This window comes from Microbacterium lacus (assembly GCF_002812805.1).
Taxonomy (GTDB): Bacteria; Actinomycetota; Actinomycetes; order Actinomycetales; family Microbacteriaceae; genus Microbacterium; species Microbacterium lacus_A.
Genome location: NZ_NMUM01000040.1, coordinates 114,101 through 171,771 on the forward strand (window position 1 = coordinate 114,101; position 57,671 = coordinate 171,771).

A 57,671-nucleotide genomic window follows, 5' to 3' on the forward strand; every position below is an offset into this window, starting at 1 on the left:
ACATCGTCAAGCCGTTCCGACCGCGCGAATTCCGGGCACGCATCGATGCTTTCCTGCGGCGACCGCCGCGCACCGAAGCACCCGGCGCCCCCTCGCCGCGCCAGCAGGAGAGCGTCGGACCATCGTTTCCGCGCATCAACACCACGACGATCCCGGTCCAGGCGCCCGCACCCCAGCCATCCGTCCAACAGTCTGCTCCCGCCGACCCGCCGATCTACCGCGGGCCGGGCGCTCGCTCGTTCGAGCAGGCGCAACCCCCGCGGCAGCCCCCTACACAGCAGTGGGAGAGGTACGACGAGCCGGTACAGGCGATGCGGGTCGTGCCGCCCGAAGACTACGACGATCTCGACGAAGAGTACGACGAGGTCATCGAGGGCGAGATCGACGGACCCAGTTCCGCCGTCGAACGCCGTGACCCCCACATCGGGTGGATGCACCACCGCGACCTGTTCCTCGACCCCGAGACGCGCCGGGTCGAGATCGGCAATCAGCCGGTCGATCTGACCCAGACCGAGTTCGAGCTGCTGCTGACGATCATGTCGTCACGTCGCCGCATCCGCAGCAAGGCAGACCTGACCCTCGTGCTGCGAGGTGAGTCCTACGTCACGTCGTACTACGTCGGCGACGCCGACAAGCGCGCCGTGCAGGCGCACGTCGACAGCCTGCGCCGCAAGCTCGGCGACATGAGCTCGCCGGTCCCCCGCTATCTCGAAGCCGTGCGGGACGTCGGGTACCGGATGACCCCCGAGACCGAGAACTAATTTCGAGCGTTCTCGGCTCAGACCTTGAACCCGTGCTGACGGCGCAGCAGGCGCATGAACATGCTCAGGGTCTGGATCACGGTGATGACACCGAGTACGGGCCAACCGACGGCGAGGATCCCGGACTGAAGCTCGATCGGAATCAGGTGCCAGGCGACGACGATCGCCGCGACGATCCCGATCGCCAGAAACAGCGGCGTCCAGTGTCCGATGCCCGCGCCACGCTCGGCCTTGGCCTGCATGGCCCAGTTGTCGACCTTCTTGCGTGACAGGAAGCGCGTCCACGAGCGGAGGAAGTGGGCAATACGGATCCACATGTACAGCTCGGCGGGCGCGATCAGCGCCGCGAACAGCACATCGTGGCGATCCTTGTTCTTCATGGACAGAGCCATGCGCAGGTTGAGCGCTACCGACATTGCGATGGGGATGAGCCAGAGCGGCGAGAAGATGAACGCGTTGATCGAGAGCGAACCCGCGAGCAGCGTGACAAAGCCGACGCGCACGAACAGGTTCACGAGCATGCTGAACTGCTCGAGCCAGCGCACGCGCAGGTTCGGGTGGAACGGCTGACCCTTCGTGTCACCGCGCTGACCGGGCCACATGAGCTCGATCGCGCCGTAGTTCCACTTGACCTGCTGGGCATCGAGTCCGCGGAGGGTGGTCATGCCACCGACGTCGGCGCGGGCGTACGGGCTGATCTTGGTGAGGTATCCGGCGCTCTTGATCTGCAGCGAGAGCAGGGAGTCCTCGACCTCGCTGTCCTTCACCCAGGGTGTCGACTGGTGGTTCTCGCGCATAACATCGCGCAGGGCCTTGGTCGAGAAGATCGAGAACTGCCCGCCCAGCACCGCCATGTTGCGGCCGCGGAGCAGGTTGTGCAGGTTGAAGGCCGCGAACTGCGACCGCTGTCCGGTGATGAGGAAGCGCGCGAAGCCCTTGAACGGGTTGTCGTCGATCGAGTAGATCGCGGAGATACCGCCGATGCGGGTGTCGCTCGTGATCTCAGTCTCGAGGAATTCCACAGCGCGGCGGTCGGCGACCGTGTCGCCGTCGACGCCGAGCAGGAAGTCGTAGCCCTCGACGAGTGCGAAGCCGTAGTTGAGGGCACCGACCTTCTTGTCGGGGTTCTTGCCGATGTCGTGGACGAAGACCTCGGTGAACTGCTCGCCGAGCTCGGTCGTGATCTCGTGCGGACCCGCGAACTCCGAGGCGATCGCGACGGTCTTGTCGTTGGAGTTGTTCACGACGAGGTGGATCACATCCGGCACGCGAGACTGCTCGAGGAGCCCCCGCAGCACGTCGGCGATCGATTCCTCTTCGTTGTACGCCGGGATGATGCATCCGATGGTCGCCCGCTGGGTGCTCAGGTCCTGAAGCGACGCGGCGAAGTCCTGCGGAAAGGCGCTGCTCGGCTCGACGATCTCGGGCTCGGGCTCAGGCCGGGCGGCGGAAGGCCGCGAATACGGCATGACCTTCTGGCCGACGGACGGGGAAATCGACATGGGGACCTCGTGTTTCGGCGGGTAAGCCGGGGGAAGAAATACGGGGGGTGCTGTTCGATTATGGGCGGAGCCGCTCAGGGGAACCTCAGGACGGGCTTGTCGGCTCCGCAGGATCTACCTAAGAGAAACGTGACGGCAGGATGAGAATGCTCTCACTTGCGAATGCTACTACGCGGAGTGTCCTCAGGGCGCGGGTTGGCCCGTGATCGCAACGGTGAGGGTGTCTGACGCGCTTTGTTTGGCGTACTCGGTGGACGTGGGTGTCGTCTGCACGAGGAAGTCGTAGGTGAATTGCAGGGTGACGAGCGTCGCCTCGGCCGGCACGGGCCCGACGTTGAAGGTCTGCGAGTAGCTGTAAGGGTCGAGAACGAGGTATCCCGGCGCGACGGTGGACTGATCGGTCTGGGGCGAGAGCGGGTCGAACGACTCATTGAGCGTTCCGGGAACCGCGACCATCGTCGCGCGCTGCAGATACACCTTCTGCCCGTCGTTGGGTGTGACCGACGTGATCAGGCTGATGCTCACCGGCTTGAGCGCACCGGATGTCCAGTCCCCCATGTTGAGCGTCGACCAGTAGTTGATCGACACGCCCACGGCGCCCGCGGCGAGCGTCCGCGCGGTGGAGCCGCTGGAGAGATCGTTCGGCACCGGGGCAGGAACGGTCGTGCCCGACGGCGAGGGCGAGCCGGAGGGCTGATCCCACGGCAACACGCCCGCGCATCCGGTCAGGGCGAGAGCCGAGATCATCGTGATCGCGGCGAGCCCCCGGAGCGCATGACGGCGGGCATCGGGGCGTGCGGAAATCGAGCGATGTGACATCGCTGCCGCGGTGCGCGTGCGTACATTGATCACAGAGATCCCTCCAGCGCTAAGTGTTGCACTGGATGTCGGCCCGCATGAAATCCGCGACGCGACGCGCCGAAGACCGCAAGAAGCCCGCACCCTCGACGGGGTACGGGCCTCTTGGCGGTATATCGGATTACTTCGCTTCGGCGTCCTCGGCGGCTGCCTCTGCGGCGCCCTCGGGAGCCTCGGCGTCGCTGTCCGACACCTCGACATCGGCGTCCTCGACGGCGACCGGAGTCTCGTCGGCGGCGGGCTCGTCGGCCGGAGCAGGCGTTGCAGCGGGGGCCGCGGCATCCGACTTCTTCGACGACTTGACCTTCGGCGTGACCGGCTCGAGCACGAGCTCGATGACAGCCATGGGGGCGTTGTCGCCCTTGCGGTTGCCGATCTTGACGATGCGCGTGTAACCACCCTCGCGCTCCGCAACGAGCGGGGCGATCTCGGTGAACAGCACGTGCACGACCTCACGGTCGCCGATGATGCCCAGCACGCGACGACGCGCGTGCAGGTCACCACGCTTGGCGAACGTGATCAGGCGCTCAGCGAGCGGACGCAGGCGCTTGGCCTTGGTCTCGGTCGTCTGAATCGACTTGTGCGTGAAGAGGGCCGCGGCGAGGTTCGCAAGCAGCAGGCGCTCGTGGGCAGGACCGCCGCCGAGGCGGGGACCCTTCGTGGGCTTAGGCATGAGTATCTACTCCAGGATGAATCGGGTCGGGGTCCGCAGGTCAGACGGTCTCGTCGTCGTAGCCGCCGTAGAAGTGCGCGCCGTCGAAGCCCGGCACGGAATCCTTCAGCGACAGGCCGAGCGAGACGAGCTTGTCGCGCACCTCGTCGACCGACTTCTGACCGAAGTTGCGAATGTTCATCAGCTGGGTCTCGGAGAGCGCAACGAGCTCGCTGACCGTGTTGATGCCCTCGCGCTTGAGGCAGTTGTACGAACGGACGGACAGATCGAGGTCTTCGATCGGCATCGACAGCTCGTTCGAGAGGACGGTCTCGACCGGCGCGGGGCCGATCTCGATGCCCTCAGCCTCGACGTTCAGCTCGCGGGCGAGGCCGAAGAGCTCGGTCAGCGTGCGACCGGCCGAAGCGACGGCGTCACGCGGGGCGATCGAGGACTTGGTCTCGACATCCAGCACGAGCTTGTCGAAGTCGGTGCGCTCACCGGCACGCGTCGCGTCGACGCGGTAGCTGACCTTGAGAACCGGCGAGTAGATCGAGTCGATCGGGACCTGACCGGCCTCGGCGTACTCGTTGCGGTTCTGCGTGGCCGAGACATAGCCGCGGCCACGCTCGATCGTCAGCTCGAGCTCGAACTTGGCGGTGTCGTTGAGCGTCGCGATGACGAGCTCGGGGTTGTGGATCTCGACGCCCGCGGGAGCGGAGATGTCGGCGGCCGTGACCTGGCCGGCACCCGTCTTGCGCAGGTAAGCCGTGATCGGCTCATCGCGCTCGGACGAAACGACGAGCTGCTTGATGTTCAGGATGATCTCGGTGACATCTTCCTTCACACCGGGGATCGTGGTGAACTCGTGGAGGACACCATCGATGCGGATGCTCGTGACGGCTGCACCGGGGATCGACGAGAGCAGGCTCCGACGGAGCGCGTTACCGATCGTGTATCCGAATCCGGGCTCGAGCGGCTCGATGATGAAGCGGCTGCGGAACTCCGCGATCTTTTCCTCGGTCAGAGTGGGACGCTGTGCGATGAGCACTGTGTGTTCCTTTCGGCTAAGTGCCCGCTATATGACACTTGCATGGGTGAGGTTGTTGAGTTTTTCTCGGGCGGATGACGGGGCACCGCGCAGGGCGCAGGCCCAGGCATCCGCGAAGTCAGTGAGACGGCGCGACGACCTGTAGCCGGAGCGCACGAGGCGCCCCGGCTACGGGATCAGACGCGGCGGCGCTTGGGGGGACGGCAGCCGTTGTGTGCCTGCGGCGTGACGTCCTGGATCGAACCGACCTCGAGGCCGGCGGCCGTCAGCGAGCGGATCGCCGTCTCACGACCGGAACCCGGTCCCTTGACGAAGACGTCGACCTTCTTGACGCCATGCTCCTGAGCCTGACGAGCGGCCGACTCGGCGGCCATACCGGCCGCGTACGGGGTCGACTTGCGCGAGCCCTTGAAGCCCACGCCGCCCGACGAGGCCCAGCTGATGACAGCGCCCGAGGGGTCGGTGATCGAAACGATCGTGTTGTTGAACGTCGACTTGATGTGGGCGTGACCCAGTGCGATGTTCTTCTTCTCTTTGCGCCGCGGCTTGCGTACGGCGGTCTTGGCCTGTGCCATAACGTTTTTCTCCTAAACCTGGAACGCCGGCGGAGGCCTAGCGCGCCTTCTTCTTGCCGGCGACGGTGCGCTTGGGGCCCTTGCGCGTACGGGCGTTCGTCTTGGTGCGCTGTCCGTGGACGGGCAGGCCACGACGGTGGCGGATCCCCTGGTAGGACCCGATCTCGACCTTGCGGCGGATGTCGGAGGCAACCTCGCGGCGAAGGTCACCCTCCACCTTGTACGTGGCCTCGATGTGGTCACGCAGCTGAACGAGTTGCTCGTCCGCGAGGTCCTTGACGCGGACGTCGGGGTCGATCTCGAGGGCGTTCAGGATCTCGACGGAACGGGTACGGCCAACGCCGTAGATGTAGGTCAGGGCGATGACCACGCGCTTATCGCGCGGGATGTCGACGCCAGCAAGACGTGCCATGCGGCTCTCCTAGGAGGTGTGTGGAGGTGTGGAGCAGAATCGGTGCCCGGGCCTCCGCCCGGGGTGTCCCCCCGCCCTGATCTCTCGGGACGAAGTTCTGAAACTGCCGTATGTATTCAGTTGTGTGCTGTGGTGCTGTTCTTGCAGAAAGAGCGGGAGCGTCTCAGCCCTGGCGCTGCTTGTGGCGCGGGTTGCTCTTGCAGATCACCATGACCACGCCGTGACGGCGGATGATCTTGCAGTGATCGCAGATGGGCTTGACGCTGGGGTTGACCTTCATGATGTTTCCTGTTCGCTGTCTTCGTACCCATGCGTCAAGAACGCATGGGCCGTTACTTCTCGACCGGTCTAGCGGTAGCGGTAAACGATTCGACCGCGGGTGAGGTCGTAGGGGCTGAGCTCTACGACGACGCGGTCTTCCGGAATGATGCGGATGTAGTTCTGCCGCATCTTGCCCGAGATCGTGGCCAGGACCTTGTGTCCGTTGCTCAGCTCAACGCGGAACATCGCGTTGGGAAGCGCCTCGGAGATCACGCCCTCGATCTCGATGACACCGTCTTTCTTGGCCATACACTCGCTAACGCTGGGCAGACCGGTCGGTCTGCGGTGGGTGGGATTTCGGTGTTTCGTCGGTGTCCCGGCGGAGTCGTGAGACACGCCGATAGACGGCGCAAAGCACCAAGGATCTATGGTATCCGACACGGATGCCCGAGGCAAATGCTCGCGGGTTCTTGCGCTACGCCTCCGGCGAACCGCCCCGCGAGGGTGCCCGTTCCACCCCGCGAGGGTGCCCGTTGTGTCAGCTCAGGCGATCGATGATGTCGACCTGCGGGTCGCCCGTCAGGTCGATGCGCTCGCCGTTGAAGGTCACGGTCGGCGTACCGCGCCCGCCGTCCGCGGTCGTCGGCATCGCCTGCGTGCGCTCCCCCACGAAGCCTTCGTAGGTGCGGTCGGTGATGCAGGATGCCGCGTCAGCAGCGCCCGCGTCCGTCGCGATCGAGATGATCTCGTCGTCGCTGAGGCCGGTGGTGCCCTCGGACGGCTGGTTCGCGTACATCGCCGAGACGAACGGCGTGACAGCCTCGGGCGTCGTGGTCGCCACGCAGTAGAGCGCGTTCGCCGCTCGGGTCGAGAACTGCGTGCCCTGCGACTGGTTGTCGAGGATCGCGACCGGGTGGTACTCGAGCGTGATCGAGCCGTCCGCGACGAGGTCGTTCAGCGTCTCGGCGTAGATCCCCTCGAACTGGTTGCAGATCGGGCACATGAAGTCGATGTAGGTGGCCACGACATCCGGACCGTCCCCGACCGAGATCGCACCGGTCTCGGTGTTGACGATCGCAGCCTCGGGCTCGGGACCGGGATCCGGGTTCGACGCGGCGTTGTTGATGAGCACGACGGCGACGCCCGCGACGACGACGACGGCAACCACGGCGACACTCACCCAGATCGCGAACCAGTTCGTGCGCTTACCCGCTGTGGCCATCATTACGTGCTCCTACGTCTGCCTCAGCCGATGGGCTGAGGTTCGATCCCGAACGCGGCCAGGCCCGCGGCCCCGCCGTCGGGTGCCGTCAGCACCCAGATTCCCCCATCGTGCACCGCGACGCTATGTTCCCAATGTGAGCCGGCTGAGCCGTCCACGGTAGAAACCGTCCAGTCGTCGTCTTCGACGAGCGTCGCGGGGTCGCCGGCGACGACCATGGGCTCGATGGCGAGCACCAGGCCGGGGCGAACTTCGGGCCCCGGGTCGGTCACGCGATAGTTGAACACCGACGGGGACTCGTGCATCTTGCGTCCGATGCCGTGCCCGACGTAGTCCGCGAGGATTCCGTACTCACCCTGCGCATCGACGTAGTCCTGGATCGCCGCGCCGACCTCGTTCAGGTGCCGCGCCGACGCGAGCGCCGCGATCCCGGCCCAGAGCGATCCCTCGGTAACGCGCGAGAGCTCTTCGCGCTCCGCGACGACCTCGGGTCGTGTCGGATCCGGCAGCACGACCGTGAAGGCGGAGTCGCCGTTCCAGCCCTGGTACTCGGCACCCGCATCGACGGACAGGATGTCCCCCGCGCCCAGCACACGAGCGCCGGGTATGCCGTGCACCACCTGCTCGTTGACCGAGGTGCAGATCGTGTGCCGGTAGCCGCGCACCATCTGGAAGTTCGACTTCGCGCCGGCGGAGGTGATGACGCGGGATGCCTCGGCATCCAGTTCGAGCGTCGTGACACCGGGGGCGACCAGCTCACGCACGGCCGCGAGGGCGCGCGCCGTGATCAGCCCGGGTTCGATCATCGCCCGCAACTGGGCGGGTGACTTATAGATCGAGCGCCGCAAAACCATGTGTGTCCTCGCGGGGCGCGATCAGCCGCCGCGGCGGACGAGCCCGCGGGCCTCGAGCGCTGCGAAGATGCGGTCGGTGATCTCGTCGAGCGTCCCGATACCGTCGATCCCGTCGACGATGCCCCGCTCGCCGTAGACGTCGAGGATCGGGGCCGTCTCGTTCTCGTAGATGTCGAGACGGTGGGCGATCACGTCGTCGGTGTCGTCGGAGCGCCCCTCTTGCGCGGCGCGCAGTCCGAGACGCGCGATGCTCTCGGCCCGCGGCACACGCAGCTCGATCACGGCGTCGAGGGACTCGTCGCGGCTCGCGAGGAAGTCATCGAGGTGCCCGACCTGCCCGAGATTGCGCGGGTAGCCATCGAGCAAGAATCCCGCCGCCGCATCGGGCTGCGCCAGACGATCGCGCACGATCTCGCTGGTCAGCTCGTCGGGCACGAGACGCCCCTGCTCGACGATCTGCTGCACGCGCTGCCCGAGCTCCGTGCCGTCCTTGATGTTCGCGCGGAAGACGTCGCCGGTCGAGACGACGGGGATGCCATAGGCCTCCGCGATGCGAACGCCCTGTGTGCCTTTGCCGGAACCCTGGGGTCCGACGATCAACAGCCGAGTTGCGCTCATCGCAGCAGCCCTTCGTAGTGGCGCTGCTGCAGCTGCGCGTCGATCTGCTTCACCGTCTCAAGACCCACACCGACGATGATCAGGATGGATGCTCCACCGAACGGGAAGTTCTGGTTCGCACCGACCGTTGCCAGCGCGATGAGCGGGAGCAGCGCGATCAGACCGAGGTAGATCGAGCCCGGCAGCGTGATGCGCGTGAGCACGTAATCGAGGTACTCGGCCGTCGGACGACCCGCGCGGATGCCGGGGATGAAGCCGCCGTAGCGCTTCATGTTGTCGGCGACCTCGACCGGGTTGAACGTGATGGCCACGTAGAAGTACGTGAAGCCGATGATCAGGAAGAAGTACACGGCCATGTAGATCGGGCTGTCGCCCGACGTCAGGTACTGCGAGATCCAGACGACCCACCCGGCCGGCTCTTCGCCCGCGGCGGGCTGGTTGAACTGGGCCAGCAGCGCCGGGATGTACAGCAGCGACGACGCGAAGATGACGGGCACGACGCCGGCCATGTTCACCTTGATCGGGATGTACGTGTTGGTGCCGCCGTACGTCCGGCGCCCGACCATCCGCTTCGCATACTGCACGGGCACACGCCGCTGCGATTGTTCGACGAACACCACCAGCGCAACGACCACGATTCCGACGGCGAGGACCAGCAGGAAGGTCTCGAAGCCACGGGCCTGCCAGATCGACCACATCGCGGAGGGGAACGTCGCGGCGATCGAGGTGAAGATCAGCAGCGACATGCCGTTGCCGACACCGCGTTCGGTGACGAGCTCGGCGAACCACATGATGAGGCCGGTACCGGCGGTCATCGTGATGATCATGAGCAGCTGCGCCCACCACGCGACGTTCGTCAGCAGGTTGTCACAGGCGGCGACGCCCGTGTTGCCGAAGAGCTGCCCGCTGCGAGCGACCGTGACGAGCGTCGTCGACTGCAGGAGCGCCAGCGCGATGGTCAGGTAGCGCGTGTACTGCGTCAGACGCGCCTGGCCCGCCTGGCCCTCTTTGTAGAGGGTCTCGAAGTGCGGGATGACGACGCGCAGCAGCTGCGTGATGATCGTGGCCGTGATGTACGGCATGACGCCCAGCGCGAAGATCGACAGCTGCAGCAGGGCACCACCCGAGAACAGGTTGACGAGAGAGAGGAGTCCCTCCATGCCCTCGTTCTGCCCGATGCAGGACTGCACGTTCGCGAAGTCGACGAACGGCGTCGGCACGTGCGCACCGAGACGGTAGAGCACGATGATGCCCAAGGTGAAGGCGATCTTCCGGCGCAGGTCGGGTGTCCGGAAGATGCGCGCAATAGCGCTGAACAAGAAGGATCCTCCTGAAGGGAAGGGAGATGCCCGCGGGCGGGCCAAACATTAGGTTAGCCCAGGCTGCCCCTGCGAGCAGCCCATGCCCGAGATCGGCGGCAACGAGTGAGATGTCCCGAGAACGGAAACAGGGGGCCGGAGGATGCCTCCGACCCCCTGTTTGAGAACAGTTCGTCCGTATTACTTGACGCTGCCGCCGGCGGCGACGATCTTCTGCTCGGCTGAGCCGGAAACCTTGTCGACGTTCACCAGGAGCTTCACTCCGATGTCGCCATCGCCCAGAACCTTGACCTTCTCGTTCTTGCGAACGGCGCCCTTGGCGACGAGGTCGGCAACGGTCACGTCGCCACCCGCCGGGTAGAGCTCGGCGAGCTTCTCGAGGTTGACGACCTGGTACTCGACGCGGAACGGGTTCTTGAACCCGCGCAGCTTCGGCGTACGCATGTGCAGCGGCATCTGGCCACCCTCGAAGCCGACGCGCACGGTGTTGCGGGCCTTGGTGCCCTTCGTGCCACGACCGGCCGTCTTGCCCTTCGAGCCCTCACCGCGACCGACGCGGGTCTTGGCCTTGTTGGCACCCGGGACGGGACGCAGGTGGTGAACCTTCAGCACACCGGGGCGCGACGCCGGAGCGTCGTCCTTCGGGGCGGCCTTCTTGGCGGGAGCCTTGGTCGCCGCTGCCTTCGGGGCGTCGGCAGAAGCCGAAGCCTTCGAAGCGGATGCCTTGGCAGGAGCCTTGGCGGGCGCCTTCTCAGCAGCAGCCTTCGCGGCGGGCGCCTTCTTCGCGGCAGCAGCCTTGGGGGCCGCAGCCTTCTTGGGCGCTGCAGCCTTGGCTTCGGCGGCCTCGGCCGCGTTGTCCTTTTCAGCCATTAGTCGATCTCCTCAACCTTCACGAGGTGAGCAACCGTGTTGACATAACCACGGTTCTGGGCGTCATCCGGACGGACGACCGAGTCGCCGATCCGCTTGAGGCCGAGGCTACGCAGCGTGTCGCGCTGGTACTGCTTCTCGCTCACCTTGGACTTGATCTGCGTGACCTTCAGTCGTGCAGCCATCATGCACCTGCCTTTGCTGCCGCAGCGGCGTCAGCCTCGGCACGAACCAGGCGCGCGGGGGCGACCTGGTCGAAGTCGAGACCACGACGTGCGGCGACGGCGCGGGGCTCCTCGAGCTGCTTCAGCGCGGCGACCGTCGCGTGCACGATGTTGATCGTGTTCGACGAGCCGAGCGACTTCGACAGGACATCGTGGATGCCCGCGCACTCGAGAACGGCGCGGACGGGACCGCCCGCGATAACACCGGTACCGGCGGCGGCGGGGCGGAGCAGGACGACGCCCGCTGCTGCCTCACCCTGCACGGGGTGCGGGATCGTCTTGTCGACGCGGGGCACACGGAAGAAGTTCCGCTTGGCCTCTTCGACACCCTTCGAGATGGCCAGGGGCACCTCACGGGCCTTGCCGTAGCCGACACCGACGAGTCCGTTACCGTCTCCGACGATCACGAGGGCGGTGAAGCTGAAGCGACGACCACCCTTCACGACCTTCGAGACGCGGTTGATGGTGACGACGCGCTCCAGGAACTGGCTCTTGTCGGCATCACGCGAACCGCGGTCACGCTGGTTGGCGTTGCGCTCACGACCACCGCGACGCGGCTCGCGCTCACGCTCGGCGGGCGCCTCGGTTGCAGCAGCCGTTTCAGGTGCAGCCGTCGCCTCGGGCGCGGCCTGCTCGGCAGTGGCTGCCACTTCGGTCTCCTTGATTTCACTCACAGGTTCAGTCCCCCTTCGCGGGCGCCGTCGGCGATCGCAGCGACGCGGCCGGCGTAGCGGTTACCGCCACGGTCGAACACGACATCCTCGATGCCGGCGGCCTTGGCACGCTCGGCGACGAGTTCGCCGACCTTGCGCGCCTTGGCGGTCTTGTCACCGTCGAACGAACGCAGGTCCGCTTCGAGGGTGGATGCCGACGCGACGGTGTGGCCCTTGGCGTCATCGACGACCTGGACGAACACGTGGCGTGCGGAGCGGGTCACGACGAGACGCGGGCGCAGCTCGGTGCCGACGACCTTCTTACGAAGGCGGGCATGGCGACGCGAACGAGCGTCTGACTTCGACTTAAGAGCCATGGTTACTTACCACTCTTTCCGGCCTTGCGACGCACGACCTCGCCGGCGTAGCGCACACCCTTGCCCTTGTAGGGCTCGGGCTTGCGAATCTTGCGGATGTTGGCCGCGGCTTCGCCGACGGCCTGCTTGTCGATGCCGCTCACGGTGACCTTGTTGTTGCCCTCGACCGTGAACGTGATGCCCGCGGGGGGCTCGACCAGGACGGGGTGCGAGAAGCCGAGGGCGAACTCGACCGAGCCGCCCTTCTGTGCGACGCGGTAACCCGTGCCGACGACCTCGAGGCCCTTGGTGTAGCCCGTGGTGACGCCGACGATGTTGTTGGCGATGAGGGTGCGCGTGAGTCCGTGCAGCGAACGCGATTCCCGCTCGTCGTCCGGACGCGACACGACGACCTGGTTCTCTTCGACGACGACCTCGATCGGACGAGCGATCGTCAGGCCGAGCTCACCCTTGGGTCCCTTGACCGAAACGTCCCGACCGGTCACCGTGACGGTGACGTCCGTGGGGATGTCGATGGGCAGTCTTCCAATACGTGACATCGAGGATCACCAAACGTAGGCGAGGACTTCCCCACCCACGCCCTTCTGCTCTGCCTGACGGTCGGTGAGAAGACCGGAGGAGGTGGACAGGATGGCAACGCCGAGGCCACCGAGAACGCGGGGGATCTCGCTGGACTTCGCGTAAACGCGCAGACCGGGCTTCGAAACGCGCTTGATGCCCGCAATGGAGCGCTCGCGGTTCGGGCCGTACTTCAGCGTCATGGTGAGCGTCTGGCCCACGCGGGCGTCCTCGATCTCCCACTCGGCGATGTAACCCTCACGCTTGAGGATCTCGGCGATGTGCGACTTGAGCTTGGAGCTCGGCAGGCTCACGGAATCGTGGTGCGCCGAGTTCGCGTTGCGCAGCCGGGTCAGCATGTCTGCGACCGGGTCTGTCATTGTCATGTGTTTGTTTCCTTCGTTCACCAGGTTTCGGATGCCTGTGCAAGGCAGACGACCTGTGGTGGTGTTATGGAGTCTTACGCCTCGGCGCGGAACGGGAAGCCGAGGTGACGCAGAAGTGCACGACCCTCGTCATCCGACTTCGCCGTGGTGACGACGGTGATGTCGAAACCACGGACGCGGTCGATCCGGTCCTGGTCGATCTCGTGGAACACGGACTGTTCCTGAAGACCGAAGGTGTAGTTGCCGTTGCCGTCGAACTGCTTGGACGACAGACCGCGGAAGTCGCGGATACGGGGCAGGGCGAGCGTCACGAGACGGTCGACGAACTCCCAGGCACGGTCGCCACGCAGCGTGACGTGGGCGCCGATGGGCTGACCCTCGCGCAGCTTGAACTGGGCGATCGACTTGCGGGCCTTCGTCACGAGCGGCTTCTGGCCGGTGATGCGGGTGAGGTCGTCGACCGCACCGTCCATCACCTTGCTGTCACGCGCGGCTTCGCCGACACCGGTGTTCACGACAACCTTGACCAGACCGGGGATCTGGTTGACGTTGGCGTACCCGAACTCTTCCTGAAGAGCCTTCTTGATCTCGGCCTGGTACTTCTGCTTCAGGCGCGGCTGGATTTTGCCAGCGGGCGCGGCAGTGGTGGTGCTCATCAGAGGTCCTTACCTGACTTCTTCGCGTAGCGGACGCGCACAGTGCGCTTCACGCCATCCTTCGTCCGCTCTTCGACGCGGTGACCGACACGGGTCGGCTTCTTCGTCTCGGGGTCGACGAGGGCGACGTTGGAGATGTGGATGGGGGCTTCGAGGGTCTCGATGCCACCGGTCTTGGTGCCGCGCTGGGTCTGGCCGACGCGCGAGTGCTTGGTGACGTAGTTCACGCCCTCCACGATCACCCGGTTGCGCTCGGTCAGGACCTCGAGGACCTTACCCTGCTTGCCGCGGTCTCCGCCGCGCTCGGGCTTAGCGCCCGTGATGACCTGCACGAGATCACCCTTTTTGATGTTGGCCATGATCAGATCACCTCCGGTGCGAGCGAGACGATCTTCATGAACTTGCGGTCACGAAGCTCGCGGCCGACCGGTCCGAAGATGCGGGTGCCGCGGGGCTCCCCGTCTGCCTTCAGGATGACGGCGGCGTTCTCGTCGAACTTGATGTAGGAACCGTCGGGACGACGGGTCTCCTTGACGGTACGGACGATGACCGCCTTGACGACATCGCCCTTCTTGACGTTTCCGCCGGGGATGGCGTCCTTGACGGTCGCCACGATCGTGTCGCCGAGGCCCGCATAGCGGCGCTTCGAGCCACCGAGCACACGGATCGTGAGCAGCTCCTTGGCGCCGGTGTTGTCGGCGACCTTGACTCGGGATTCCTGCTGAATCACTTGGCCTTCTCCAGAATCTCCACCAGGCGCCAGCGCTTGGTGGCGCTCAGCGGACGGGTCTCATTGATGACGACCAGGTCGCCGATTCCGGCGGAGTTCGCCTCGTCGTGCACCTTGACCTTCGACGTGCGGCGGATGACCTTGCCGTAAAGCGGGTGCTTCACGCGGTCTTCGACCTCGACGACGATCGTCTTGTCCATGCGGTCGCTCGTGACGTAGCCACGACGCGACTTGCGGTAACCACGGGCCGCGGCGTCGCGCACGTCGTGTGCGGACGACTCGTGTCCCGATGCCTGGACGGCAGCCTGGGGCTCCGCAGCCTCGGCCTTGGCGGCCTTCGGTGCGGCGGCCTTGGCGGGCGCCTTCTTGGCGGCGGGCTTTGCAGCCGCGGGCTTTGCAGCCTTCGGTGCGGCGGCCTTCGTCTCCTTGGCCTCAGCGGCCTTGGTCTCAGTTGCCTTCTCGGTGGCCATTACTCAGCCTCTCCTTCGGCGGTGTCCGAGGCATCCTCGGTCTTCTTCGCCTTCGTCTTCTTGGCCTTCGTCGCGACCTCCGCGGGAGCGGGCGTGGCACGGATGCCGAGCTCGCGCTCACGGATCACGGTGTAGAGCCGCGCGATGTCGCGCTTGACGGCGCGGATGCGACCGTGGCTCTCGAGCTGGCCGGTGGCCGACTGGAAGCGCAGGTTGAACAGCTCTTCCTTGGCCTTGCGCAGCTCCTCGACGAGGCGGTGGTCTTCCATCGTGTCGAGCTCAGACGGGCTGAGCTCCTTGGTACCGATAGCCATTACGCGTCGCCTTCCTCGCGCTTGATGATGCGTGCCTTCAGGGGCAGCTTGTGGATGGCACGGGTCAGTGCCTCGCGAGCGAGTTCTTCGCTGACGCCGGCGACCTCGAAGAGGACGCGACCCGGCTTGACGTTGGCAACCCACCACTCGGGCGAACCCTTACCGGAACCCATGCGGGTTTCGGCCGGCTTCTTCGTGAGCGGACGGTCGGGGTAGATGTTGATCCACACCTTTCCACCACGCTTGATGTGACGGGTCATCGCGATACGAGCGGACTCGATCTGACGGTTCGTCACGTAAGCGGGCGTCAGGGCCTGGATACCGTACTCACCGAACGAAACTTCGGTGCCTCCGGTGGCCGCACCCGAACGACCGGGGTGGTGCTGCTTGCGGTACTTGACCTTGCGGGGAATAAGCATCAGGCAGACGCTCCTTCTGCGACGGGGGCGTCGTTGCGCGGACCACGGCGACGGTCGCCACCACGGTCATCGCGGCCACGAGGCGCCTTGGGGGCGTTGGCCTGCTCGCGAGCGAGCTCCTTGTTCGTGAGGTCGCCCTTGTAGATCCAGACCTTCACACCGATGCGGCCGAACGTCGTCTTGGCCTCGTAGAAGCCGTAGTCGATGTTGGCGCGGAGCGTGTGCAGGGGTACGCGACCCTCGCGGTAGAACTCCGAACGGCTCATCTCCGCGCCGCCGAGGCGACCGGAAACCTGGATACGGACGCCCTTGGCTCCGGCGCGCTGGGCACCCTGGAGGCCCTTGCGCATCGCGCGGCGGAAGGCCACGCGACCCGTGAGCTGCTCGGCGATTCCCTGGGCGACCAGCTGAGCGTCGGCCTCGGGGTTCTTGACCTCGAGGATGTTCAGCTGGATCTGCTTGCCCGTGAGCTTCTCGAGATCGGTACGGATGCGCTCGGCCTCAGCACCACGACGACCGATCACGATGCCCGGGCGGGCGGTGTGAATGTCGACGCGGACGCGGTCGCGGGTGCGCTCGATCTCGATACGGCTCACGCCGGCGCGGTCGAGCGAGACCTGCAGGAGCTTACGGATCCGGATGTCCTCGGCGACGTAGTCGGCGTAACGCTGGCCGACCTTGGTCGAGTCCGAGAACCAACGGGACACGTGGTCCGTGGTGATCCCGAGGCGGAAGCCGTACGGGTTGACTTTCTGTCCCATTACTTGCTCGCCTTCTTGGTCTTGGCGGACGCCGGGGCGTCAGCGGCCACGGGCGTCGCGAGCACGACCGTGATGTGGCTCGTGCGCTTCTTGATCTGGAACGCGCGGCCCTGTGCGCGGGGGCGGAAACGCTTGAGCGTCGTGCCCTCGTCGACGTAGACGTTCGCGACGTACAGGTCGCGGTCGTCGAGGAACTCGCCGTCCTTGTCGGCCTTGACCCGCGCGTTGGCCATCGCCGAGGCGACGAGCTTCGATACGGGCTCCGACGCCGACTGCGGCGCGAACTTCAGGATCGCGAGGGCCTCTTCGGCCTGCTTTCCCTTGATGAGTGCGATGACACGACGAGCCTTCTGAGGGGTCACGCGGATGTGTCGCACGCGTGCGATGGACTCCACCATTTCTCTCTCCTCTGTCGCCGCCTTAGCGGCGACGGCCCTTCTTGTCGTCCTTCACGTGGCCGCGGAAGGTGCGGGTCGGCGCGAATTCGCCCAACTTGTGACCGACCATGGTCTCGGTCACGAACACGGGGATGTGCTTGCGACCGTCGTGGACGGCGATCGTGTGGCCGAGCATGGCCGGCACGATCATCGACCGACGTGACCAGGTCTTGATGACGTTCTTGGAACCCGAATCGTTCTGGACGACAACCTTGCGAAGCAGGTGCTCGTCGACGAAGGGGCCCTTCTTAAGACTGCGTGGCATCTTCTGTTCCTACCTACTTGCGCTTCTTGCCGGCCGTGCGGCGGCGGACGATGAGCTTGTCGCTCTCCTTGTTGGCATGCCGGGTGCGGCCTTCGGCCTGACCCCACGGCGAAACCGGGTGACGTCCACCGGACGTCTTACCCTCGCCACCACCGTGCGGGTGGTCGACCGGGTTCATGGCGACACCACGGACGGTCGGGCGGATGCCCTTCCAGCGGTTGCGACCGGCCTTGCCCCAGTTGATGTTCGACTGCTCGGCGTTGCCGACCTCGCCGATGGTCGCGCGGCAGCGCGCATCGACGTTGCGGATCTCACCCGAGGGCAGACGCAGCTGGGCGTAGGGGCCATCCTTCGCGACCAGACGCACGGAGACGCCAGCCGAACGGGCCATCTTCGCGCCGCCGCCGGGGCGGAGCTCGATGGCGTGGATGACCGTACCGGTCGGGATGTTGCGGAGCGGCAGGTTGTTGCCGGGCTTGATGTCGGCGCCGGAACCCGACTCGACGATGTCACCCTGCGACAGCTTGTTCGGCGCGATGATGTAGCGCTTCTCGCCGTCCGCGTAGTGCAGCAGCGCGATACGCGCCGTGCGGTTGGGGTCGTACTCGATGTGAGCGACCTTCGCGTCGATGCCGTCCTTGTCGTGGCGACGGAAGTCGATGACGCGGTACTGACGCTTGTGTCCACCACCGATGTGACGCGTGGTGATGCGGCCCTGGTTGTTGCGGCCACCCGTCTTGGAGAGCGGGCGCAGCAGCGACTTCTCGGGCGTCGAGCGCGTGATCTCGGCGAAGTCGGAGACCGACGAGCCGCGACGACCGGGGGTCGTCGGCTTGTACTTGCGAATTGCCATGGTGTCTCGTCCCTATCCCGACCGTCAGCCGACTGCCGTGAAGATGTCGATGGTGCCCGACTTCAGCGTGACGATGGCGCGCTTGGTGTCCTTGCGGCGGCCGGTGCCGAAGCGGGTGCGGCGGGCCTTGCCCACGCGGTTGATCGTGTTGACCGAAGCGACCTTCACGCCGAAGATCTTCTCGACGGCCAGCTTGATCTCGGTCTTGTCGGCGCGGGGGTCCACGAGGAACGTGTACTTACCCTCGTCGATGAGCCCGTAGCTCTTCTCCGAGACGACCGGCTTCAGGATGACGTCGCGCGGGTCCTTGTTCAGGGCCGTGTTCAGGGCGCTCATGCCGAGACCTCCGTGGTGGAGACCGTCTTGGATGCGACGAACGCATCGAAGGCGGCCTTGGTGAAGACGATGTCGTCCGAGACGAGCACGTCGTACGCGTTGAGCTGGTCGAACGTCAGCACGTGGACATACGCGAGGTTGCGGATGCTCTTGACGCTGATCTCGTCGTCACGCTCAATGACGACGAGGACGTTCTTGGTCGGCGCGACCGTGGCGAGGTACGTCGCAGCGGCCTTCGTCGACGGGGCGCCGGCGACACCGAGCGACTCGACGACGTGCAGGCGGTTGCCGCGAGCACGGTCGCTGAGGGCTCCGCGGAGCGCTGCGGCGATCATCTTCTTGGGCGTGCGCTGCGAGTAGTCGCGCGGCTTCGGCCCGTGGACGATGCCACCACCGGTCATGTGCGGCGCGCGGATCGAGCCCTGACGGGCGTTACCGGTGCCCTTCTGCTTGAAGGGCTTGCGGCCGGCACCCGAGACCTCGCCACGACGCTTGGTCGAGTGCGTGCCCTGGCGAGCCGCCGCGCGCTGCGCGACGACAACCTGGTGGATGAGAGGAATGTTCGTCTTGACGTCGAAGACCTCGGCGGGCAGGTTCACGGAACCGGCCTTCTTGCCGTCGGTACCCCGCACGTCGAGCGCGAGAGTCGAGTCAGTCATGTGGCTCATGCCCCCTTCACTGCGTTGCGGACGTAGACGATGCGGCCACGAGCACCGGGGACGGCGCCCTTGACGAGCAGCAGACCCTTCTCGGCGTCGACGGCGTGCACCGTGAGGTTCATGACGGTCACGCGCTCGCCACCCATACGGCCGGCCATGCGCATGCCCTTGAAGACACGGCTCGGGGTCGACGATGCGCCGATCGAGCCGGGCTTGCGGTGGTTACGGTGCGAACCGTGCGACGCCGAGACACCCTTGAAGTTGTGACGCTTCATGACACCGGCGAAGCCCTTGCCCTTGCTCGTGCCGACGACGTCGACGAGCTGGCCGGCCTCGAAGGTGCCCTCCGCGGTGAGCTCCTGACCGAGTGAGTAGTCAGCGGCATCCGCCGTGCGGATCTCGGTGAGGTGACGACGGGGCGTAACGCCCGCGGCCTCGAAGTGAGCCGTCTGGGGCTTGTTCACCTTGCGGGGGTCGATCTGCCCGTACGCGATCTGGACGGCCTTGTAGCCATCCTTCTCGGGGGTGCGGATCTGGGTGACGACGTTCGGAGCAACCTCGATCACCGTGACGGGGATCAGCTTGCCCTGCTCGTTCCATACCTGGGTCATGCCGAGCTTGGTGCCCAGCAGGCCCTTCGAAATCTTGTTGTTGATATCAGCCATGTCGAACCTCAGAGCTTGATCTCGATGTTGACATCGGCCGGGAGGTCGAGACGCATCAGCGAGTCGACGGCCTTGGGCGTCGGGTCGATGATGTCGATCAGGCGCTTGTGGGTGCGCATCTCGAAGTGCTCGCGGCTGTCCTTGTACTTGTGGGGGGAACGGATCACGGGGATCACGTTCTTCTCCGTCGGAAGGGGCACGGGGCCCACGACGGTTGCGCCCGCACGGGTCACGGTGTCGACGATCTTCCGCGCCGACGTGTCGATGACCTCGTGGTCATACGACTTCAGGCGAATGCGGATCTTTTGTCCCGCCATTGTCTGCTCACTCTCTATATCGCGTCGTACGGTTCCCAGATTTCTCTGGACGCATTGGACGCATGTGACGCTTGCGCGCCTCTGGCACTTTCTGCTGCACCGCTGTTCTGATGTCACACCGGATGCCGGGGCATCCGGATCACTGCCCCGCACGCACGCGTGCAAATCCCGCTTTCGCGGTTGGGGCTGTGGAGGTGTTCTGCTGCCCGCGGCCTAGACCTGCGCTTCACGCGGTCTATGCACTGCCTGGCAGTGATCCTGCGCGCGCCATGCGGCACGCCGGAATGTGGAACTGGACTAGTCTACGTGTCGCCCGGGCGTGTCGCAAACTCGGGCGTGTCGCCTACGGCGTGTCACGCGCGACGGTGCCCGATCTCAGCGCGAGAGTGCCTGTTCCGAGCCACGAGGGTGCCCGTTTCATCGCCCGAGGGTGCCCGTTCCACCCACGAAGGTGCCCGTTCCGAGCCACGGGGGTGCCCGTTTCATCGCCCGAGGGTGCCCATTTCACCCACGAAGGTGCACGTTCCACCCTACGGAGCGTGCACTAAACGCACGCGTGTGCGGGCCACCCTTGCGCACGGGTCAAGTCCCGTGTTGTGGTGTCAATCCGGCTGCTTCCTTGATGGGTGAGGGTCAGGCGGTGAGGAACAGGTCGGGGCGCTCAGGCTCGGCGTGGTCTTGGAGTGTGTGGACGAGTTTGCGCATGGAGATGTCGGAGAGGTAGCGGCGTTCACCGTATTGCCATTCCTCGTGCTGCTCCTGCAGGACGGCGCCGATGAGGCGGGTGACGGAGTCGCGGTCGGGGAAGATCTGCACGACGTCGGCGCGGCGTTTGATCTCACGGTTGAGGCGCTCGATCGGGTTGTTGGACCAGACCTTCTGCCAATGCTCACGCGGGAGCGGCGCGAATCCGGTGAGGTCTGCTTCGGCAGCATTGAGCATGTCTGCGATCTCCGGGAACGACCCGCGGAGGGACGTGGAGACCTGGTGATACTGGGCGATCACGGCCTCGGGGGTGGTCTGCGCGAAGATCGTCGAGATCAGCGCGTTGACGGGCTTGGAGCGTGCCGATCCGAGCTTCTGGGTGACGTTACGAGCGAAGTGGACGCGGCATCTCTGCCAGCCCGATCCGGGGAGGATCGCTTTGACGGCGGCTTTGATGCCGGCGTGAGCGTCGGACGTGACGAGGGTCACGCCGAGCGGGTCTGTGTCGGTGGAGACTTTCAGACCGCGGTCGCGGAGGGAGCGGAGGAACTCGGTCCAGAAGTCCGTCGTCTCCGCGTCGCCGAGAGCCATCCCGAGGATCTCCCGACGGCCGTCGCCGCTGACCCCGGTCGCGACGATGAGGGCTTGGGAGAGAACCCGGCCACGGTGGCGCACGTCGAGGTAGGTGGCGTCCAGGAACAGGTACGGGAACCAGGTGTGATCGAGCCGGCGGTGCAGAAACTCGTGCACCACCTCATCGATCTCGGAGCAGATGCGGGAGACGGTGGACCGGCTGATGCCGGTGTCGTTGCCCAGCGCGCGGACGAGCTGGTCGACCTTGCGGGTGGAGACTCCGTCGATCCAGGCCTGGCAGATCACCGCGTAGAGCGCCTTGTCGACACGGCGGCGTGGGCTGAGCAGGCTCGGGAAGAACGACCCCTCCCGCAGCTTCGGAATCTGAATGTCGACCTCCCCCGCGGGCGTGGCGAGCGTCTTCGCGCGAGCACCGTTGCGACGCGTGGTGCGCTCCGCCGTGCGTTCGTAACGGGCCGCGCCGATCTTCGCGGTCGCTTCCGCGTCAACAAGGTCCTGCAGCCCCGCCTGCAGCATCCGACGGAACACGTCGGAATGGGCGAGGTCAGGATCGGCGAGGACTTCTGCGATCAGGGTCGTCAAGGCAGACTGATTCTGGGTCATCGTGGGATCTCTTCTTTGCTTCTTGGCGGAAACAACTGGTCATCCCACGATGGCCCTCCTACGTCAACGACGACGAGAACCCCGCAGGAATTGACACCAAGCTACGAGACGCACCCTGCGCACGAAGCGTGCGCCCGAAGGTGGACTCATCCTGAATATGGGGCCACCCCCAGTGCATCCCCGTCCAGCCCGTTGCCGCTTCGATGTCCGCCCGGCGACGTGACTGGTCCGCGAGAATTTCGTCTACCGTTCGGCCTTTCGTGTAGCGCGGATCCGAGAGCTTCACGGCGCCGTCGAACTCGCCGAATCGACGTAGCGCGGGCCATGCGAAGTCCGGGAAGGTATCGCCATTCGGCGTGCGCACCCTGATCTGCCGCGTCGGAGCGGGGAGAGCCAGTTGCCACATCCTCACGCGACTGATGCTCTCGCCGGGAAGCTGAGAGCGAGGATCCGCCAACTCGATTGCTATACGTGCAGTTCGGATGCCCCGGCTGCCCGGCGCCGCCAGCACGCGCCGCCGAATCTCCGAACGAAGCGCTGCGGAACTCGCCTCATCGACCGTGCGTGTCCCGTCCGACCACGACACCGCGCGAAGCGCCGCATCCATGCATGCCACGGCCCCTTCGATTCGCAGCATCCGGATGACATCGAACACCGTGCGCGCTATCGATGTCACGAGCAATCCATCGACGCTGTCGATGTCTTCGGGGGGAAGCGGGACGTGGTGCCGCACGATATCCCCGCGAGACTTGGCAGGGTTCGCGGCACTACTCACGACGTGCACGCGGTCATCGGCCACGCCGACGAGTGGGAGGCCATGGAGCGCGGCGGCAGTCGTGCCGCACGCCACGGGAACGTCTCGCGCCTGCAATGCGACGGCATGAGCGCGCATTCGGATGCGTCCCTCGAGGCTTGCGGACCCCCACTCATCCGCGTCCACGAGCACCCCACGGCGGAGGGAACGGAAATCAACCGCGGAGCGCGGAACGGACGCTGTTTTCCTGACCACCGTAGAGATCGCGCGCATCGGTCCACTGTGCCGTGCTTTGCGACGTCCCGATCAGCTGGGGATGCCCACCGTGGAGAGATGTTTGCGGAGCCCGATTGGGGATGAAGGAGATTGCCGGAGCGCACCCCCCGAGGAGCGGAGCGCCCTCACGCTACAGAACGGGCACCCTCGCCCCGGGAAACGGGCACCCTCGGGGCCTAGGGAGCGCTACTGGTTGCCGATGTGCTTGTCGACGTTGTCGCGCGTCTCGTCGACCTTCGCGTGGTGCTCTTCGGGCACGACCTTCTTGATGGCGTCGGCGGCGCCCGCGAGGAGCTTGTCGCTGACGTCCTCGGCTTTCTCGCTCTTCAGGGCTTCTTCGATCTTGTCCCGGTTCTGCTCGAAGATCTGCTTGCCCTTGTTCACGATGTCGTCAACGCCCATGTTGTCCTCCTCCGGCGCCCGGATGGCGCGCGCCCACCAATTCTCCCGCTCCGTCGTTGTATCGTCCAGACCTTCGCATGCCCGAGGCGCGGCGCGAAGCGTCCCGATCGCGGCGCGAGCAGACGGGACGGGGGCTCCCACTTGCATCTGCGGCCGGGTGTCGCCAGACTTCTCGAACGGCTTAGATGAGAGAGTTCTCATCTTTGTTGGGCCGAAACCCGTTGACTTCCACCCGAAGGAAAATGACGCCGAGCCTTTCCCCCCATTCGCGCCGCGCGACGCATGTCACGTCGGCTCTCCATCGTGCGAGAACGTGGTCCCCAACGCGTTCTCGCCCTCACGAGGCACCATCCTCGCCTCATCGGGGCCGGGCGGTGTCCCCAGCACGCCCGGCCCCGATCATCCGTCCACTTCCGGGTCCCTCGCAGAAATGTCTCGGAAGATGAATGACAGTCGCCGCCATGGCCCGACCGTGCGCACGTTGGATCGGTCCGCACCGTTCGTCGTGCTCGAGCACGACTCCCCCCGCGCACGCCGCGTCGCCGGCGGGCGGCACCTCGCCATCATCGTGTCGACGGGGAGGACAGACTTGCTCGGATCCTTCGGTCGCGTCTCGCTCGACAGCGACCAGGTGCTTCTGCTGGCCCCCGCGACCGACTACGAGATCGAGCAGCCACGCGGGCAGCGGACCTGGGCGGCATTCGTCCACGAACGGCTCGCGGTCGACCTGCTGCAGTGGAGACATCAGACCGCCGGGGGAAAGCTGGATGTCTGGCAGCACCTCCGTACGCGCAACCCGCCGTACTGGCGCGGGATCGTCCATCCTTCCGATCACGCAGCGCTGCTCGAGGTCCTCATGCGGGCGGCGTCGGCAGTGTCCTCCACGATGCCGGTCTGGGACCAGCTGGAGAGCGCCGCGAAGGTCGTACGCCGCGTGGATTCCTTCATCGCGCGGAGTTTCGCCGCAGACAACTTCGTGCGCGTGTCGCGCGGCGATGGCCCCGTGCGATTACGGCGAGAGGTTGCTCGCGCAAAGGCATTCATCGAAGCTCGGCACACCGAGCCGATCTCGACGACGACGATCGCGGAGCACGCGGGTCTGTCGTCCTCTGCTCTGACACGCGCGTTCCAGAAAGAACTGGGCGTGACGCCGCCCGAGTATCTGCGCGCCGTCCGCGTGGCGAGATTCGAACACCTCCTCGTCGAGTCCGACAAGAGCATTCGCGAGGTCGCACGCCTCGCGGGCCTGTCGTCGACCGGCCATCTGCGTGAGCACATCAACCAGAAGTACGGGATGTCCCCACGCGAGCTGCGCGCTCGGTTGCGACAGCCGTCCTGAGCAGGAGCGCGGCGGGCCCCGTATACCCCGCAACGCAGAAGTGCCCCCCGACCGAAGTCGAGGGGCACTTCCGAGCAAGCAGGTGTTACTTCAGGATCTTCGTGACCGTGCCGGCGCCGACGGTGCGGCCACCCTCACGGATCGCGAAGCCGAGGCCATCCTCCAGGGCGATCGGCTGGATGAGCTCGACCGTCATGTCGGTGGTGTCGCCGGGCATGACCATCTCGGTGCCCTCGGGCAGCGAGATGACGCCGGTGACGTCGGTGGTGCGGAAGTAGAACTGCGGGCGGTAGTTCGTGTAGAACGGGTTGTGACGGCCACCCTCCTCCTTGGACAGGATGTACGCCGTGCCCTCGAAGTTGGTGTGGGGCGTAACCGAACCCGGCTTCACGATGACCTGGCCACGCTCGACGTCGTCACGCTTGGTGCCGCGCAGGAGCAGACCACAGTTCTCGCCGGCCCAGGCCTCGTCGAGCTGCTTGTGGAACATCTCGATACCGGTGACGATCGTCTTCTGCGTCGGGCGCAGACCCACGATCTCGACCTCGGAGTTGATCGCGAGCGTACCGCGCTCGGCGCGACCCGTCACAACCGTGCCACGGCCGGTGATGGTGAAGACGTCCTCGACGGGCATGAGGAACGGCTTGTCCTTGTCGCGCACCGGGTCGGGGATCGACTCGTCGACGGCTTCCATGAGCTCGACGATCGCGTCGACCCACTTCTCGTCACCCTCGAGAGCCTTCAGGCCCGAGACGCGGATGACGGGGGCGTTGTCGCCATCGAAGTCCTGGCTCGAGAGCAGCTCGCGAACCTCGAGCTCGACGAGCTCCAGGATCTCTTCGTCGTCGACCATGTCCGACTTGTTCAGCGCGACCATGAGGTACGGCACGCCGACCTGCTTGGCGAGCAGAACGTGCTCACGCGTCTGGGCCATCGGGCCGTCGGTCGCGGCGACCACGAGGATTGCGCCGTCCATCTGGGCGGCACCCGTGATCATGTTCTTGATGTAGTCGGCGTGACCGGGCGCATCGACGTGCGCGTAGTGACGCTTCGGGGTCTCGTACTCGACGTGCGAGATGTTGATCGTGATGCCGCGCTGGCGCTCCTCGGGAGCGGAGTCGATCGACGCGAAGTCACGCTGCACGTTGGTGGCCGACGGGTACTTGTCGGCGAGCACCTTCGAGATTGCGGCGGTGAGCGTGGTCTTGCCGTGGTCGACGTGACCGATCGTTCCGATGTTCACGTGCGGCTTGGTCCGCTCGAACTTGGCCTTAGCCACTGGGTCCTCCTAGGACATTCGTGTAGATCCTCCGGGCGCTGGATTGCGACCGGTTCTCTACGGGGATTGGTTCTCAGCTTAGTAGAGAGAGTTGAAGTGATTCTGTGTGAAGTTGTGGACCGGCCCCTTCGCCAGCCGAGGGCTCGCCCTGAGCTTGTCGAAGGGGCCGGAAATCGAGCTACTCGCCCTTGTTCTTCTGGACGATCTCCTCGGCGACCGCCTTCGGAACCTCGGCGTAGCTGTCGAACTCCATGGAGTAGACGGCACGGCCGGAGGTCTTCGAGCGCAGGTCACCGATGTAGCCGAACATCTCGGACAGCGGGACATTCGCCCGCACGACCTTGACGCCCGCGGCATCCTCCATCGACTGGATCTGACCACGGCGGCTGTTGAGGTCACCGATGACGTCGCCCATGTACTCCTCGGGAGTACGCACCTCGACCGACATGATCGGCTCGAGGATGACGGGGTTCGCCTTGCGGACGGCCTCCTTGAAGCCCATCGAGCCGGCGATCTTGAACGCCATTTCCGACGAGTCGACATCGTGCGAAGCACCATCGAGCAGGCTGGCCTTGACGCCCACCATGGGGTAGCCGGCGAGCACGCCGACGTTCATGGCGTCCTGGAAGCCCTGGTCGACCGGCGCGATGTACTCGCGCGGGATGCGTCCACCCGAGACCTTGTTCACGAACTCGTACGTCGTCTCGGCCGTAACCTCGAGCGGCTCGATCGCGAACTGGATCTTGGCGAACTGACCCGAACCACCGGTCTGCTTCTTGTGCGTGTAATCGTGACGCTCGACGGCCTTCTTGATCGTCTCGCGGTACGCGACCTGCGGCTTACCGACGTTGGCCTCGACCTTGAACTCGCGCTTCATGCGGTCGACGAGGATGTCGAGGTGCAACTCGCCCATGCCCTTGATGACCGTCTGGCCCGTGTCGGAGTTCTGCTCGACGCGGAACGTCGGGTCCTCTTCGGCGAGCTTCTGGATCGCGGTGCCCAGCTTCTCCTGGTCGGCCTTGGTCTTCGGCTCGATGGCGACCTCGATAACCGGCTCGGGGAACGTCATCGACTCGAGCACGACCTGGTGCTGCGCGTCCGAGAGGGTGTCGCCCGTCGTGGTGTCCTTGAGGCCGATGACCGCGTAGATGTGCCCGGCGGTGACAGCGTCGACCGGGTTCTCCTTGTTCGCGTACATCTGGAAGATCTTGCCGATGCGCTCTTTTTTGCTCTTGGTCGAGTTGACCACCTGGCTGCCCGAGTCGAGGTGACCCGAGTAGACGCGGATGTAGGTCAGACGACCGAAGAAGGGGTGCGTCACGATCTTGAACGCCAAGGCAGTGAACGGCTCGTCGCGGTCGGCGTGACGGGCGATGACGATCTCTTCGTCCTTGGGGTCGTGGGCCTCGATGGCCGGCACGTCCAGGGGCGACGGGAGGTAGTCGATCACGGCGTCGAGCATCGGCTGCACGCCGCGGTTCTTGAACGCAGAGCCACACAGGACGGGGTAGAGCTCCGAGGCGATGGTCATCTTGCGGATGGCGCCCTTGATCTCGGCGACCGTGAGCTGCTCACCACCGAAGTACTTCTCGAGGAGAACCTCGTCGGACTCGGCGACGGTCTCGAGCAGCTTCTCGCGGTACTCGGCGGCCTTGTCGGCGAGGTCCGCGGGGATCTCCTGGATCTCGTACTTGGCACCCATGGTGACGTCACCCTTGGCGTCGCCGGGCCAGACCAGCGCGCGCATCTCGACCAGGTCGATGACGCCGACGAAGTCGTTCTCTGCGCCGATGGGCAGCTGGATGACGAGCGGCTTGGCCTTCAGCTTGTTGATGATCGTGTCGACCGTGAAGTAGAAGTCGGCACCGAGCTTGTCCATCTTGTTGACGAAGCAGATGCGCGGGACGTCGTACTTGTCGGCCTGGCGCCAGACGGTCTCGGACTGGGGCTCGACGCCCTCCTTGCCGTCGAAGACGGCGACGGCGCCATCGAGGACGCGGAGCGAACGCTCGACCTCGACCGTGAAGTCGACGTGACCGGGGGTGTCGATGATGTTGATCTGGTTGTTGTTCCAGAAGCAGGTAACGGCGGCGGAGGTGATCGTGATGCCACGCTCCTGCTCCTGCTCCATCCAGTCGGTCGTGGACGCACCATCGTGCGTCTCACCGATCTTGTGGTTGGTTCCCGTGTAGTACAGGATGCGCTCGGTCGTCGTCGTCTTGCCGGCGTCGATGTGAGCCATGATGCCGATGTTGCGGACCTTGGTGAGGTCGGTGAGCACGTCTTGTGCCACGGGGTTTCCTTACTTGTGGTGACGGATGTCGCGGGAGTGGCCGGCCCGTGCGGGCCGGCCACTGGCGGCGCTGTTTACCAGCGGTAGTGCGCGAAGGCGCGGTTCGACTCGGCCATCTTGTGGGTGTCTTCGCGGCGCTTGACCGCGGCACCCAGGCCGTTCGAGGCGTCCAGGATCTCGTTCTGCAGACGCTCGGTCATCGTCTTCTCACGACGACCCTTCGCGTAGCTGACGAGCCAGCGCAGCGCCAGGGTGTTGGCGCGGTGCGGCTTGACCTCGACCGGGACCTGGTAGGTCGAGCCACCGACGCGGCGGCTGCGGACCTCGAGGGTCGGACGGACGTTGTCGAGCGCCTTCTTGAGCGTCGCGACGGCGTCCTGGCTGTTCTTCGCCTCGACGCCGGCGAGGGCGTTGTAGACGATCGATTCAGCGAGGGACTTCTTGCCATCGACGAGGATCTTGTTCACGAGCTGCGTGACGATCGGGGCGCCGTATACCGGGTCGTTGACGACGGGGCGCTTCGGGGCGGGGCCTTTACGAGGCATGGTGCTTAACCCTTCTTCGCGCCGTAGCGGCTACGAGCCTGCTTACGGTTCTTGACGGCCTGCGTGTCGAGAGCGCCACGCACGATCTTGTAACGCACACCGGGGAGGTCCTTCACACGACCGCCGCGCACGAGCACCATCGAGTGCTCCTGGAGGTTGTGGCCCTCGCCGGGGATGTACGCCGTGACCTCGGTGCCGTTCGACAGCTTCACACGGGCGACCTTGCGCATCGCCGAGTTGGGCTTCTTGGGGGTGGTCGTGTACACGCGCGTGCAGACGCCGCGCTGCTGCGGGTTCGCCTTCAGGGCGGGAGCCTTGGTCTTTACGACCTTCGGCGTCCGTCCCTTGCGAACCAACTGCTGAATAGTTGGCACTTCTTCTCCTTGATGGTGCTGCACGGTGACAGCGAGCGTGTTCTCCGCCCGACGCGATCCGGGGATCTTGTCGGGTTCACGTCGACCCTCCGACGCGCCAGATGACTGTCACGTGTGGTGGGGGTATGCCGTGGGGGAGACCTGTTTGCAGGCCCGTCCCTGAGATGTGGCGTTCGCTGCCCGTATCGGACCGGTAGGCACGGAGCGGAGAACCGCTTCGCGCCCGAGGCACGTCACATGGCGCGCGCGAACGCACACCCACCCATGATACGCCCGGCTTCGGCGTGCGGTCAAACGAGCGCAGCGGCTCTCACACGCCACCAGCGAACAAGAGGGCGACGAGGGCGGCAAGCAGCACCACGACGAGCGCGAGGATCGTGGCGATGAGTGCGGCGAATCGTCGGCGCGCTCGCGTACGGAGAGAGCGGCGGATGCCCGAGGCATCCGGAATCGGATCGTGCTTCGTCCGCTCGCCGACCTCGGCACGCTCGCCTGTCGCCTCGGGCTGTCCCTTGCGCGATCCTCGTACGGGGGCCGCGACCCGGCTCGGGTACGCCGCGACCGCACCGGCAACCGCGGGGGTGGGCTCGGAGGTTCCCGCGGAGGCGCCCCGACGATGCGAACCCCGGCGGACGATGACGGTGTCGTCCGCGTGATCCGTGTCGGCGAGCACGACGTGATCGGGCGGCGCCGGCACGCGGGGGCGGCGCACGGTCGTGTCACCCCCGGGTATGTCTTCGACGACCTCGCCACCGGCACCCGGCGCCCCCGGCGCGTTCGGCTCGGCGGTATCGGTCACTCGCCCTCCCGGCGCAGTCCGAACTCGGCATCACCGAGCAGGAACCGCGGGGTCAGCTGCTCGGGGCAGCCCGCTACGGCGTCCTTCTCCGCGCCGTCCTCACCGATCAGGATCACGCCGTTGGTGGAATCGAGATCCACGATCATCCATCCGTCGGGCGTCAGCTCCATGCGTGCGTGCGTCTTCGAGACCGTCCGCGTCTCATCCGGGATCGAGACGAGTTGCACATCGCCGTCCTCGGGCTCACGGTGCGGGCGCCGCCCGAGAATGACGACGTCCGCCGTCAGCGGCACCGGCGCGCCCAGTGTGGGCACGAGCGTCCAGACCGTCCGACGACGCGCGACGACGATCGTCTCGTCGAACGATTCGTCGAGCTCTTCGTTCCCGGGAATCTCCGGACGCTTGTGCTGGGCGGACACCGACGTGCGCGCCGAACGAGGTGCACCCGATGTCGGTGCCCCCTGGACGGCGGATACCTCGGCGGAAGATTCGTAGGTCAGCTCCGACGAGCCGAGGAACGGTTGGAAGGAAGGCGGGCGGACGGCGGCCGACGCGGCCGGAGCCCAGGGTTCGTTCGACGACCTCGCCGAGACGGGGGGCTCGGCTTGCGGCCTCGAGCCCTCGGTGTCGTCCATGTCTTCGGGAGAGAACGAGGGCCGCGGACCCGGCACTCCCTCCGCCGTGGATGTGCCGTGCAGGAACCCCCGGACCGGGACATCGGCGGTCGACGTATCCGTGCGCCGCGCAAAGGCCGCCGGTGTCGTCTGCATCGTGGATCGGAAGGTGGGCACCGGGGGCAGGGGCGCCGATTCCCGTGCGGTTTCGACGGGCATCAGGGGCGCTCCACCGCGTCCGACCGGCACCGGGACGACGGAGGGATACCCGTCGATCGTGGGGGGCGCGGGGCGCGGGGGCAGATCGGGTCCGCCCGCCGGCCCGTGGGTTCCGAACACCGACGCGAGCGCGGCGCCGCCCGCCGGAGTGGCCGGAGGCGCGGGGGTCGGTGCCTCCGGGGCCCGCCAACCGTCGTCCGCCGCCGAGCGTCGTCGCGCGGGGGTCGCGGCGGCGTTTCCGGGCAGCCACCGCGCGGATCCCCAGCCGACGATGCTCGACCACACGGGGAACAGGAGCGCGCCGAGCACCGTCATGCCCGTACCCAGCCCGAACGACCGGTTGATGCGCTGCAGGGCGATCACCGCCACGACGAAGAACGCACACGTCCCCAGCACGGGCACCACGAGGAGCAGTACGAGCCAGCCGGAAAGGCCGCCGAGGCGCAGGAGGACGACGGTATTGAGAATCGGTACCCACGCCTGCCAGGGCGCCTGCCCCGCCTTGCGGAAGACGGCGGAGAGGCTCAGAGCCACCCAGATGTAAACGACAAGCGTGACGACCAGCGAGGTCGTGATGAGTTCAGTGGTGTTCATGATGGGCGCGAGTCGCCGTCGCGGCGTCGCGTTCTCCTCTCCTGACGACGTGGAGCGCCCGAGGGGGCACTCTTCGGCGAGATCTCCCGGGTGAACGATCTCAACGATACGGCTGCGATGACGGAACGCCATACGCTCTCTCGTGCCGAGAAGAGACGGCGCTCTTCTTCGACGATGCGCCAGAACTCATCCGACTCCGCCGGGGTGACGGCATCCACCGCGAAAACGGCACGATCCGCCCGATCCGCGAGCAGAAGGGCGCGGGGTGTGGCGTACTCCGCCGCCGTCTCCTCCCGCGTCTGCGTGGAGGGCGCGGGACGCCCGTGGTCCACGGCCGCATCGACGTATTCCTCCCAGCCCGCGACCACGCGGGCCGTCGGGTCGTCGCGGTGCCGACGGCTTCGGCGGCGGAGGGCCTTCGCCGCCAGGACGACGGCGAGCGGACCGAGAAGAAGTGTCGCGAGCACGATGACGATGCCGGAGACCCGCAGCGCCGCCCACAGTCCGGTGAGATCCGCGGGGGTCTGATCGTCGCGGACATCGCTCGCGGGTGCGTCCTGCTGCACGGGATCCGGAGGGACGACCTCCTCGGCGTTCTCGGGACGCACCTCGGTCTCGTTCTGGGGGTCTCGCTGGAGCGTCAGATCGGTCTGGGGGGCGATCGTGCTCTGCGGCGTCACGTCGATCGCGACCCAGTCGCCCGCAGCCGATTGCACCTCGGTCCAGGCGACGATGTCTCCCCCGCGACACGCACCGGCGTCGCAGGTGCGGAGCCCCTCGCCCGACGCCAACCGCGCCCCGACCACGACGCGCGCGGGGAATCCGAGTTCTCGCGCGATCAGCGCAACCGCCACCGAGAACTGCTCGTCGTCGCCCACGGCCGCGACGAGCGGCAGGTCGGCGTCGCCCACCTCCGCCTCGCGGTCCAGCAGGGCGCGGAACAGGGCGTCGATCCGAGCGAGCGAGTGCCCCGAGGCGCTCGACTCGAACGCATACCCGGGGATCTCGGTCAACCACGTCGGTGGCGACTCGGGATCGACGGATACGGCGTGCGACAGGTAGCCCCGCTCGCGGAGCAGCTCGACGAGACCCGCGAGGGCGGCGCCGCCGCTTCCCTCGACGTGCTCGGCGACCCAGCGCTGCAGGGACTCGGGTGATTCGACAGCGCCCGCCGGTGCCCCGGGAGCGTCGATCAGACTCAGGTCGACGGCTGGCGGTGCGACGGCGCTGACCGCGTAGACGTCACCCGCTCGCACGCCGCCCTCGGAGACCTGAACCCCTCCCCACGCTTCGCTGCTGTAGTAGAACGAATCGGCGAGCGCAGTCGAGCGCGTTCCCCCGAAGTCGATCGATTGCACCCGTCCGAGCGTCGGCAACCAGATACCCGTGAGCTGTCCAATGCGGATGTCCGCGGTCAGCGGTGTGCCCTCACCGGTGTCCAGCCGGGCCGGCACCCGCACATAGCGGTCGGCGTCGACTTCGCCGCGGGGGTCGACCGCGCGATACGTTTCGCCGTCGTAGTACGACAGCGTCGCCAGTCGCACCCTCGTCGCGCCGCTTCCGCCATCGCCCGGGGACACACCCACGCCGGTGTCCACCCGGAAAAGGACCGCGTCGGAGCGGGGCTCGGTGAAGTTCGTGCGGTACTCGGTGAGTGGGCTGATGGCGCTCGAGAGGGCGGTCTCGGGACCGACGCCCGAACGCAGGACCGTGCGCTCGGCGCCCTGAGCGACGGCCGGCACGATGGCGGCCGCGGCGGCAACGGATACCGCGATCATTCCGGCGCCGAGAGCCATCCGGCGAGCGTCGGATGCTCCGCGCGAGCGCGACAGACGCACCCCGCTCGCGGAGGCGGCGCGGCGAAGCGCACGCGAGCGCTCCGCGTACGTCTGCCAGGAAAGCCAGACGAGGCTCGCGACCAGACTGAGCGCGCCGATCATGGTTTCGACGGGGGCTGCCAGTGTCAGGGGCCCGATCTCGAGCGGCGCGCTCACGCTCGTCCGGCCGAAGAGAAGTCCGAAGGCCACCATCCCCAAGCCCACGAGCACGGCGAGCGCCGAGGTCGGTGGACGCCGCCATGCCAGGAGCAGGGCCGCAGTGATTCCGAAGAGGAAGACGATCAGGGCGGGAACGAGCAGGTTCCGGTACGCGCCGGCGGGAAGTTCGACCGTGAGGAGGTCTTTCCACGCCGTGATGCTCCCGAACAGCACCTCGCCGAGCCCGGTAACGGCCTCGGGCAGGGAGGTCATCCGCGACGGCACGGCAACCGGCACGCCGAGCACCATCAGACTGCCGAAAGCCACGAGCCCGGTGAACCACCCGGGCCACCGGAGCGCGCGCGCCGTGGTCGCGATCGCCGTGCCGACCACGGCGGCGGCGAGCACGAGGATGAGGAACGCGAGCGAGCGGTAGATCGGCCACGCGGCGACGGCGGCCAGCACCGTGATGGTCGCGACGTAGAGGCTGCCCGCAACGATTCGAGCACCGGATCGCGTTCTGCTCCGCTGCCGCAGCGGGCTGCCCACGCGCGCCGTCACGCGCCCGCTCCGCGCAGCATGAGGCTCGCGAGATCGTCGAGCACTCCGATGGTGAGGACGGTGAAACCGCCGATGCCCTGCATCCTCGGGTGCGCGCGTTCGTCACACACCACGGCGATCACGGCGGTGTCGGCGGGGAAGGCCAGAGCCGCGCGACGCAGGGTCGGCGTCGTGACGCGCGACCCGCAGACGATGAGGGCTATCGACAAGTCGTTCTTGGTCTCCGCCGTCAACCGGCAGATACCCTCCAGCGGCATCGTGTTCTCGAAGGCTTCGACGGTGCAGAATCCGTCGAGCAGGGCGCGCGGCGATGCCGCCGAGATGTCACGGATGGCCCGCAACCGTCCCCGCACGACGCGCGGAATCTCCGCCCCCGTCACGACGTCGAGGTCGCGTCCGTCGCGCACCGCCTGCACGCCCAGCGACGCGGCGGCACTGACGGCCAGCTCGAACTCGTCGGCGTCGGCGAACTCCTTCTCGGAAAGGCCGAGCATGACCGCCATCCGGGAGCGTCGCGACTCTTCGAACTGCCGCACCATGAGTTGCCCGGTCTTGGCCGTGGACTTCCAGTGGATCTGCCGGCGCGCATCCCCGGGCGCGTACTCGCGGATGGCGTGGAACGACATGTCCGCGTCCACGAGGCGGCGCGTCGGCTGGCCCTCGAGATCGCGCACGAGACCCGCGCTCGTGGACGGCACAGCGACGGTTCGGGGGTGCACGTACACGCGACGGATGTCGTCCCAGGCGCGCTCGCGTCGGAGGAGCCCCACGGGATCCGTACGGACGGCGGTGGGCGGACCGACCGTGATGATCCCCCGACGCAGGGCCGGAATCGTCAACGGCTGCGCGACGAAGTGCCCGGCGCGCATGAGGGGCACTCCCAATTCGACCAGCCCGTCCCCGACGGGCAGGTCGAGACGACCCGGCAGCGCCGTCGAGCGACCGCGATTTCGTATGACGATCTCGCCCGTCAGCTCACCGCCCACGACAACCCGCTCGTGGGCGAGGCGCACCACGACGTCGTAGGCGCGCGCGCCAAACAGGAAGGGCACGCAGAGCACGAGCATGACGAGGGATGCGAAGCCGGCGACCAGCCACTCGACCCATCCGAAGGCGGCACCGAGACCGAGGCCGAGGGTCGCCGCCGCCAGCACGAGCCAGCCCGCGGGCATGACCGCGCCGCCCGCGCGGTCCGCGACAGCACGGACACCCGCCGCTACCGCGCGGGCCGCCGTCACGACCCACACGCCGGCTCGGGCGCCGCGCTCACCCCGCGCGGTCGTCGTGACGCGCGTGCGCGCCGATGGCCCGGACGACGCCGACGTCCGGGTTGCAGGTGCCTCGTTGCTTACGGTCATCCGGGCTCACGCTGGGTCGGTGGGGCGACGTCGAGCAGAACCTGCCCGATCACGGACTCGGGGCTGACCCCGTCGAACTCGGCCTCGGGATGCAGGATCAGGCGGTGCGAGAGCACCGCGACCGCGAGCGACTTGACGTCGTCGGGCGTGACGTAGGTGCGTCCGCGAGACGCCGCCCGTGTCTTGCTGACATGCGTCAGCCCGAGTGCTCCGCGGATGCTGACGCCCAGGCGAACCTGGTCGGCCGAGCGGGTCGCATCGACGAGGCGCGCGATGTAGTCGAGCACCAACGCATCGATGTACACCTCTTTTGCGATGTCGGCCATCCCGATGAGTGCCTGCGGCGCGACGATCGCCGTCAGCTCGGAGGTCGGGACGGCGGCGCCGCTCAGGATGCGGACGGTCGAGGCGTGGTCGGGGTATCCGAGCGACGTCTTCAGCAGGAACCGGTCGAGCTGCGCCTCGGGGAGGCGGTACGTGCCGGCCTGCTCGACCGGGTTCTGCGTCGCGATCACGAGGAAGGGATCGCCGACCGGACGGCTGATGCCATCGATCGTGACGCTGCCCTCTTCCATCACCTCGAGCAGGGCGGACTGGGTCTTGGGGCTCGCGCGGTTGATCTCGTCCGCCAGCACGATGTTGGCGAACACGGGGCCGGCGTGGAACTCGAAGGCGCCCGTCTTCTGGTCGTAGACCGTGATGCCCGTGATATCGCCCGGGAGAAGATCCGGGGTGAACTGGATGCGGGTGTTGGTGCCCTGCACCGATTGCCCGAGGGCCCGCGCGAGCGACGTCTTGCCCGTGCCCGGGACGTCCTCCAGCAGAACGTGTCCATCGCTGATCATGGCGGTGAGCACGAGCTCGATGACGTGGCGCTTGCCGAGCACCGCGCGCTCGACGTTGTCGGCGAGCTGCGAGAAGGTCTGCGCGAACCATGTCGCCTGGTCCTGGGTCACGCTCATGAGAACGACTCTTTCTTCGGGGTTCGGATGTCGAGGATCATGGCGCGGGCTCCACGGGAGGCTGCTCAACCGGCGGCTCGGGCACGGGGTTGTTCGTGGTGCAGGCGCCGCCGAAGGCCGCGGAAGCGGCAGCGAGACCCCAACCCTGCGAATCCCACGACGCCGTGACCCCGATGTCGCGGACGGACACCGCACCGAAAGGAACGATCCCGACAGCAGGATCGAACACCAGGGCGTTGCCGGCCGCGTCCTCGAAGACGGCCGAGCTGCTATCGAATTCGATATCAGCGCGCCCCTCGGTCGACGAGCCGGCGAGCTGCAACGGCTCGCCCCCGGCGCACGATGCGACCTGCCACGAAGCCTGCACCTGGAACGGCGCGCTGCCCGAGGCGGGCGTGACGGGGGCCCACTCGCTCGATGTACCCCACTGCGTATGCGTGTACCGCACGCGGATCCCGGGGTCGACATCGAAGACCGGGTTCGGCGGGGCGCCCTCGAACTGCGGCACGTTGAGGGTCGGCGCGTCCTCGCTCGACGTCGGCAGATCCCGGATGACCCACCGGGCGCCGTTCGTCTCGACATCCGGTGTCGGCGACACGACGAAGGTATAGCCCTCCGGCGGCGCGGTGCTCTGCACGGCGCGCACCGACTGTTGCACGGACGCCGATCCGAAGGTTTCGCCCGCGAAGCGCGATACGGCGCAGGCGGTGAAGGCGTACTCGAGCCCGTCCGGCACGGTGAACACGGCCGAACCGTCGGCGCTGGTCGGCGAGCACGTCTCGTCGGCGCGCGAAACGCCCAGCCGCAGGGTGGACCCGTCGCCACCGGATGCCGCAGTGGCCTGTGCGTTGATCGTCGAGGTTCCATTGCCGTTGGCTGTCGACGACAGCGACAGCGAGATGCCGGTCGGCGCCCCGATGCCGTTCGCTTGGATCGCAACGGACGCTCCCGACGCGGTGCCGGTGAGGCCGGGCGGTAGCGGGAAGCGGGACTGCGGGGTGACGACGACGGTCGTGGAGGTGTTCGCGCCCACGCGGAAGGACGGAACCGTGAGCGTGTCACGACCGCTCGGCAGGTCGACCACCACCGTCTCCCCGGCCGCGCTGGTGATCTGCACGGAACCGGTCTTGGCCTGGTCGATCCCCTCGATCGCGAGGCTGATCAGACCGCCCTCTCCCCCGGTGACGACGGGGGCCCACGTGACCGAGCGCGGGGCGGCGGGGGTGTCGTACGCCCACGCCACGGTGCTGACACTCGTTCGCGACTCGCCGATCGCGTTGACGGAGACGACCTCGTACGTTCGTTCGGCGCCGTTCGGCGCGGAGATGCTCGGGCAGATCCCCTCGACCGAGCAGGTCGCGACGACCGTTCCAGACGCCGAGCCGGTTCCCGCGCCGGATGCCGAAGACCGGACGACGAACTCGCTCAACGCGGGATACGCCTGGTTCGCGGCGCCGGGATCGATCCGCAGCGTCACCGCACCGTCGGCGTAGGCGACCTGGCGGACGCTCGTCGGGGCTTGCGGATACCCCTGCAGATCGAGCAACAGAGCACCATCGCGCCCACCGCCGGTTGTGCGTCCCTGCGCATCGCGCAGAGTGAAGGACGCTGTGCACGTGGCACCCGGGGCATCCTCGGTCCACTCGGCGAGGACGCTTCCGGCCGACGCGACCGAGAACGTCACGCCGACACACGCACCCGTCGCCGCGACGCCGATGACCTCGAGCGGCGTGCCCGGCAGCGGGTTGACCTCGCCGGCCGCCCCGACGACGGGAATCACACATGACGATCCGCCCGCTTGGGAGCACTGCTGGGCGAGCGTTCCTCCGACGGGCAGCGACGATGGCACCGCGCCGACCCGCAGCAGCAAGCGCACGGGTTCGACTCCCGTGTGGCTCGTGATCGAGACGGTGATGGCCTCTTGCGTGCCGGGCACGGCACGGTCGGTGCCCGTTATCGTCAGCCGTCCGTCTTCCGCGTCGATCACGAACGACGACCCGGTGTACTCGATCGCGTAGGCGATCCGATCCCATTCGTCACGGCCCTGCCAGCTCGTGAGCGTCCGCAGATCGAAGTCGGCGCTGGCTCCGGGCGCAATCGTCAATGCCCCGCTGCGGAGCTGAGGCTGCGGAGCCACGGCGAGCACGCGGATCGGGACGGCGACGACGCTCCACTCCTGCGTACCCGCCAGACGCACCGGCACGTAACACGCATCCGCCCACGGCGCAGCCAACCCCGCCTCGTAGCGGACGGTCGTACCCGAGACGAGTTCGCACGATCCCTGCGGCCGCGCACCCGAGGCCGAAACGTCGGGCGAAACCTGCAGCCTCGTACCGTCCGGAACGGGAACGAGTCCGGCCATATCGATGTTCTTCGAGCGCCCCTCGGTCACTTCCTGCGCGCTCGCGCCGCCGCGCAGGGCGAGCTTGACGTCGCGCTCGCCGGGAATACGGAGGAAGCCGTACGTGGTGACGGGGCCGGATGCACCCTCACCGGTGAGCTCGAACGCGATGATCCGACCCGTCAGCGGAAGGGGCCCCGAGATCGTCGTGCCGTCGACCTCAAGGTCGGCGGGCGCACCCCACAGCGACAGCGTGAGCCCCGAGATCTCGCCACCCGTCCAGCGAACTTTGCCCGAGACCACGTCGACGCCCTGCACGAAACCGTCCCGGGTCTCGGCGGTCAGCACGGTATCGGCGACAACGGGATAGTCGGGCACCGCCTCACGCACGACCCGGACCACCACCAGTCCGCGCGCGGTGTTCCCCGAGTCGCTCTCGACGTCGTACAGGAACGACATCGTGCCCGGCTCCGAGCTCGCCGTCACGGCGATCGTGGCTTCATCGACGGTCCGGACGAGACTCTCGAGCCGCTCGTACTCGTCGCTCGCCGACCCATCCTCGAGCGTCGGGGGCAGATCGGGCTGGACGCCCGTCACGCGCAGCGTGCCGCCGGTCGGGTCGATGTCGTTCGCGAGGGGACTGACATCGATGACGTTCTCTGTTCCCACCTGCACCTGGACGTAGTCGGTGAAGGTCACGGGACCGGGATTGGACTGGCCGTCGAGGACGCCGACGCGGACCGTACCGCTGCCCGTCGCGCCCGAGGCATCCACCACCCGGTAGCGGAACGAGACCTGCCCCCGGAAGCCGGCGACGCTGGAGTAGACGATGGACGCGCCATCCGCCGAGATGGATGCGGCCCCGGAATCCGGCTGGCTGAGCACCGCGTCCAGGGCGACCGCGTCGCCGTCGGGGTCGACGCCGAACGAGTCGAACGGAATGGTGGTCGTCTGCCCGCTCAGCACACGCCCCTCGAGGGTCTCGGGGAGCGGATCGCGGTTGGCGTCGTCGGATTGGACGGTTATGCGCACCTCGGCCGTGTCGGTCAGGGCCGGCGCGCCCGTCGCGTATACGCCGTACTGCACGACGTACTCGCCCGGGGTCTCGGGGGCGAGATAGCGCAGAACTCCCCCCGAGGCGAAGGCAAGACCCTCGGAGGTCGACGACACGACCGCGGCCGGGTTCAGCGTCAGACCCGACCCCGACGGGGCGACATCGTTCGTGAGCACCGGGATGTCGACCTGCGCGCCCTGTCGGACGACGACCGAGTCGCCGACGGCGATGGGGGCGAGCTCGGGCGCGGGGGGCAACAGATAGACGGTCGCCTCGCCGACGACGCGCGCCCCGGCATCCGACGTTCCATCACTCACGACGTACGAGACGGTGCCGAGCCGGCCGGGATCGCCTGTTGCCGTCGTTCCCGAGACGCGCATCGAGTTCTGTCCGACCACGTCGACGCTGAGCGATGCCCCCGCGTCGATGCGGGGAACCGCATCGCTCAGCAACAGCACCCGCCGCGTGGGGTTCGAGACCGCCGCGAAGACATCGACGGTCGCGTCTTCGCGCGGGTGCACAAACGCGACGACGGGGGCCGTCGCCAGCTGCGCGGCCGCGTCGTCGGCGAGCAGAGTGATGCGCGCCGTGCCCGTGACCTCGCTCGTTCCGTCGCCGACCGAGAAGCTCACCCGGTACGTGCCGGGCTGCTCTGCCGTGATGTCGAATGCGGTGCCGCCGGGGGTCGCGACGACGCTGGCGGGGGCATCGTCGAGGACGCGCACAGCAGTGAGTGTCAGCTCACCCGCCGTTCCGGTGACGTGCGGAGAGACATCGACCGTGAGTCCCGCGCCGACCGTGTCGACGACGGCGAAGGATTGGACCTGCAGCCGCGGCCCAGTCGAGACGCGGACCGTCAGCGGCTTGGTCGCGACCGCCCCGCGCGTATCCGCGACGGTGACCTGGAGCTCGATGAGCTGCGCGGCACCCGAGCCGTCGTCCGCGTGCTGGTAGACGACCTCGCCGGAGGGGGAAGCCGTCACCACGCCCACTCCGGAGGGATTCTCAACGGAAAGCAAGAGCAGCGGGTCCCCGTCGGGATCGACCCAACCGGTCAGCACGGGCACCGAGACCGTGCCGCCCGTCGCAACCTCGGGCGTCGGCCATTCGGCCAGGCATCCGACACTCCCGCACCACTCCGGCGCGGCGTTCGCCGCCTCGGGTTCGACGGTGAGCGCGACGGTCGTCGGCTCGGAATAGAGGCCGTCGACGGCCGTGCCGTCGCTGACGCGGTACGTGAACGAGCCCGAGCCGCGCGCGCCGTCGGCGACCCGGACGGCGAGCCGCTGCCCGCTGTCGATGATCGTGATCTCGCCGAACCCGGGGTCGAGCCCGCTGACCGATGCGGGATCGATGCTCAGCACGTCTTCGTTGGGATCGTGATCGTTCAACAGCACGGGCAGCACGACGAGCGCTCCCGAACGCACGCCGAACGCGTCCGGCTCGGCAACCGGGGGCTTCGGATCGAGAACGACCGGGGCCTCTTCCTGCGCGTCTTCTATCGTCGGATCGACGCGATCATCGAGCGACCAGTCCTGGCTCGTCGCCACCAGCTGTCCGTCGGGGAGGGTCCACACCCATCCGGAACGTGTCTCGTTCAACGCCACGACGCCCTCGCCGAGGAGGAAGGACGGGCGGCGCTGGTCATCCAGTTCGAGGCCGGCGTAGTCGAGCACGGACTCCCCCGCGCTCGAGTTCCACAAGACGCCCCCGCCCGAGGGCGCCAGCCAGGCGGCGTAGGTCGTGCCGTCGACCGTCACGGGTCGCGCGGGGGTGCCGAGCACCTCCTGTCCGGTGCCGAGCTCGCGGATCGCCGGCGCTCCGCTCACGTCCAACCGCACCAGACGTGTCTCGTCCGCGAGGTACACGGCGTCCGCTGAGGTGGACGGCCGGCTGATCACGCGACCGCTGAGGGTATCGGTCTCGATCGGCTCGGCCGCATCTTTCCGCCAGGCCAGGCCCGTGTCGAGGTCGACGACGAACCACACCCCCGAAGCCGCCGAGATCGCCGGGTCGGTCGCATCGATCACGGCATCATCGACCCCGCGGATGGTGCGGGTGCCGATGTCGTACCGCAGGACGGCGCCGCCCTGCTCCGAATAGCTGTACAGGATGCCGGCATCATCGACCGCGATCGCATCGGCCGCGTATTGCGGCCCCTCTTCGGAGTCATCACCCGAGCTGTCGTCCGGATCCACCTGTGTGGGCGCACTGTCGCTCAGCCGGCCGACCCACACAGCGCCCGTGTCGGTGAGGTACGCCACGAAGTCGCCCGCGACCGAGACATCCGTCGTCCCCTCGGGAGTTGACGGCGAGTCACGCAGAGCCTCGTCGTCGAGGTCGACGGGAAGCGCTTCATCGACCCGGGTCACCTTGCCGAAGCTCTCGGAGAAGAGGTACGGCCCCGAGCTGCCGCCCTGCGCAACGAGCGTCGGATCCGTGACGGTCCGCACCGTGTCGAGCTCGCCGATCGCCGTGTTCACGCGCGCATACCGACGACCATCGCCCGTCTGCAGCGCCCAGACGGACGTGTCGACCGACGGGGTCTCGCGCGCGTCGAGTCCGGGCCAGACGATGCCGATCCCGATGACGGTCGCGAGGGCGGCGACCGTGGCAAGGCCCGAGATCAGCCGACGCCGGCGCGGCATCAGAAGCCTCCCGCCCCGAACAGCGCGCCGAGCGCACCCGCGATGACCGCGACCGCCACGACGACCGCCGCACCCACGACCCAGGGCCACTTGCGTGCGGGCGCCGCGCTGCCCGAGAAGTTCGTGCTCGAGATATCCGTGTCCTCGTCGCGCGCGAGCGCCGCCACACCGCGGCGGGAGGGTGCCTTGCGCGTCGTGTCCTGGGGCACCCAGGGCCGCGCAGGGCCGCGCAATCCGGCATCCGCGAAGTCGACGGATGTCGTGGGCGCCGCCCACTCGTCCACGGCGACTTCCAGCGGGGTCTGGTCAAGACCCAGCTCGGCCTGGACACCGCGCAGCGCCTCACCGAAGGGAAGCGCGCCCGCGTATCGCCGGTCGGGATCGCGGTTCATCGCGGTGGCGAGCGCCTCTTGCAAGGACCCGGGGACGTCGGCGCGGGTGAGCGGCGTGTAGTTCGCGTGCGCGATGCGGCGTCGCAGGTGCTCACGCGTGTTCTGGCCCTTCTCCCGCCGCTCGAACGGGCTGTGCCCGGCGAGCAGCGAATAGACCGTCGCACCCAGTCCCCAGACCTCGCTCGCGATCGTGCCCGAGGTCTTCTCGGTGATCACCTCGGGCGCGCTCCAGGGCACACTCATCGCCAGCATCTCGTCGGCCTGGCTGCGGGCGAGTGACGACGAGATCCCGAAGTCGGCCAGCACGGGTGCCCCGAAGCTCGTGACGAGGATATTGCTCGGCTTGATGTCGCGGTGCACGAGCCCGGCGCGGTGCGCGGACTCGAGCGCGCTGGCCATCTTCACCCCGATCGACAGCGCCTCCGCCACCGGGATCCGCTCGACACGGTAGCGCTGCGAGAGCGAACCCGGGCAGTACTCCATGACGATGTAGGGACGACCCTCGGCCGAGACGCCCGCCTGGTACACCGTCACGATCGACGGGTGCGCGGACAGGTGCGCCAAGACATCCGCTTCCGAATTGAACATGCGCAGCAGATCGGCGTCTCGCACGTCGCTCGGCAGGACCTTGACGGCGACGTTGCGACGCGGCATGTCCTGTTCGTACAGGAATACGTCGGCGAAACCGCCCGAACCGAGCGGCCGCACATAGGTCAGACCGGGCAGGATGGGGGGCGCGGACGGCAGCCTTTTGGCCACGAGCTGTCCCCCAGACTGCATTCCCCGGCGGCGCTCCTGAAAGGATGCGCGCGCCGATGCCCTCAACCACCTGAGACGCTCACTGCCCCCGCACTGATGAACGCCGCCCTTGCGACCGCGAGGGTTCCACACATGCTAACAAAGTGCAACCCTCGGACGGCCCGCCGATCCACAGCCTCTGACCGCTGCGGGCAACGGGTCTAGGCGTCCGGGCCCGGGGCCGGAAACGGGGGCATACCGGGATCGAACGGCGCATCCAGCGACTGCGACAGCTCGGCGAGCAGGGCGTCGACCTGGGGTTCGACGTAGCGCGTGACGGCCGCCTGGATCCGCAGTCGATGATGGAGCAGGATGGCGCAGACCTCGCGGCCGATCAGGTTGGCGTAATCGTCGGCCAGCCCGACCTCTTGGCGCAGGGCGGCTTTCGCCGCGTCGGTCAGAGCGGGCAGTGCCGGGACCTCGGCGTCGACCTCTTGCGCCAGTCCCGAGATCGTGAAGAGGAAGGGCGCTCCCGCGACGGGATCCGGATCCATCGGAAGACCCTCGTACTCGGGTTCGAGACCCTCGGCCGGGCGATAGCTGCGCGCCCGGTTACGGGCGGCCTGCTGATCGAGTTCGGCCTGCAGCATCGGCAGGTTGAGCGACGTGTACACGGCCACAGCTTGGTCGACGATCGCCTTGATGCGGGTCGACAGTCCGTGCTGAACGGCATGCGGAACGTCGGAGCCGAGGCCCGCCGCCGACAGCACCGGCGACCCGAAACACCGGCGACAGGGAGCGACCCTGCCGCGGTGCGTGGAGGGTTCCCAGCGCGGCAGCCAGCGCAGCCAGGCGTCGACCGCCCCGCTGACCTGCGTCTCCAAAGACCGCTCCACGGGACCAACGGTAGTACCGGGATGCCGCGACATGACAGACATCCGCGTATCGGCGCGCTCGTGGCGCCCTTCTCAGTCGTCGTTGCGCTCCCACGGCCACCGCGCGCCACCGGGTCCGGCGCGAACGACCGCGAGCGCGGCCGCGGCCGACACGATGCCCGCGACGGCGATCACGGGCATCGGCCACGAGACCGCAAGCCCGGCCGCGACCCCGAAGGCCCGCAGAGGGTCGATGCCCGAGACGAGCGCGCCGACGGCGACACCGACCACGTAGCCGAGTGCCGCGGTCAAGCCCGCGAGCACCGCCATACCGATGCTCGCGCGCCGCACCAGGGCGGTGTACGTGACAGCCGCGAAGCCGATCATCGCGAACACCGTGCCGAGGATGCCGGGCAGTTGCGTCATCCCCGATTCGGAGATGACGGAAGCGTTGAGCGCGAGGCTGACGACCCCGAGACCTGCGATCAGGAGCGCAACGAAGCCGACCGCAGCGAACGCCAGGATCGTCAGCGAGCGCCGCCGATCGGCCGCGCCCGCCTCATCCATGTCTAGCCCTGGGCGGAACGAGCCAGCGTGGGGCCTGCCTCGAGGGTCCGCTCGTACTCGCGCTGCGCCTCGAGGTTCAGCTCGCTCACGCGGCGACCGCGCGCGGCGACCCACGCCCCGAACCAGATCGTGAGCTCGCGCCCGATGACGAAGGCAGCGAAGGCGAGAGGTGCAACAAGCTGCGCCTCGACGAGGTCCGCGCCTTCAGTCCGAGTGAGCTGCCAGAACGGTGCCTGGAAGAGCTGACCGACCAGGTGTGCGCCGTAGGCGACGAACCCGATGAGCAACCCCCAGACGACCCAGTGCGCCCAGCGCCCGCGGTTGATGATCGCGCCGAGCAGCCAGAAACCGATGAAGAAGACGGCGGTCGTGATCCACAGCCACCACGACGTGAGGCCTTCGATCGCGGAATCGACGACGGTATCGAACGTGAGCGAGCGATCGAGCAGGCCGATCGCGAGGGCCGCACCCAGGTACAGCACCGCGAAGCTGACAGCCGCCAGCAGACCGATCAGGCCGGCCGCGGCACGGTTGCCGCGCGGGCGGGGCGGCTCAGGAGCCTGCACGAAGATCGGCTGGGGGCTCGCGAAAGCTGCCGGGGCTGCGGCGGCGGGCGCAACGTACGCCTCGGTTGCGGGCTCGCTCGCCGTCACCGGAGCCGGCGCGGCGAGGGGGGCGGCGAGACCGGAGGACGCGTATGCCGTGGTCGGAGCGTCGGAGCCGGACGCATAGGCCGTGGTCGGCGCATCCGCGTCGGCCGTGGCTGCGGCATCGGCGGGCTTCGCGTCTGACGAGTCGGGCGTCGCCGCGGCCTCGTACATCGCATAGTCGATGTCCTCGCCTCGCGATGACGTCGACTCGCCTCGCGATGACGTCGGGGTGATGTCGCGCTGAGCGGCTTCGGCGTCTGCCAGGCCCTCGTGTGCGCGGCCCACGACGTCATCCACCGGCCGCGGGTCCTCGACGGGTGCGCCGGGCTCCTTGCTGGCGTCGCTCATGGGTGTGCTCCTCACGCGGGGACGGTCAACCCGCCCGGTCTCTGCGGGGCGCTCCCCGCGGGGCTCAGGCTACCCCGGTGTCGCGGCAAGGCCGGGCAGGCATGCCGTCGTGTTTCGGATGCCCTTCATCTGGAGCGCGAGAGTGCCCGTTCCTGTTGCCGAGAGTGCCCGTTCCACGCGCGACAGTGCCCGTTCGGCGCTTCCAGACAGGGTGCGCGAACGACTCACTGCCACACGCGCGCCTCGGTGCTCGCCTGATCGAACGGGGGGCCCGGGAACGTCCGTATAACGGCGAGCCAGCGCCCGCCCCTCAGCACATGGGATTCCGCGGCGGACGTGTCACCGGCCGGGAGATCACAACGGACGCCATCCTCCAGGGGTGTGCACACGAATCCCGTCGCGGGTAGGACGCTCTGCGCTGTTTCCACGGCGGAGGCACTGACGTCGGCGACCGTGACCGTGGCTGTGCCCGCGCCATCCGTCCAGGCGCAGCCGAGCGTGATCTGCGCGCCGAGAGCCTCCGGCAGGCCCGCCACGGAAGACGGCGGGTATCCGATCGACTCGTCGAGGGATGTGCCCTTCGCGGCCTTGAGCTGATCCCACAATGCTCTCGGGTAGAGGTCACCGCACGTCGTGGGCGCTCCAGCCTCGTCGTCGCTCGCGGGTGGCGGCGGAGTCTCGGTGAGAGATGGCGTCGGCTCGGGTACCGACGCCGCAGGCCGCGGGTTCAGCGCACCGTCGACGACACCCCCCGTCCATGCGAGCACCACCGGCGTCATCGGTGCGGCAAGCCAGACGAGGCCCGCGACGACCGCGAGGCTCACGAGACCGACGAGCCACGCGAACGCCGTGTTGCGTCCCCCGATCTTCGCCACCCGTGGCCTCCTGTCCCGCCTGCCCCCTAGCCCCGAACGTTCCCCGCGCCCAGGCTAAGCCTCTGCCGCGACGTAATCCGTTCGCAACGCGGTGGACCACGCGACCAACGGGCACCCTCGCGCGTGGACCGGGCACCCTCGCGGTCGGGAACGGGCAACCTCGCGGTCGGGAACGGGCACCCTCGCGGGGGCGGGCGCGCAAAAAGGGGGCCCGCCGAAGCGGACCCCCTTTCTTGGCACTACTTAGTTGTAGGTACCGGGCGTGAAGTCATCCGTCGAGAAGCTGTCGAAATCGACGAACCCGAGGTCGGCTTCGGAGTAGACACCGTCGGACGCGAATACCCGGTTCGGGTAACGCTCGCTCTTGGCCTCTTCCGTCGCCTCGACGACCACGTTGCGGTACTTGCCGAGGCCGGTACCCGCCGGGATGAGCTTTCCGATGATGACGTTCTCTTTGAGACCCATCAGGGGATCGCTCTTACCCTGCATGGCCGCTTCGGTCAGCACGCGGGTCGTCTCCTGGAACGAGGCGGCCGACAGCCACGACTCGGTCGCCAGCGACGCCTTGGTGATACCCATCAGCTCCGGACGACCCGACGCGGGGCGCTTGCCCTCGACGACCGTCTGGCGGTTGATGTCGATGAAGCGACGCGAGTCCACGAGCTCACCGGGCAGCAGCGTCGTGTCGCCGTGGTCGACCACGGTGACCTTCCGCAGCATCTGGCGAACGATGACCTCGATGTGCTTGTCGTGAATCGGCACACCCTGCGAGCGGTATACACCCTGGACGCCGTTGACGAGGTACTTCTGCACCTCGCGGGCACCCTGGACACGCATGATGTCCTTCGGGTCACGCGTACCGACCTGCAGTGCCTCGCCGACCTCGACGTGCTGGCCGTCCTCGACCAGAAGCGTCGCACGCTTCAGGACCGGGTAGACCTTGGGCTCGTCGCCGTCATCGGGCGTGATGATGACCTTCTTCGCGCGATCGGTCTCGTCGATCGTGATGCGACCAGCGGCCTCTGCGATGGGCGACGCACCCTTGGGGGTACGGGCCTCGAAGAGCTCCTGCACGCGGGGCAGACCCTGCGTGATGTCATCGGCCGAGGCCGAACCACCGGTGTGGAAGGTACGCATCGTGAGCTGCGTTCCGGGCTCACCGATCGACTGGGCCGCGATGATGCCGACGGCCTCTCCGATGTCGACGAGCTTTCCGGTCGCGAGCGAGCGGCCGTAGCACTTCGCGCAGACGCCGACGGCCGAGTCACAGGTGAGGACGGACCGCACCTTGATGGACTCGACGCCCAGCTCGATCAGACGGTCGATGAGCACGTCGCCCACGTCGTCACCGGCCGAGGCAACAGTCTCGCCCTTGCCGTCGACGACGTCGGAGGCGAGCGTGCGAGCGAACACCGAGTTCTCGACGTTCTTGTCGCGCACGAGCACACCGTCGGCAGCCGGGGCGGCGATCGTGTACTCGAGGCCCTTGCCGGTGCCACAGTCATCCTCGCGGATGATGACGTCCTGCGAGACGTCCACCAGACGACGGGTCAGGTAACCCGAGTCGGCGGTACGCAGAGCGGTGTCGGCGAGACCCTTACGGGTACCGTGCGTGGCGATGAAGTACTCGGCGACCGACAGACCCTCACGGTACGACGAGATGATCGGGCGCGGGATGATCTCACCCTTGGGGTTGTTCACCAGGCCTCGCATACCCGCGATGTTGCGGATCTGCAGCCAGTTACCACGAGCACCCGACGACACCATGCGGTTGATGGTGTTGTCTTCCGGGAAGTTCTCGCGCATCGCGACCTGCACCTCGTCGGTGGCCTTGGTCCAGATGTCGATGAGTTCCTTGCGGCGCGCGGAGTCATCGATGAAGCCCATGTCGAAGTCGTCCTGGACCTTCGCGGCGTCCTTCTCGTAACGTCCGACGATCTCCGCCTTGTTCGGCGGCGTCAGGATGTCGGAGAGGGCGACCGTGACACCCGAACGGGTGGCCCAGTAGAAGCCGGCGTCCTTGATGCGGTCGAGCGTCGCTGCAACCTCGGCCGGGTACTCCTCGGCGAGCTTGTTGACGATCTGGGACAGCTTGTTCTTGTCGGCGACGTCGCGCACGAAGGGGTAGCCCTTCGGGAGCGTGTCGTTGAAGATCGCCTGTCCGAGCGACGACTCGACCAGGCCGTGACGCTCGTAGCCCTCGGGCGCTTCGCCCTCGAGGAACGACAGTCCCGGGATGCGGATGCGCACGACGGCCTGCAGGTCGAGGGTTCCCTCGTCCTTGGCCAGGATCGCCTCGGAAACCGAACCGAACGCGCGTCCCTCTCCGGCAGCACCCTTCTTGACCGTGGTCAGGTGGTGCAGGCCGATGATCATGTCCTGCGAAGGCAGGGTGACCAGACGACCGTCGGAGGGCTTCAGGATGTTGTTCGAGGCGAGCATCAGGATGCGCGCCTCGGCCTGGGCCTCGACCGACAGCGGAAGGTGGACGGCCATCTGGTCACCGTCGAAGTCCGCGTTGAACGCGGCACAGACGAGCGGGTGCAGCTGGATCGCCTTGCCCTCCACGAGCTGCGGCTCGAACGCCTGGATACCCAGACGGTGGAGCGTGGGCGCGCGGTTGAGCAGCACGGGGCGCTCGCGGATGATCTCTTCGAGCACGTCCCAGACCTCGGGGCGCGTGCGCTCGACGGCGCGCTTGGCGGCCTTGATGTTCTGCGAGTGACCGAGATCGATCAGGCGCTTGATGACGAACGGCTTGAAGAGCTCCAGGGCCATCTGCTTGGGCAGACCACACTGGTGCAGCTTCAGCTGCGGGCCGACGACGATGACCGAACGGCCCGAGTAGTCGACGCGCTTGCCGAGCAGGTTCTGACGGAACCGACCCTGCTTACCCTTCAGCATGTCGCTGAGGGACTTCAGGGCGCGGTTGCCCGTACCGGTCACGGGGCGACCACGGCGGCCGTTGTCGAACAGTGCGTCGACGGCCTCCTGCAGCATCCGCTTCTCGTTGTTGACGATGATCTCGGGGGCACCGAGGTCGATCAGACGACGAAGACGGTTGTTGCGGTTGATCACGCGGCGGTAGAGGTCGTTGAGATCGGATGTCGCGAAGCGGCCACCGTCGAGCTGCACCATGGGGCGAAGCTCCGGCGGGATCACCGGGACGACGTCGAGCACCATCGCGGCGGGGCTCATGCCCGTCGAGAGGAACGCGTTGACAACCTTGAGGCGCTTGATCGCACGGATCTTGCGCTGGCCCTTGCCCTCCGAGATCTGCAGGTGCAGGTTCTCGGCCTCGGCGGCCAGGTCGAACGCCGCGAGGCGACGCTGGATCGACTCGGCGCCCATGTGGGCCTCGAAGTACAGGCTGTAGCGATCCTGCAGCTCCTGGAAGACGTCGTCTTCCGGCTTGAGGTCGCCGACCTTCAGGTTGCGGAAGTCCTCCCAGACGCGCTCGAGACGGGTGATCTGCTCGTCGAAGCCCTTGCGGACCTGACCCATCTCCTTCTCGGCGGCGTCCTTGACCTTCTTCTTCTGGTCGGCCTTGGCACCTTCGGCCTCGAGAGCGGCGAGCTCGGTCTCGAGCGTCTGCAGGCGCGTCGCGATGCGGGAGTCCCGCTGGTCGCCCAGCGTCTTCAGCTCGAGGCGCAGCTCGTTCTCGAGCTGCGGCATGTCGGCGTGACGAGCGTCGTCGTCGACCGAGATGACCATGTACGCCGCGAAGTAGATGACCTTCTCGAGGTCCTTCGGCGCCATGTCGAGCAGGTAGCCGAGGCGCGAGGGGACACCCTTGAAGTACCAGATGTGCGTGACGGGCGCGGCGAGCTCGATGTGGCCCATGCGCTCACGACGAACCGAGGACTTGGTGACCTCGACGCCGCAGCGCTCGCAGACGATGCCCTTGAAGCGGACCCGCTTGTACTTTCCGCAGGCGCACTCCCAGTCACGGCTGGGTCCGAAGATCTGCTCTCCGAAGAGGCCATCCTTCTCGGGCTTCAGCGTGCGGTAGTTGATGGTCTCGGGCTTCTTGACCTCGCCGAAGGACCAACGACGGATGTCGTCGGCGGTGGCGAGACCGATGCGAAGCTCGTCAAAAGTTGTTACGTCGAGCACGTGTTCTCCTGTGTCGAATCTTTAAGTCAGTTACGTGAGTCGGGCCGGAATCGGGACGATCCCTGAACCTGGGACGGGTCAGATCTCGTCGATGGACGACGACTCGAACCGGCTGGAGATGTTGATGCCGAGCTCTTCCGCGGCGCGGAAAGCCTCGTCATCCGTGTCGCGGAGGTTGACCGCCGTGCCATCCGCCGAGAGGACCTCGACGTTCAGGCAGAGCGACTGCATCTCCTTGATGAGCACCTTGAAGGACTCGGGGATGCCGGGCTCCTGGATGTTCTCGCCCTTGACGATGGCCTCGTACACCTTGACGCGGCCGAGGATGTCGTCGGACTTGATCGTGAGGAGCTCCTGCAGTGCGTAGGCGGCGCCATAGGCCTCGAGGGCCCAGACCTCCATCTCACCGAATCGCTGACCACCGAACTGCGCCTTACCACCCAGCGGCTGCTGCGTGATCATCGAGTACGGGCCCGTCGAACGTGCGTGGATCTTGTCGTCGACGAGGTGGTGCAGCTTCAGGATGTACATGTAACCGACCGAGACCGGTGCGGGGAACGGATCGCCCGAGCGGCCATCGAACAACAGCGCCTTACCGGTGCCGTCGATCAGGCGGTCGCCATCGCGCGTCGGCGTGGTGACATCGAGCAGGCCCTGGATCTCGGCCTCGCTCGCGCCGTCGAACACCGGGGTCGCGACCTTCGTGCCGGGGGCGGCCTCGAAGGCTTCCTGCGGCAGCTTGGCGGCCCACTCGGGGGTGCCCTCGACCTTCCAGCCCTGCTTCGCGATCCACCCGAGGTGGGTCTCGAGAACCTGACCGAAGTTCATGCGACCGGGGATACCGAGCGGGTTGAGCACGACATCGACGGGGGTGCCGTCGGCCATGAAGGGCATGTCCTCGACGGGCAGGATCTTCGCGATGACACCCTTGTTGCCGTGACGACCGGCGAGCTTGTCACCCTCGGTGATCTTGCGCTTCTGGGCGATGTAGACCACGACGCGGCGGTTGACGCCCGAGCCGAGCTCGTCGTCGCCGTCCTCGGCGTTGAACTCCTTGACGGCGATGATCGTGCCCTGCTCACCGTGGGGGACCTTCAGCGACGTGTCGCGAACCTCGCGGCTCTTCTCGTTGAAGATCGCGCGGAGCAGACGCTCCTCGGCCGACAGCTCGGTCTCACCCTTGGGCGTGACCTTGCCGACCAGGATGTCGCCGGGGCGAACCTCGGCGCCGATGCGCACGATGCCGCGCTCGTCGAGGTCCTTCAGCAGGTCGGGCGCGACGTTGGGGAGGTCACGGGTGATCTCCTCCTTGCCGAGCTTGGTGTCGCGCGAGTCGACCTCGTACTCCTCGATGTGGATCGACGAGAGGGTGTCGTCCTTCACCAGGTTCTGGTTCAGGATGATCGCGTCCTCGAAGTTGTGACCCTCCCAGGGCATGAACGCCACGAGCAGGTTCTTGCCGAGCGCGAGCTCGCCGTTCTCCGTCGCGGGGCCGTCGGCGATGACCGCACCGACCTCGACACGGTCGCCGGCCGAGACGATGACGCGCTGGTTGTAGCTCGTGCCCTGGTTGGAGCGGTCGAACTTGCGCAGGTAGTACTCCTGCGTTCCACCCTCGTCGAGCTGGAGCGTGACGACATCCGCCGACACCTCGATGACGACACCGGCCTTCTCGGCCGTGACGACGTCACCGGCGTCGATGGCCGCGTAGCCCTCCATACCGGTTCCGACGAGGGGCGAGTCGCTGCGCAGGAGCGGCACGGCCTGACGCTGCATGTTGGCACCCATGAGGGCGCGCTGTGCGTCGTCGTGCTCGAGGAAGGGGACGAGGGATGTTGCGACCGACACCATCTGGCGCGGCGAGACATCCATGTACCCGATCTCTTCGGGGTGGAAGAGGTCGACCTCGCCACCCTTCTTGCGGGCGAGCACGCGCTCTTCGACGAAGTGACCGTCGGCCTTCAGGGGCGCGTTGGCCTGGGCGACGATGAAGTCTTCCTCTTCGCTGGCCGTCAGGTAGTCGATCTGCTCGGTGACGAGACCGTCGACGACCTTGCGGTACGGGGTCTCGATGAAGCCGAAGGCGTTGATGCGCGCGAACGATGCGAGGGATCCGATCAGGCCGATGTTCGGGCCTTCCGGGGTCTCGATCGGGCACATGCGGCCGTAGTGCGAGGGGTGGACGTCACGAACCTCGACGCCGGCGCGCTCACGCGACAGACCACCGGGGCCGAGCGCCGAGAGGCGACGCTTGTGGGTCAGGCCCGCGAGCGGGTTGTTCTGGTCCATGAACTGCGAGAGCTGCGACGTTCCGAAGAACTCCTTGATCGCGGCGACGACGGGGCGCACGTTGATCAGGGTCTGCGGCGTGATGGCCTCGATGTCCTGCGTGGTCATGCGCTCGCGAACGACACGCTCCATGCGGGACAGACCCGTGCGGACCTGGTTCTGGATGAGCTCGCCGACGGCGCGGATGCGACGGTTACCGAAGTTGTCGATGTCGTCGATGTCCATGCGGATCTCGGCCGGCTTGCCGTTACGCAGACCCGGGAAGGTCGCGTCGCCGCGGTGCAGGCGGACGAGGTACTTGATCGTCGCGACGACGTCCTCGACGGTCAGGACCGAGGCCGAGAGCGGCTCGTCGAGACCGAGCTTCTGGTTGATCTTGTAACGACCGACCTTTGCCAGGTCGTAACGCTTCGGGTTGAAGTAGAAGTTGTCGAGCAGCGCACGCGCGGCCTCGGCGGCAACCTGCTCGCCCGGACGGAGCTTGCGGTAGATGTCGCGGAGCGCATCTTCCTTCGTGACGATCGTGTCCTTGGCGAGGGTCTCTTCGATGGAGTCGAAGCCCGCGAACTCGGTCATGATGTCTTCGCTCGTGAGGCCCAGCGCCTTGAGGAACACGGTGACCGACTGCTTGCGCTTGCGGTCGATGCGCACGCCGACCTGGTCGCGCTTGTCGATCTCGAACTCGAGCCAGGCGCCACGGCTCGGGATGACGCGCGCCGACACGATGTCCTTGTCGGACGTCTTGTCGGGGGTCTTGTCGAAGTACACACCGGGCGAGCGGACGAGCTGCGAGACGACGACGCGCTCGGTGCCGTTGATGATGAACGTGCCCTTGCCGGTCTGCAGGGGGAAGTCGCCCATGAAGACGGTCTGGGTCTTGATCTCACCGGTCTGGTGGTTCATGAACTCGGCCTCGACGTACAGCGGGGCGGCGTACGTCTTGCCGCGCTCCTTGCACTCCTCGATCGAGTACTTCTCGGGCTCGAGGTACGGGTTCGTGAACGACAGCTGCATCGTCTCGGAGAGGTCCTCGATCGGCGAGATCTCTTCGAAGATCTCCTCGAGGCCGCTGATCTCGGGAACGTCGGTACGACCGATGCTCTTCGCCTCGGCGACACGAGCCTTCCAGGCGTCGTTTCCGACGAGCCAGTCGAAGGACTCGGTCTGCAGCGCGAGAAGGTCGGGGACCGTCAGCGTGTCAGAGATCTTCGCGAACGAGAGGCGGGATGCTCCGCGACCGGTCTTGGGGGTGGTGGTGGATGCGTTGCGCGCAGCGGCCAAGGGAAAAACCTCCATGGGCCCCGAAGGGCTCGTGTTTCCTCGTCGTGGGTGGATTGCTCGCCTTCCCCGAAACCAGAGGGCCGCACGCCGCTTTCGCGGGGGGCACGCAGGCACAGCCGACCACCATATGAGGGCAGGGGGAATCTAGGAGCGCAAACAACAACTATACGTCGCGAATGGCCGACTGTCCAGTCGGATTCTTGACGAGTGTTGGTTCCTACGGTATAACCGCGCGCGCCGCTTCCTATTCCCTGCTCTCCCGCCGGTGGCTGCCTCCTTCGCCGAGTCCGCCGTTTCGCACCGAGCCCGCCGGATATCCCCTGTGAACAACAGGCGATCTCGGCGGCATCCGGCGATCTCGCGCGGCCGGTGGCACCTCAACCTTCACCGCCTCGCCGAGTGCACGACTTAGCGCCCGGTGCACGGGTTGCGCACCGTGTCCAAGCCGTGCACTCGAGCGGAGGTGATGCACTCGCGGAAATGGGGGCAGGAGCAGGAGGGGCTACGGCCGGGCGTGACGGAACCGGATGCGCGAGCCCGGGCGGGCCTGGCCCAGAGCGTCGATCGAGGCCTCCGTCACGACCGCGATCACGGGATACCCACCCGTGACCGGCCCGTCGGCGAGCAGCACCGTCGGCCGTCCTCCTGGCGGCACCTGCAGAGCGCCCGGCACCATGCCCTCGCTCGGCAGCTCCCCCGCAGTCGTTCGCACGAGCTCCGGACCGCCGAGCCGCACGCCCACCCGATCCGCATCGCCCGAGACCGTCCATACCGCCTCGAAGAGCAGACGCAGAGCGGATGCCTCGAACCAAGCCTCGCGCGGACCCCGGGCGAGTTCGAGCTCCAGCTCGTCGGGCGGCGGCCCCCACGGGGCGACATCGAGCGGGGGCACCGGGGTCTGCGGCGAGCGCCCGAGGACGAGCCGCGCCCCGGCACGGAGTGGGTCGGGCCCCAGGCGGGCGAGAGTGTCGGTCGAGAGCGAACCCAGCACGGACCCGCCGTGGCCGCCGTCGGCAGCGCGCACCGCTTCGATGCCCCCACGGACGGCGAGGTAGGCACGCGCGCCGTGCTCGAGCCATCCGATCCGCAGCTCGGATCCGCGCCGCCACTCGTGCGCTTCGTACACGTCGACGGGGCGCCCGTCGATCGCGACCGGTCCGAAGCCGCCGGTCACCGCCATCCACACATCGCGTTCGGCCACGGCGCGGAAGCCGCCCATCGCCACCTCGACCGCCGCGGCGCCCTCGGGATTGCCGACGAGACGATTGGCGATGCGCAGGGCGCCGCGGTCGAGGGCGCCCGAACGCGCGACCCCGATCGAGGCGTGGCCGACACGGCCGAGGTCCTGCACGGTCGCGAGCAACCCCGACTCGAGCACCTCGATCGCCACGGGTGCGTGCGGCGCGCTCAACGGCGGGACGGATGCCTCGGGCCTCTCGACCTCCGTGGCCACCGCCTCCGCACGCGCCGCCGCGCCCGAAGCCGCCCGCCGGAACCGCACGCGATCGCCCGGGCTCAGCAGCGCCGGCCTCGCGGCGGACGGGTCGAACAAGGATGCGGACGTCGTGCCGATCAGCCGCCAGCCGCCCGGGGTTTCGCGCGGGTAGGCGCCGGAGAATCCGCCGGCCAGGCCCACGGCACCGACCGGCACGCGAGTCCGGGGAGAGTCGAGCCGGGGCACATTGAACGTCCAGGCCGGGCTGGTCAAGTATCCGAAGCCGGGCGCGAACCCGGTGAATGCCACGGTCCACTCGGCGCGCTCGTGCCGTTCGGCGAGCTCCCCGGGGCCGAGGCCGAGGAGTTCTGCGGTCTCGGCGAGGTCAGGGCCCTCGTAGGTGATGTCGAGCACGACCGCACCAGTCGGCGACCGTGCGCCCGAGGCATTCGTCCCCTCGACCGTTGCCCGCCCGGACCACGCTCGCTCGATCCACGCGCGCACGCTCGCTGCGGCAATCTGTGCGGGATCGAAGGGGACGAGAACTGTGCACGCCGCGGGCACGAGGTCGCCGATGCCCGCGATCGGCGCAGTGGCGAGCGCCGCGCCGAGGGCCAGCACCTCGGCGACGGAGTCGACCTCGGCAAGCAGCGCGCGCTCCCCCATCGGCAGGATCTGCACCCCCGCAAGACCACCCACCCCGACCGGGCCGCTCACCATGGCGGACGCACGCCGATCCGCTCGGTGTCGAGAGCGGCGCGAACCGCACGGGCCATCGCCACGGCCTCGGGGGTGTCGCCGTGCAGGCAGAGCGAGGCCGCCGCAACCACGACGAGCGTGCCGTCGATCGCCTCGACAACGCCGTCGCGCACGAGACGCACCGCGCGCTCGGCGACGGTGGCCGGGTCGTGGAGCAGGTCCCCCGGCATCCCCCTCGGCACCAGGGTGCCGTCGGACATGTACCCGCGGTCGAGGAACGCCTCACGAACGAAGGGCAGGCCGGCGGCCGCGGATGCATCGGCCAGCGCATCGCCGAGCGCGAGCACCGGCACGGCTCGCCCAACGGAATCGGAGAGATCGAGAACCGCGCGCACGAGCGCCCGCGCCTGATCGGGATCCGCTCCCGCCGCGTGGTACAGCGCGCCGTGCGGCTTGACGTAGCGGATGTCTGCCCCGGCCCCGACCAAGGCTCCGAGCTGTGCCGACACCACCGCGGTCAGGTCAGCGGGCGCGAGGCGCATCGCGGCGCGGCCGAACCCGGCGCGATCCGGGAACGACGGGTGCGCGCCGACCGCCACGCCGTGTCGCGCGGCCCGTTCGACCGCGAGGCGCATGGACGAGGCATCCCCCGCGTGTCCACCCGTCGCGACGCTCGCGCTCGAGATGACGGCAAACATCGCCTCGTCATCCGCCGTGGCCACGCCGTCGACGCTCTCGCCGAGGTCGGCGTTGAGGTCCACGGATGCAGCGTCCGCGGTCGAGGTGTGCACGGCACCACCATAACCAGCGCGTCGCGATTCGTCGGATGCACAAACGGGCACCTTCGCGCCTGGAACGGGCACCCTCGCGTGCCCGAACGGGCACCCTCGCGCCAGAAGGGGCACCCTCGGGCTATAGCGTGGGCGAGTGAGCAGAAAGCGTGACGGCGACGACGAGGCATCCGCTCCCTCGACCCGCCTGTCGGACGGCTCGATCGCTCGCGTCGTGCCCTCGCCGTACACGACAGGGTGGGAATTGGATGTCGCGGGCACCCCGCAATCCCATGTCGATCTCGACGACC

General features: G+C 67.4%; 57 protein-coding genes (2 of these 57 running past the window's edge). 3 read left to right on the top strand and 54 right to left on the bottom strand.

The genetic code is table 11. The features are described 5' to 3' along the window. On the top strand, positions 1-761 hold the 3' portion of the coding sequence (locus CGU34_RS13750; RefSeq protein ID WP_100814418.1) for a response regulator transcription factor. Its footprint begins 313 nt before the window's first position; only the last 761 of its 1,074 coding nucleotides appear in the window; its start codon lies beyond the left edge, outside the window; it ends in the stop codon at positions 759-761. Between the two features lie 17 nt (positions 762-778). Here the strand turns inward: CGU34_RS13750 and CGU34_RS13755 are convergent, their stop codons facing one another. The 35 genes from CGU34_RS13755 to CGU34_RS13925 form a co-directional block, all read right to left on the bottom strand. After that, positions 779-2,263, bottom strand: coding sequence for a glycosyltransferase family 2 protein (locus tag CGU34_RS13755; RefSeq protein ID WP_100814419.1), 1,485 nt, complete (start codon positions 2,261-2,263; stop codon positions 779-781). A 183-nt stretch (positions 2,264-2,446) separates the two neighbouring features. After that, positions 2,447-3,115: a hypothetical protein gene (locus CGU34_RS13760; protein ID WP_232711681.1), complete on the bottom strand. Its 669-nt coding sequence runs from the start codon at positions 3,113-3,115 to the stop codon at positions 2,447-2,449. Positions 3,116-3,242: 127 nt separating this feature from the next. After that, positions 3,243-3,794 carry a 50S ribosomal protein L17 gene (rplQ, locus tag CGU34_RS13765; protein WP_100814420.1) on the bottom strand — a complete coding sequence of 184 codons (552 nt, stop codon included), beginning with the start codon at positions 3,792-3,794 and terminating at the stop codon, positions 3,243-3,245. 40 nt (positions 3,795-3,834) lie between these two features. Further along, positions 3,835-4,824, bottom strand: a complete 990-nt coding sequence (locus CGU34_RS13770) for a DNA-directed RNA polymerase subunit alpha (RefSeq protein ID WP_036299992.1) — start codon at positions 4,822-4,824, stop codon at positions 3,835-3,837. Between the two features lie 176 nt (positions 4,825-5,000). After that, positions 5,001-5,399: a 30S ribosomal protein S11 gene (gene rpsK, locus CGU34_RS13775; RefSeq protein WP_036299990.1), complete on the bottom strand. Its 399-nt coding sequence runs from the start codon at positions 5,397-5,399 to the stop codon at positions 5,001-5,003. Positions 5,400-5,436: 37 nt separating this feature from the next. Then, positions 5,437-5,811, bottom strand: a complete 375-nt coding sequence (rpsM, locus tag CGU34_RS13780) for a 30S ribosomal protein S13 (protein ID WP_036299989.1) — start codon at positions 5,809-5,811, stop codon at positions 5,437-5,439. Positions 5,812-5,974: 163 nt separating this feature from the next. Then, positions 5,975-6,091, bottom strand: a complete 117-nt coding sequence (gene rpmJ, locus CGU34_RS13785) for a 50S ribosomal protein L36 (protein WP_036299987.1) — start codon at positions 6,089-6,091, stop codon at positions 5,975-5,977. 68 nt (positions 6,092-6,159) lie between these two features. Continuing rightward, positions 6,160-6,381 carry a translation initiation factor IF-1 gene (gene infA / locus CGU34_RS13790; RefSeq protein ID WP_017201569.1) on the bottom strand — a complete coding sequence of 74 codons (222 nt, stop codon included), beginning with the start codon at positions 6,379-6,381 and terminating at the stop codon, positions 6,160-6,162. A 229-nt stretch (positions 6,382-6,610) separates the two neighbouring features. Continuing rightward, complete coding sequence (locus CGU34_RS13795) at positions 6,611-7,297, bottom strand: DsbA family protein (protein ID WP_232711682.1); 687 nt, start codon at positions 7,295-7,297, stop codon at positions 6,611-6,613. Between the two features lie 20 nt (positions 7,298-7,317). Further along, positions 7,318-8,148 carry a type I methionyl aminopeptidase gene (map, locus tag CGU34_RS13800; RefSeq protein ID WP_100814421.1) on the bottom strand — a complete coding sequence of 277 codons (831 nt, stop codon included), beginning with the start codon at positions 8,146-8,148 and terminating at the stop codon, positions 7,318-7,320. A gap of 21 nt (positions 8,149-8,169) precedes the next feature. After that, complete coding sequence (locus CGU34_RS13805; protein WP_100814422.1) at positions 8,170-8,766, bottom strand: adenylate kinase; 597 nt, start codon at positions 8,764-8,766, stop codon at positions 8,170-8,172. Continuing rightward, positions 8,763-10,085: a preprotein translocase subunit SecY gene (secY, locus tag CGU34_RS13810; protein WP_036299981.1), complete on the bottom strand. Its 1,323-nt coding sequence runs from the start codon at positions 10,083-10,085 to the stop codon at positions 8,763-8,765. The genes CGU34_RS13805 and secY overlap by 4 nt, the downstream gene beginning before the upstream one ends. Before the next feature lie 180 nt (positions 10,086-10,265). Next, positions 10,266-10,955, bottom strand: coding sequence for a 50S ribosomal protein L15 (gene rplO, locus CGU34_RS17435; protein ID WP_081766383.1), 690 nt, complete (start codon positions 10,953-10,955; stop codon positions 10,266-10,268). Next, positions 10,955-11,140, bottom strand: a complete 186-nt coding sequence (rpmD, locus tag CGU34_RS13820) for a 50S ribosomal protein L30 (protein ID WP_036299980.1) — start codon at positions 11,138-11,140, stop codon at positions 10,955-10,957. The genes rplO and rpmD overlap by 1 nt, the downstream gene beginning before the upstream one ends. After that, on the bottom strand, positions 11,140-11,829 hold the full coding sequence (rpsE, locus tag CGU34_RS13825) for a 30S ribosomal protein S5 (RefSeq protein WP_081766382.1): 690 nt from the start codon (positions 11,827-11,829) through the stop codon (positions 11,140-11,142). Before rpsE ends, rpmD begins: the two co-directional genes overlap by 1 nt. Before the next feature lie 20 nt (positions 11,830-11,849). After that, on the bottom strand, positions 11,850-12,209 hold the full coding sequence (gene rplR / locus CGU34_RS13830) for a 50S ribosomal protein L18 (RefSeq protein ID WP_036299976.1): 360 nt from the start codon (positions 12,207-12,209) through the stop codon (positions 11,850-11,852). Positions 12,210-12,211: 2 nt separating this feature from the next. After that, complete coding sequence (gene rplF, locus CGU34_RS13835; protein ID WP_036299975.1) at positions 12,212-12,748, bottom strand: 50S ribosomal protein L6; 537 nt, start codon at positions 12,746-12,748, stop codon at positions 12,212-12,214. Positions 12,749-12,754: 6 nt separating this feature from the next. Further along, the gene (gene rpsH, locus CGU34_RS13840) at positions 12,755-13,153 is read right to left on the bottom strand and encodes a 30S ribosomal protein S8 (RefSeq protein ID WP_036299974.1); all 399 of its coding nucleotides are present in this window, start codon (positions 13,151-13,153) and stop codon (positions 12,755-12,757) included. Positions 13,154-13,227: 74 nt separating this feature from the next. Next, positions 13,228-13,809 carry a 50S ribosomal protein L5 gene (gene rplE / locus CGU34_RS13845; RefSeq protein WP_036299972.1) on the bottom strand — a complete coding sequence of 194 codons (582 nt, stop codon included), beginning with the start codon at positions 13,807-13,809 and terminating at the stop codon, positions 13,228-13,230. Next, the gene (gene rplX, locus CGU34_RS13850; protein WP_036299970.1) at positions 13,809-14,168 is read right to left on the bottom strand and encodes a 50S ribosomal protein L24; all 360 of its coding nucleotides are present in this window, start codon (positions 14,166-14,168) and stop codon (positions 13,809-13,811) included. The genes rplE and rplX overlap by 1 nt, the downstream gene beginning before the upstream one ends. 2 nt (positions 14,169-14,170) lie before the next feature. Continuing rightward, a complete protein-coding gene (gene rplN, locus CGU34_RS13855; protein WP_036299968.1) occupies positions 14,171-14,539 on the bottom strand; it encodes a 50S ribosomal protein L14 in 369 nt (122 codons plus the stop codon). Further along, entirely contained in the window at positions 14,536-15,009 is a 474-nt protein-coding gene (rpsQ, locus tag CGU34_RS17440; protein WP_232711683.1) for a 30S ribosomal protein S17, read from the bottom strand. Before rpsQ ends, rplN begins: the two co-directional genes overlap by 4 nt. Beyond that, a complete protein-coding gene (rpmC, locus tag CGU34_RS13865) occupies positions 15,009-15,323 on the bottom strand; it encodes a 50S ribosomal protein L29 (RefSeq protein ID WP_036299966.1) in 315 nt (104 codons plus the stop codon). The genes rpsQ and rpmC overlap by 1 nt, the downstream gene beginning before the upstream one ends. Beyond that, positions 15,323-15,742, bottom strand: coding sequence for a 50S ribosomal protein L16 (gene rplP / locus CGU34_RS13870; RefSeq protein WP_036299964.1), 420 nt, complete (start codon positions 15,740-15,742; stop codon positions 15,323-15,325). The genes rpmC and rplP overlap by 1 nt, the downstream gene beginning before the upstream one ends. Further along, positions 15,742-16,503, bottom strand: coding sequence for a 30S ribosomal protein S3 (rpsC, locus tag CGU34_RS13875; RefSeq protein WP_036299961.1), 762 nt, complete (start codon positions 16,501-16,503; stop codon positions 15,742-15,744). The genes rplP and rpsC overlap by 1 nt, the downstream gene beginning before the upstream one ends. Beyond that, a complete protein-coding gene (gene rplV / locus CGU34_RS13880) occupies positions 16,503-16,901 on the bottom strand; it encodes a 50S ribosomal protein L22 (RefSeq protein WP_036299959.1) in 399 nt (132 codons plus the stop codon). Before rplV ends, rpsC begins: the two co-directional genes overlap by 1 nt. Before the next feature lie 22 nt (positions 16,902-16,923). Continuing rightward, positions 16,924-17,205 carry a 30S ribosomal protein S19 gene (gene rpsS, locus CGU34_RS13885; protein ID WP_036299957.1) on the bottom strand — a complete coding sequence of 94 codons (282 nt, stop codon included), beginning with the start codon at positions 17,203-17,205 and terminating at the stop codon, positions 16,924-16,926. Positions 17,206-17,218: 13 nt separating this feature from the next. Next, positions 17,219-18,058: a 50S ribosomal protein L2 gene (gene rplB, locus CGU34_RS13890; protein ID WP_036299955.1), complete on the bottom strand. Its 840-nt coding sequence runs from the start codon at positions 18,056-18,058 to the stop codon at positions 17,219-17,221. A gap of 24 nt (positions 18,059-18,082) precedes the next feature. Beyond that, positions 18,083-18,394 carry a 50S ribosomal protein L23 gene (gene rplW, locus CGU34_RS13895; protein ID WP_036299953.1) on the bottom strand — a complete coding sequence of 104 codons (312 nt, stop codon included), beginning with the start codon at positions 18,392-18,394 and terminating at the stop codon, positions 18,083-18,085. Next, positions 18,391-19,053, bottom strand: a complete 663-nt coding sequence (rplD, locus tag CGU34_RS13900) for a 50S ribosomal protein L4 (RefSeq protein WP_036299951.1) — start codon at positions 19,051-19,053, stop codon at positions 18,391-18,393. The genes rplW and rplD overlap by 4 nt, the downstream gene beginning before the upstream one ends. Positions 19,054-19,058: 5 nt before the next feature. Next, positions 19,059-19,718: a 50S ribosomal protein L3 gene (gene rplC, locus CGU34_RS13905; RefSeq protein ID WP_036299949.1), complete on the bottom strand. Its 660-nt coding sequence runs from the start codon at positions 19,716-19,718 to the stop codon at positions 19,059-19,061. Positions 19,719-19,726: 8 nt separating this feature from the next. After that, on the bottom strand, positions 19,727-20,035 hold the full coding sequence (gene rpsJ, locus CGU34_RS13910) for a 30S ribosomal protein S10 (RefSeq protein WP_036299948.1): 309 nt from the start codon (positions 20,033-20,035) through the stop codon (positions 19,727-19,729). A 633-nt stretch (positions 20,036-20,668) separates the two neighbouring features. Continuing rightward, the gene (locus CGU34_RS13915; protein WP_100809674.1) at positions 20,669-21,937 is read right to left on the bottom strand and encodes an IS256 family transposase; all 1,269 of its coding nucleotides are present in this window, start codon (positions 21,935-21,937) and stop codon (positions 20,669-20,671) included. Between the two features lie 58 nt (positions 21,938-21,995). Continuing rightward, positions 21,996-22,964: a hypothetical protein gene (locus CGU34_RS13920; RefSeq protein ID WP_157811328.1), complete on the bottom strand. Its 969-nt coding sequence runs from the start codon at positions 22,962-22,964 to the stop codon at positions 21,996-21,998. A gap of 189 nt (positions 22,965-23,153) precedes the next feature. Further along, positions 23,154-23,369, bottom strand: a complete 216-nt coding sequence (locus tag CGU34_RS13925; protein WP_100814424.1) for a hypothetical protein — start codon at positions 23,367-23,369, stop codon at positions 23,154-23,156. A 442-nt stretch (positions 23,370-23,811) separates the two neighbouring features. Here CGU34_RS13925 and CGU34_RS13930 point away from each other — a divergent pair, with 442 nt between their 5' ends. Further along, positions 23,812-24,708 (top strand): AraC family transcriptional regulator, encoded by an 897-nt coding sequence (locus CGU34_RS13930; RefSeq protein WP_157811329.1) that lies wholly within the window; start codon positions 23,812-23,814, stop codon positions 24,706-24,708. Between the two features lie 85 nt (positions 24,709-24,793). Here the strand turns inward: CGU34_RS13930 and tuf are convergent, their stop codons facing one another. The 19 genes from tuf to CGU34_RS14025 form a co-directional block, all read right to left on the bottom strand. Continuing rightward, a complete protein-coding gene (gene tuf, locus CGU34_RS13935) occupies positions 24,794-25,987 on the bottom strand; it encodes an elongation factor Tu (protein WP_036299944.1) in 1,194 nt (397 codons plus the stop codon). Between the two features lie 178 nt (positions 25,988-26,165). Then, the gene (gene fusA / locus CGU34_RS13940) at positions 26,166-28,280 is read right to left on the bottom strand and encodes an elongation factor G (RefSeq protein ID WP_100814425.1); all 2,115 of its coding nucleotides are present in this window, start codon (positions 28,278-28,280) and stop codon (positions 26,166-26,168) included. A gap of 74 nt (positions 28,281-28,354) precedes the next feature. Next, positions 28,355-28,825 (bottom strand): 30S ribosomal protein S7, encoded by a 471-nt coding sequence (gene rpsG / locus CGU34_RS13945; protein WP_100809897.1) that lies wholly within the window; start codon positions 28,823-28,825, stop codon positions 28,355-28,357. A gap of 5 nt (positions 28,826-28,830) precedes the next feature. Then, complete coding sequence (rpsL, locus tag CGU34_RS13950; RefSeq protein ID WP_036299939.1) at positions 28,831-29,199, bottom strand: 30S ribosomal protein S12; 369 nt, start codon at positions 29,197-29,199, stop codon at positions 28,831-28,833. 310 nt (positions 29,200-29,509) lie between these two features. Further along, positions 29,510-29,998 (bottom strand): hypothetical protein, encoded by a 489-nt coding sequence (locus tag CGU34_RS13955; protein WP_036299937.1) that lies wholly within the window; start codon positions 29,996-29,998, stop codon positions 29,510-29,512. Further along, positions 29,995-31,425 (bottom strand): DUF5684 domain-containing protein, encoded by a 1,431-nt coding sequence (locus CGU34_RS13960; protein ID WP_100814426.1) that lies wholly within the window; start codon positions 31,423-31,425, stop codon positions 29,995-29,997. Before CGU34_RS13960 ends, CGU34_RS13955 begins: the two co-directional genes overlap by 4 nt. Beyond that, on the bottom strand, positions 31,422-33,962 hold the full coding sequence (locus tag CGU34_RS13965) for a transglutaminase domain-containing protein (protein WP_100814427.1): 2,541 nt from the start codon (positions 33,960-33,962) through the stop codon (positions 31,422-31,424). The genes CGU34_RS13960 and CGU34_RS13965 overlap by 4 nt, the downstream gene beginning before the upstream one ends. After that, the gene (locus CGU34_RS13970; RefSeq protein WP_100814428.1) at positions 33,959-35,320 is read right to left on the bottom strand and encodes a DUF58 domain-containing protein; all 1,362 of its coding nucleotides are present in this window, start codon (positions 35,318-35,320) and stop codon (positions 33,959-33,961) included. The genes CGU34_RS13965 and CGU34_RS13970 overlap by 4 nt, the downstream gene beginning before the upstream one ends. Beyond that, positions 35,317-36,282, bottom strand: coding sequence for an AAA family ATPase (locus CGU34_RS13975; protein WP_036299502.1), 966 nt, complete (start codon positions 36,280-36,282; stop codon positions 35,317-35,319). The genes CGU34_RS13970 and CGU34_RS13975 overlap by 4 nt, the downstream gene beginning before the upstream one ends. A gap of 37 nt (positions 36,283-36,319) precedes the next feature. Further along, positions 36,320-42,325 (bottom strand): Ig-like domain-containing protein, encoded by a 6,006-nt coding sequence (locus CGU34_RS13980; protein WP_198517814.1) that lies wholly within the window; start codon positions 42,323-42,325, stop codon positions 36,320-36,322. Next, the gene (locus tag CGU34_RS13985) at positions 42,325-43,476 is read right to left on the bottom strand and encodes a serine/threonine-protein kinase (RefSeq protein WP_100814522.1); all 1,152 of its coding nucleotides are present in this window, start codon (positions 43,474-43,476) and stop codon (positions 42,325-42,327) included. Before CGU34_RS13985 ends, CGU34_RS13980 begins: the two co-directional genes overlap by 1 nt. A gap of 200 nt (positions 43,477-43,676) precedes the next feature. After that, positions 43,677-44,351 (bottom strand): hypothetical protein, encoded by a 675-nt coding sequence (locus tag CGU34_RS13990; RefSeq protein ID WP_036299513.1) that lies wholly within the window; start codon positions 44,349-44,351, stop codon positions 43,677-43,679. Between the two features lie 72 nt (positions 44,352-44,423). Then, a complete protein-coding gene (locus CGU34_RS13995; protein WP_051513632.1) occupies positions 44,424-44,897 on the bottom strand; it encodes a hypothetical protein in 474 nt (157 codons plus the stop codon). Between the two features lie 2 nt (positions 44,898-44,899). Continuing rightward, a complete protein-coding gene (locus CGU34_RS14000) occupies positions 44,900-45,895 on the bottom strand; it encodes a hypothetical protein (protein WP_036299498.1) in 996 nt (331 codons plus the stop codon). Positions 45,896-46,119: 224 nt separating this feature from the next. Next, positions 46,120-46,770, bottom strand: coding sequence for a hypothetical protein (locus CGU34_RS14005; protein ID WP_051513630.1), 651 nt, complete (start codon positions 46,768-46,770; stop codon positions 46,120-46,122). A gap of 243 nt (positions 46,771-47,013) precedes the next feature. Next, positions 47,014-50,886 (bottom strand): DNA-directed RNA polymerase subunit beta', encoded by a 3,873-nt coding sequence (locus tag CGU34_RS14010; protein WP_100814429.1) that lies wholly within the window; start codon positions 50,884-50,886, stop codon positions 47,014-47,016. A gap of 78 nt (positions 50,887-50,964) precedes the next feature. Next, positions 50,965-54,456 (bottom strand): DNA-directed RNA polymerase subunit beta, encoded by a 3,492-nt coding sequence (rpoB, locus tag CGU34_RS14015; protein WP_036299506.1) that lies wholly within the window; start codon positions 54,454-54,456, stop codon positions 50,965-50,967. Between the two features lie 502 nt (positions 54,457-54,958). Beyond that, positions 54,959-56,611: a 5-oxoprolinase/urea amidolyase family protein gene (locus CGU34_RS14020; RefSeq protein ID WP_198517816.1), complete on the bottom strand. Its 1,653-nt coding sequence runs from the start codon at positions 56,609-56,611 to the stop codon at positions 54,959-54,961. Beyond that, positions 56,605-57,381, bottom strand: a complete 777-nt coding sequence (locus tag CGU34_RS14025; protein ID WP_036300762.1) for a 5-oxoprolinase subunit PxpA — start codon at positions 57,379-57,381, stop codon at positions 56,605-56,607. The genes CGU34_RS14020 and CGU34_RS14025 overlap by 7 nt, the downstream gene beginning before the upstream one ends. A gap of 136 nt (positions 57,382-57,517) precedes the next feature. On the opposite strand from CGU34_RS14025, the gene CGU34_RS14030 reads away from it, so the two are divergent. Further along, positions 57,518-57,671, top strand: the beginning of a protein-coding gene (locus CGU34_RS14030; protein WP_036300764.1) for a spermidine synthase. 731 nt of this gene lie beyond the right edge of the window; the window shows 154 of its 885 coding nt (coding positions 1-154); its start codon is at positions 57,518-57,520; the stop codon falls past the right edge of the window.

Coding starts and splice junctions, on each gene's coding strand:
- rpsK (WP_036299990.1), bottom strand. CDS start 5,399: ATGGCACAGGCCAAGACCGCCGTACGCAAGCCGCGGCGCAAAGAGAAG.
- rplD (WP_036299951.1), bottom strand. CDS start 19,053: ATGACTGACTCGACTCTCGCGCTCGACGTGCGGGGTACCGACGGCAAG.
- CGU34_RS14000 (WP_036299498.1), bottom strand. CDS start 45,895: ATGAGCGACGCCAGCAAGGAGCCCGGCGCACCCGTCGAGGACCCGCGG.
- CGU34_RS13995 (WP_051513632.1), bottom strand. CDS start 44,897: ATGGATGAGGCGGGCGCGGCCGATCGGCGGCGCTCGCTGACGATCCTG.
- rpsM (WP_036299989.1), bottom strand. CDS start 5,811: ATGGCACGTCTTGCTGGCGTCGACATCCCGCGCGATAAGCGCGTGGTC.
- rplE (WP_036299972.1), bottom strand. CDS start 13,809: ATGAGCACCACCACTGCCGCGCCCGCTGGCAAAATCCAGCCGCGCCTG.
- rplB (WP_036299955.1), bottom strand. CDS start 18,058: ATGGCAATTCGCAAGTACAAGCCGACGACCCCCGGTCGTCGCGGCTCG.
- rplF (WP_036299975.1), bottom strand. CDS start 12,748: ATGTCACGTATTGGAAGACTGCCCATCGACATCCCCACGGACGTCACC.
- rplW (WP_036299953.1), bottom strand. CDS start 18,394: ATGAGCGCCCTGAACACGGCCCTGAACAAGGACCCGCGCGACGTCATC.
- CGU34_RS13920 (WP_157811328.1), bottom strand. CDS start 22,964: ATGCGCGCGATCTCTACGGTGGTCAGGAAAACAGCGTCCGTTCCGCGC.
- rpsQ (WP_232711683.1), bottom strand. CDS start 15,009: ATGGCCACCGAGAAGGCAACTGAGACCAAGGCCGCTGAGGCCAAGGAG.
- rpmD (WP_036299980.1), bottom strand. CDS start 11,140: ATGGCTGCACGACTGAAGGTCACGCAGATCAAGTCCAAGGTGAGCGAG.
- CGU34_RS13930 (WP_157811329.1), top strand. CDS start 23,812: ATGAATGACAGTCGCCGCCATGGCCCGACCGTGCGCACGTTGGATCGG.
- rplQ (WP_100814420.1), bottom strand. CDS start 3,794: ATGCCTAAGCCCACGAAGGGTCCCCGCCTCGGCGGCGGTCCTGCCCAC.
- rplX (WP_036299970.1), bottom strand. CDS start 14,168: ATGGCCAACATCAAAAAGGGTGATCTCGTGCAGGTCATCACGGGCGCT.
- CGU34_RS13960 (WP_100814426.1), bottom strand. CDS start 31,425: ATGAACACCACTGAACTCATCACGACCTCGCTGGTCGTCACGCTTGTC.
- CGU34_RS14020 (WP_198517816.1), bottom strand. CDS start 56,611: ATGGTGAGCGGCCCGGTCGGGGTGGGTGGTCTTGCGGGGGTGCAGATC.
- CGU34_RS13805 (WP_100814422.1), bottom strand. CDS start 8,766: ATGAGCGCAACTCGGCTGTTGATCGTCGGACCCCAGGGTTCCGGCAAA.
- CGU34_RS13755 (WP_100814419.1), bottom strand. CDS start 2,263: ATGTCGATTTCCCCGTCCGTCGGCCAGAAGGTCATGCCGTATTCGCGG.
- rpsH (WP_036299974.1), bottom strand. CDS start 13,153: ATGACAATGACAGACCCGGTCGCAGACATGCTGACCCGGCTGCGCAAC.
- rplR (WP_036299976.1), bottom strand. CDS start 12,209: ATGGCTCTTAAGTCGAAGTCAGACGCTCGTTCGCGTCGCCATGCCCGC.
- rpsG (WP_100809897.1), bottom strand. CDS start 28,825: ATGCCTCGTAAAGGCCCCGCCCCGAAGCGCCCCGTCGTCAACGACCCG.
- CGU34_RS13925 (WP_100814424.1), bottom strand. CDS start 23,369: ATGGGCGTTGACGACATCGTGAACAAGGGCAAGCAGATCTTCGAGCAG.
- rpmC (WP_036299966.1), bottom strand. CDS start 15,323: ATGGCTATCGGTACCAAGGAGCTCAGCCCGTCTGAGCTCGACACGATG.
- rpmJ (WP_036299987.1), bottom strand. CDS start 6,091: ATGAAGGTCAACCCCAGCGTCAAGCCCATCTGCGATCACTGCAAGATC.
- rplV (WP_036299959.1), bottom strand. CDS start 16,901: ATGGTGGAGTCCATCGCACGCGTGCGACACATCCGCGTGACCCCTCAG.
- CGU34_RS13795 (WP_232711682.1), bottom strand. CDS start 7,297: ATGATGGCCACAGCGGGTAAGCGCACGAACTGGTTCGCGATCTGGGTG.
- CGU34_RS13915 (WP_100809674.1), bottom strand. CDS start 21,937: ATGACCCAGAATCAGTCTGCCTTGACGACCCTGATCGCAGAAGTCCTC.
- rplP (WP_036299964.1), bottom strand. CDS start 15,742: ATGCTTATTCCCCGCAAGGTCAAGTACCGCAAGCAGCACCACCCCGGT.
- rplO (WP_081766383.1), bottom strand. CDS start 10,955: ATGGCTGAAAAGGACAACGCGGCCGAGGCCGCCGAAGCCAAGGCTGCA.
- rpsC (WP_036299961.1), bottom strand. CDS start 16,503: ATGGGACAGAAAGTCAACCCGTACGGCTTCCGCCTCGGGATCACCACG.
- rplC (WP_036299949.1), bottom strand. CDS start 19,718: ATGGCTGATATCAACAACAAGATTTCGAAGGGCCTGCTGGGCACCAAG.
- CGU34_RS13975 (WP_036299502.1), bottom strand. CDS start 36,282: ATGAGCGTGACCCAGGACCAGGCGACATGGTTCGCGCAGACCTTCTCG.
- rpsJ (WP_036299948.1), bottom strand. CDS start 20,035: ATGGCGGGACAAAAGATCCGCATTCGCCTGAAGTCGTATGACCACGAG.
- CGU34_RS13980 (WP_198517814.1), bottom strand. CDS start 42,325: ATGCCGCGCCGGCGTCGGCTGATCTCGGGCCTTGCCACGGTCGCCGCC.
- map (WP_100814421.1), bottom strand. CDS start 8,148: ATGGTTTTGCGGCGCTCGATCTATAAGTCACCCGCCCAGTTGCGGGCG.
- CGU34_RS13970 (WP_100814428.1), bottom strand. CDS start 35,320: ATGACCGTAAGCAACGAGGCACCTGCAACCCGGACGTCGGCGTCGTCC.
- rpsS (WP_036299957.1), bottom strand. CDS start 17,205: ATGCCACGCAGTCTTAAGAAGGGCCCCTTCGTCGACGAGCACCTGCTT.
- infA (WP_017201569.1), bottom strand. CDS start 6,381: ATGGCCAAGAAAGACGGTGTCATCGAGATCGAGGGCGTGATCTCCGAG.